Below are 55,445 nucleotides of genomic sequence, written 5' to 3'. Positions count from 1 at the left end.
TTGGTGCTGGTCATGAGGGGGTGGTTCTCCTGTCGTGCCCTCTCAGGCTAACCCGACGAAGCGGGACGTCTCACCCAAGGCTGACAGAGAGGGGGCGGCCGAGCCGGTTACTGGAAGCCGCCTCCGGTGAGTGGCAGTGCGGCGAGTGACAGCGCGCCGTCGGCGAGTTCGATCGGGGCCTCGGCTGCCGTGGGTGCGGGCGCGGGGGCGACCGGTACCCGGTAGGCGGGGTCCTCGCTCAAGTCATTCAGCAGGGCCCTGATCTTCTCCTTGTCGACCGAGGACATCAGGAAGACGTGCACGTACCGGCGGCGGGTCGTCCTGTCGTGCGGATCCATCAGCACGTCCTGGGAGGACAGGGACCACTTCTCCACCAGTTCGTCGCTGGGCCGGCGGAACCGCACCGTGATGGCGCCCTCGGTCAGCGCCGGCCACAGCTCGATGTGCTCGCGCTGCTCCAGTTCCCGGAGCTGGTTGTACAGGTCCGATGCCAGGTCCTCGGCATTCCTGATCAGGTCGACCTGGTCCTGGTAGGAGTGCTGGGCCAGGTGGTCCCAGAGCACCAGCGGCGAGAAGCCGTTGCGCGATCCGGCGAAGGTGGTGTCCGGTGCGCCGATGTACTGCGGCTGGGACGGCGGCGCGATCTGGTACTTGACCTTCGTCATGTAGATGCCGCACGGCCAGGGGGCGCCCGGCCACTTGTGGCCGCTCATGGAGATCGACGAGACCATGTCGACGCTGCCGTACTCCCCGCTGGGCACCGTCAGGCCGAAGTCGAAATCGGGCAGGTTCTTCTTGGGGGTCCAGCCCCACTTCGCCGGGTCCTTGGAGGCCATCCGCACGAACGGCGCATAGCCGGCTCCCAGTGCGCCGTCCACGTGGATCCAGAAGCCCCGGCGGCGGTCGACCATCGGCTGGCCGGTGTTCCTGTCCTTGCCGTACACCACCTCACGGTCCACAAGCCCGTACTGCTCGAAGACCGGCAGCAGGCGCTCGCAGACCGTGCGGACGTCGTCGTGCGCGCCCTTGAAGGTGCTGCCGAGGTTGAGGTTGATGAAGACAGGGTGGCCCTTGGCGGCGAAGAAGGTCACCAGCGTCACCAGGGCGTCGATGTCGATCTCGCCGGGACCGTCGGAGGAGAAGCCCGACGGTCCCTTCCTGGAGGGCACTTCGGTGGGCCACTCCGGGATGTCGAACGTGGGCCCCACCAGCGGGCACTCTCCGGGGTACAGGGCCTCGCCCACCGCGTGGAAGGTCTCGACGCCCAGCGCGCGGACGGCCTTGGCGAACGAGTAGTGGGTGTCCTCGGAGTAGAACGCCACCGGTCTGTAGGCGTTCGGGTTCTTCAGGTTCGGGGCGGCCTGGACGTAGCGGAGCGCTCCGGACGGGTCGCGCTCGGTCTTGATCAGCGCCTTGCCGCCGAGGTAGTCCCGGGCGTTCCACAGGGCGTACATGTTGCCTTCGGTCGAGCCCATGGACAGCACGTACCCCCAGTACGAATCGCGGTCGTCCGCCTTGTGCGGCCACTTCGCGTTCCACAGGCAGGCGTAGTAGTCGAGGACCGCGCGCTCGACGACCTTCGTGTTCGGCTTGTAGCCACCGGCACGGAACGGGTCGCCGACGTTGTTGATGTGGTGCTTCATGAACCGGGCGAGGTCCACCTGATAGCCGTTCATGTCCTGGGTGACCTGGTAGCCGAGCATCTGCCGGCGCGTCCTGTCCAGGTACTCGTCCATGATGTTCAGAGCCCTGAGCCGCTGGGCGGCGCTGAGACCGCGGTAGTCCAGTTCGAAGTCGCACAGGTCCAGGCCGGTCTCGGCCGGATAGGTGACGCGGGGGTCGGCCGTCGGCGAACTGATCGGGGCGGCATGACCGTTGAGCAGGCCCTGTTCCTTGAGGATCTGCTCCCAGGGCTCACGGCCCGGGCCGAAGGCGAACTGAGGGACTGACTTGGCGCGGAAGCTGACATCCGTCATGGGTGGGACTCCCTGATGGGGGTGCGCGGCACTCGCGTACGGGCGGCCCGGGGCCGCTGCGGGTGCCTGTCAGGCACTATGGGACGGGAAAGCCGACGACAACCCGCAGTCACAGCGAGCAACATATCGTCACGGTGAGTATCGATCGTGTTGTTTCTGCCCGCGAGCCGGGCGTGCAAGTGGCCGTATCGGCCCTGCGTCCGCGCACTTGGCGGCCTGCGCCGTGTCCGAGCCGGCGCGTGACCAGCGTGTGGCCGGTCGACGTCGCCCGGCGCAGGTGACGCGCAGCGGTGCGCCACCCCGCCGCTTCTACGCCGATGGCGTGGCGGCGACCGGCCTCAACACAAGCGGTCGGAGGTGGACCTCGGCGTCGAGCCTCCGACGACGGAGCGGGAGAAGGCGGCCCGCTGCGGGGCCCGCGCGACAACGTCGTGCGGCCGGGTCCCGCACGTCCGCCCACACCCCGGAGGTGGGCCATCCGTTCGACGCGCAGGGCGTGCCGATTCGGCCTGCCGGTTCCAGAGTGGGTGGGGGCGTCCGGCGGGTGGCTGCCTATCGGTTGTCCGTCCTGTATGCGTTCCGGCACGGGAAGGTGATGAGGCGTGAGCGTTCGCTCTTTCAAGGACCTTGAGGGTACTGACCGGCATGTGTGGTCGGCTTCGGGGACCTGGCACAGCAAGCGCGTCGTCCTGGCCCGTGAGCAGGTCGGGTTCTCGCTGCACGAGACGGTGATGTTCGCGGGCACGGAGACGTCGATGTGGTACGCCAACCACATCGAGGCAGTCGTCTGCCTGGAGGGTGCGGCCGAGCTCACGAATGAGGAGACCGGCGAGCGGTACTGGATCGTCCCCGGCACCATGTACCTCTTGGACGGGCACGAGAAGCACACCGTCCGCCCCAAGAGCGACTTCCGGTGCTTGTGTGTGTTCAATCCGCCCGTCGTCGGGCCGGAGGACCATGACGCGGATGGCGTCTACCCGCTGATGACGCCGGACGGTGAGCGGGCATGACCACTCTCACCGACCTCTATCCCAGCCGCGGCCCCACCGAGACGATCACCGAACGCTGCGACCCCGTCGTCTGGCCGTCTCCCGGTGCCTCCGCGCCGGGCCCGTTCAGCCGCACGGCCCTCGCCTCCTACGAGCGTGACGGCTTCCTGAGCATGGACGACTTGGTCACGCCCCCCGAGGTGGCGGCCCTGAAGGCCGAGATGCAGCGGATGGTGGACGATTCCGAGCTGCGGGAGGACGAGCGCACGGTCATCGAGCCGGACTCCCGGGAAGTCCGTTCGATCTTCGAGGTACACAAGCTCAGCGGCGTCTTCGCCGACCTGGTGCGCGACGAGCGCCTGGCTGACCGGGCCCGCCAGGTCCTGGGCTCCGAGGTCTACATCCACCAGAGCCGGGTCAACATCAAGCCCGGTTTCCGGGGCAGTGGCTTCTACTGGCACTCCGACTTCGAGACCTGGCACACCGAGGACGGCCTACCCCGCATGCGCGCCCTGTCGGTATCGATCGCGCTCACCGACAACCATGACACCAACGGCAGCCTGATGATCATTCCCGGCTCCCACCGCACGTTCGTCGGCTGCGCGGGAGCCACCCCCGCCGACAACTACAAGACCTCCCTACGTGTGCAGGAGGCCGGCACACCCGGCGACGAGGCCCTGGCAAGCATGGCCGAAGAGCACGGAATCCGCCTGATCACCGGCCCAGCCGGCTCCGCGACCTGGTTCGACTCCAACTGCCTGCACGGCTCCGGCAGCAACATCACCCCGTTCCCGCGCAGCAACGTCTTCGTCGTCTTCAACAGCGTGGAGAACACCCCGCTCGAACCGTTCGCCGCTCCCGCCCGCTGCCCCGGCTTCATCGCGTCCCGCGACTTCACTCCCCTCGCCGGCCGGACCCGCGACAACCGGCCGGCGTGACGCCGCGCCCGTACTCGCAGGTCGGGCGGGCTGGTGTGCGCAGGGTGGGGAGTGCTCGGGCTTGGTCGGCGGGTGTCCATGGTGAAGATCGCCTGACCGGCCTGCCGGGCGGTCTCCTGGGCCGAGCCCAGTGGGGCGAACCCACACAGAGCGAAGCGCGGGACTTCCGCTGGGCGTCAGCCGTCGTCCCGTACGCACACTGCGTAGACGGTGAACTCCTGCACGCGGTAGAACTTCTTGCCGCTGCGGCACCTCTCGCCTTCGGTCATATGTTCGCACTCGCCTGCCCGGAGCCGGTCCCGGACTAAAGCGCATCGCGCAACGACCCTGGCGAAAGGGCTGAGAGGCCGAGCGGGCCGTGGGCGGCCTCCGGCCCGCTGACGACCGTCTCCCGCGCCATGCGCGACCAGATGACTGGGCGTCAAAAAGCCCTTCCCACCGGTTGCGGCAACGGATCGCCGTAGTGTGCCAGGCCCATCGTCGGGTGGTAGGAGGCGGATCCCTTACTACGGCTGGTCAGCATGTATCGCGCATACGGGTGTCTCGCTCCTTTCGCGTGAATCGCCGTCATTCTCTGGTGTCACAGTGTGTGACTGTCCCGGTTGCCCTCATCGTGGGTGCGGCCCGTCAGCCAGGGCCTCAGCTGCTTGTGCCCAGGGTCTACTGCCCGGTGCCCGAGCTCACCGCGAAGGGGTTCGCCTGTGGAGACCGGCCGTCGAGAAGTACTGCGAACCGGAGCGGCCGTCGTGGCCGCCGGAAGCTTGATCGGGCTGGGCGGCGGGGGTGCGGGCGCCGCCACCCGCACCCCCGCCGATGGGGCCGTCGCCCGTCCTCTCTTCTCGGACGAGGGTGTCGAGCAGGCCGCGTGGCGCGAACTGAGGCGGAGCCTCAGTCCGACGGCCGGTCTCTTCCGCCCAGGGGCCGCGCAGTACGCGGCACGGGCGACCCCCGACAACCAGCGGTACGCATCCGTCCGCCCTGCCGGTGTCCTCGCCTGCGCGACCGAGGGCGATGTGACGGCCGCGATCCGGTGGTGTGCCAAGCACGGTGTGCCCTTCGCGCCGCGTTCCGGGGGTCACAACTACGCGGGATACTCCACCACCCCGGGTCTGGTGATCAGTCTGCGCGCATTGAAGGAGGTGCCCACAGGGGCGGCGGCTGCGTCTGGGGGGCGGCGCCACGAACTCGGACGTGTACGCCGCCCGAGCGGCCGACCTGTACTTCCCCGGTGGGCGCTGCCCGGAGGTGGGTGTCGCCGGGCTGACCCTCGGCGGCGGGCTCGGGTTCAACGACCGCAAGTGGGGTCTTACCTGCGACCGGCTCATCGAGACCCGGGTCGTGCTTGCCGACGGGACGCTGGTACGGGCGGCCGACGACGAGAATGCCGACCTGTTCTGGGCCTGCCGGGGCGGAGCCGGCGGCAACTTCGGCATCAACACCGGCTTCGTCTTCGACGCCGTCTCCGTCGCCCGGCTGCGCGCCACCGTATTCGACCTGACCTTCGCGCTGGACGCGGGTGTCCAGGTGATGGAAGAACTCCGGCACATCATCGACGCGGACCGCACCAACGACTTCGACGTCCGGGTCGGCTTCAAGCACGCAGGCGACGGCACCACCACGCTCTGGCTCCTCGGGCAGCGCCTCGGCGACGGGAACGCCCTGCGACGCCTGTTCACGCCCCTCCTGCAGCTGCGACCGACGCGGACCTTCATCGAGGAACGCGGATTCTGGCACGCGCAGGACTACCTCATGGAACCCCTCGGAGCGAAGGAAGCCTACGCCTCCAAGTCCCTCGTCCCCAACCGGTGGCCCACTCCCGACACGGTGGCCGCCGTCGCCGACTGGACACGCGGCTGGCAGCCGGGACCGGGCCGGGCCACCGGCTACGTGACCCTGTTCGCCATGGGCGGCGACAGCGCCGCGCCCCGCCCGGACGAGACGGTCTACCCGCACCGCGGCGCGACCTTCGTGATCGACATCGGCACCCACTGGAAGCCCGGCACCCCGCCCAGCGAGGTTCGCATCCTCCTGGAACAGACGCGCGCCGCCCATCACCTGCTCGGCCGCCTCCTTTCCACCCGCGCGGCCTACGTCAACTTCCCCGACCCCGACCTCTACGACTGGCAGCACGCCTACTACGGCCGCAACTACGACCGCCTCGTCGCCGTCAAGCGACGCTACGACCCCGCCGGTCTGTTCTGCTACCAGCAAGCCGTCGGCCGTCCCCGCATCTGACACTGCCGCCCCCCGCGCCGCGCCCATGAACCAAGGTTCGAAGGAGTGGACACATTTTCGGTTACTGTGAGTGCGGATTAATTACTCACAGTTAGGGGTCGATGCGTGGACCTCGCAGACATCACGTCCGTCCGTATCCACCCTGCCATCGGCATCGCTCGGCTCGGCAACAGCCCCGACGCGTTCTTCGTCGGGCCCGAGGTGCCAGGCGCGCCCCCCGATCCCGGCGGCGGCCGGTTCAAGGACGCGCACCGGCGGATCAAACGACAGGCGGCGCGGTTCCGGTGCTTCGGGTACGACGCGCGCGGTGAGCGCTGGACGGAGCTCACCGACACCCCCGGGGTCGTCGCCGTCCACTGGACCGTGCACGTGGTGAACCGCAAGGGCGCCTCCCTGCGGTTCACCGGGGACGCCCCCCGCAACAAGGGGGCGGAGCCCGGCAGCCTCGTCATCGACCCGGGCGCCCGCACGCTGAGCGGTCCCGGAGAGCGGCACCGGCTCGACGGCGGGGCGTTCGCGGGAGTGGACGTATCCCTCGGGGAGGTGCGGACCGATGAGCGGGGGCGGCTGCTGGTTCTCGGGGGGAGCGGAGCCGCCGGGTCTCCCAGGGGCGCGCCCTGCGACAACTTCGCCGACAACGACGGCTGGTACGACGACACCTGCGACGGGTCCGTCGAGGCCGTCGTCCACCTCCGGGGGCGCGACCCGATCCGCGCCGAGCGGGCCTGGGTCCTCGTCACGCCCCCGAAGTTCGCTCCCGGGCTGGAAGACGCGGTCACCGTATGGGACCTGCTCACCGACCTGTTCGCGAACGGGCCCCCGGGCGGCGGACCGCCGCCGTCGTACACACGCGACATCGAGCCCATCCTCCGCCGTGCCCGGACCGTGGGGGCCGTCAACCGGGCCGCCGGGGGGCGTGTCCACACCCGCTGGCCCGAGCCGCTGTACGGGCACTACGGGCGGCGGAAGATCGTCGGCTGGCTGCGGTCCCCAGGATACGAGAACCCCAAGGGGGAGGTCGGGAACTCGATGCCCAAGCTGGCGGGCAAGCCCCGGCCGCACCTCACCCGCCGTCAGTACGCCGCCCTGGTGCGATGGCGCGACGGGGACTTCGTGCGGGACTGGAACCCGGAGGTCGAGCCGGGCGACGGGGAGGGGGAGATCACCCCGTCCGGACTCGATCGCGCCGCTCTAGAGGCTTGCGTCGGCACCGTCTTCGAGCCCGGAATCGAGGCCGGGCGCTTCTTCCTGAACCCCGATAACTGGGCTGAGCCGTACGGTGGCTTCCGCTTCCACCCGAGGATCGGGCCGGGGGATGTCACCGCCCGCATGGCCGTGCCCTGGCAGGCCGACTTCTACGCGTGCGGCGCGTTCTGGTGGCCGGTCTCCCGGCCCAACGAGGTCGTTGTGCCCGGCTTGGGGTACCAGGGCTGGCAGCGGGGTGTCGAGAACATCCGGCACATGGTCGACGTCTGGGACCGGCTGGGGTTCGTCGTTCACGACCCCCCGGGTGGGTACGTCGAAGCCGAGCGTGACGATCCGCCCGAGGTCCCGCTGCCGCCCCTCGCCACGGGGCAGTGGAACAGCGCCCTTGCAGGCCCCGGGCCGGGAGGTAACGGGCACGCCGGGATCTGGCAGCAGGCCGGGCAGCTCGCAGGCGTCGACCTCGTCGGATACGGGCGCGGCGAGCTGCTCCCCGGGGCCGGGCACGTATGGCCTCTCCGGCTCACCGAGGCCGACCGGAGTCTGACGCTGAGGCTCCGTACAGCCGACCGCGCCGCCCTCTCGGTCACCGTCCGGACCTCCTACGGCACCGTCCTGCAAGCGGACGACCCCCGCCTGACGACCGCCCGTGAATGCGCCGCTCTGGAGGTGCGGTGTGCCCTGCCGCTGGAGGTCGCGCCCCAACGGTTCGCCCGCGAGGGGCTGTGGGAGGTCGTCGTGCGGGCCACGGGCGCGGGCCCGGTCGCGTACCAGTTCACCGCCCAGGCGGACAGCGGGGTCCGTATCGGCGTCGCACCGGACGGCTCCACCGTCGCCGTCGAAGGCGGCCGGGTGTTCTCCGCCGTCCTCTCCGTACCCGGTGACGAGCCGAACGGCACGACCCTCGACCCGGTCGGCGAGAGCACCTTCGCTCTCCCCGCCCCCGCCCCCGCCCCCGCCCCCGCCCCCGCCACCGCTGACGGAGCCGCGCTGCGGCTGACCGTAAGCGGCGTATCGGAACTGGGCTTCCCCTTCACCAGGGTTCGGTTCCTTCCTCACGACCAGCACAAAGGAGCACAAGGAGTCCAATGAGTGTCACGACCACCCAAGCCGAGCCAACCGTCGCCGGCCTCCTCGCGGAGGAGAAGCACGATGTGGTATGGCTGCGGGACTGCCTCCAGCTGGCCGTCCAGATCGAGTTCTCGACCATCCCGCCGTACCTGTACGCCTACTGGTGCGTCCAGGACCCGGCCGACGACCTCGCCGACGCCCTGCTCGGCATCGCCTGGCAGGAGATGCTGCACATGGGCCTCGCCTGCAACATGCTCGTCGCGATCGGCGGCAAGCCCGACATCAAGGGCAAAGTGCCGACCTACCCCTCCAAGGGGCTGCCCGGCAAGGTCCTGGAGGAACTGGACATCCAGATCAAGGGCGTGTCGGGCCGTGACGAGGACGAGAACGACGCGCTGCGGCTCTTCATGAAGATCGAGGAGCCGCGCAAGCCGCTGGCCACCTTCAGTCCGAGCCGTACCATCGGCGAGTTCTACCGGGACATCAGGACGGCGTTCGAGGACCTGTTCCGGAACAAGCCGGACCTGCCCGGCGGTGGCAGGCAGGTCTCCGGCCGCATCGGGGGCGACGAGCTCTTCGAGGTCAAGAATCTGAAGGACGCCCTCAAGGCCATCGACATCATCACCGAGCAGGGCGAGGGCACGAGTAAACGGCCCACCGGCACCGACGACCCGGCCGACCTGGCGCACTACTACCGCTTCGGCGAGTACTGGTACGGCAGGCGGATGCGCAAGCTGCCGCATCCGGTCGACGGCAAGGAGTGGGAGTTCAAGGGCGACCCGATCAAGCGCGCCACCCTGTACCCGCTCGGGGCCGTACCGCGCGACGGCTGGGGTGACGCGCCCGGGGCATCGGTCCGCAAGGCCCTGGACGCATGCAACAAGGCCTTCACCAAGATGGTCAAGGAGCTGCAGAGCGACTGGACTTCTCCGCCGGACCGCCGGCCCGGCGACGAGGACCCCAACCCGATCGGTGCCATGGTGGCCCTCAACCAGAGGGTCCGTGAGCTCATCGATCTCCAGAAGCGGGAGCCGGGGACCCCGAAGTACGGGCCTGAATTCCTCATCGTGCCGCTGGGGGTGGAGCAATGAGCGAGCTGGACCTCTCCTCCGTCAAACACGTCCGCATCCACCCCGCCATCGGCTTCGCCCGCGTCGGGAACAGCACCGACCCGGACGGCTACTTCCTCGGACCGGAGGTCCCGGGCATCCCGCCGGAGCCGGCGGACGGGAGGTTCAAGGACGCCCAGGGCCGCATCAAGCGGCAGGCCGTCCGCTTCCGCTGCTACGGATACGACGAGAAGGGCGAGCGCTGGGTCGAGCTCACCGACAAGCCGGGGCACGTGTCCATCGAGTGGACGGTCCGGCTCGCCAACCTCAAGGCCGCTGCCAAGATCTTCGTCCCCCGGGGCCGCGAGACCGACCAACTGCGCAACAAGGACGTGGGGCGCGAAGAACTGGTCATCAAGCCGAAGAAACTCTCCCTCGACCGGCCCGGCCTGACCGCGGTGTTCGAGAAGAAGCGGATCTCCTTCACACAGCACTCGGCGGACGTCTGCCTCGGCGAGATCCGCACCGAACCGACCACCGGCCGTCTGCTGGTGCTCGGCGGAAGCGGCGCCGCGCAGAGCCCGGAGGGCAAGAAGCTCGAGAACGCGTTCAACAACGACGGATGGTGGGACGACACCTCGGACGGCCCGGTCGACGCGGTCGTCACCATCAACGGCAAGCGCATCCAGGCCACCCGGGCCTGGGTCGTGGTCACCCCGCCCAAGTACGCGCCCGGCCTCGACAACCCCGTCACCCTCTGGGAACGGCTGCGCGACCAGTTCTCCCTGGACGACGAGATGGCCATCCCGTCGTACACCGAGGACATCGCCCCTGTTCTGCGCCGGGCCCGCTTCATCGGCGCTGTCAACGAGGGGGCGGCCGGCATGCACTCCGGCTGGCCCGAGCCGATCTACGGCTACTACGCCCGCCGCAAGATCTACAGCTGGCTGCGCCGGAGCACGGGCGACCAGGACGAGAAGAAGATGCCGCGGGTGCACAGCTACGAGCGGCAGGACCAGAGGTACGGCACGCTCACGCCGGTACAACTGCGCGACCTGCGCAAGTGGCGCGACGGCGCCTTCGTCCGCGACTGGCCGGCCGGCGGGCCCCGTCGGCCCCACCGCACCGTCACCCCGCGAGGCCTGGACCGGGCGGCGCTCGAGGCGTGTGTCGGGGAGTCCTTCACCCCCGGCATCGAGGCCGGTGCCTTCTTCAAAGACCTGAAGAACTGGGCACAGCCGTACGAGGACTTCCGCTTCGCCCCCCGCCTCGAAGAGGGCGCGGTCACCGAACGCATGGCCATCCCCTGGCAGGCCGACTTCTGGGCATGCGCCGACAACTGGTGGCCGGTACCCCGCCCGAACCAGGTCGTTCCGGGCGACCAGCCGGAACTCGGCCACCAGGAGTGGACCCGGGCATGGGCGGAGGACATGAACGACATGCCCAAGAACTGGGACGCGCTCGGCTTCGTGCGACCGGACGGGGAGGGCCGCCTCCGGGAGGTCGAACGCCACCCCGAGGTCACCCTCGCGGGAGATCCGCTGCCCGACGGCCAGCTGACCACCCTGTGGGACGACGACCGGCCGCCCGCCGCCACAGCACTGCCCGAGGACCTCGCCGGCATCGACCTCGCCGCGTACGGACACGCGGAACTGCCGCCCGGCGGCGAGCACACCTGGCCGGTCCGGCTCACGGAAGAAGACCGGATGGTGGAGATCACCGTCCGCACGCCCCGGCCCGACGGCCTGACGGTCCGCGTGGTCACCCCGTACGGGTCGGACGTGGAGGAGGACGACGTCCGGATGACCGGGACGGTGTTCCCGGACGCGGTCGTGGTGAGGCTGACCCTGCCCGTGGAGGTGATGCCGGCGCGGTACGCCCGGGAGGGGCGCTGGCGCATCGTCCTCGGCACGTCGTCGGACGCGGGCGCGCAGCCGGTGCCGTACCGGCTCAGTGTGGCGACCGAATCGGGCATCCAGTTCGACGGCACACGGCTGGCGGCGCCGACGACCGCAGTGCGGGGCAGCCGCGCCCACCACGGTGATGGCGCCGAGGGCGCCGAGGTGGCCGGAGCGGTTCCGGCAGAGCACGATCGGCGGATGGAGAGCCTGGCGCTCGTCGCACCCGACGGGACCGAGACGCCCGTCGAGCACGCGGAGGGGGCGGCGGTGCCCGCCGCCGCCATCGCGTTCGCCTCGGCACCGCCTGGGACGCGGCTGCGGGCCATCGGCTACTCGCGGCTCGGGCACCCCTTCGTGCGGGAGCGGTTCCTGACCGGGAACGAGCCCGCGTGACCGTCGCCGACCTCGTGGTGGTCGGCGGCGGGCCCGCCGGTGCGGCGGTCGCCTGGGAGGCGGCCGCCGCCGGGGCGCGCGTCGTGCTCGCCCACGACGGGCGGGCGCCCTGGCAGCCGGTCGGGCAGCAGCTCGCACCGGCCGCCCGGGCCGTGCTGCGCCGCATGGGCGTGGACGGCAGGGCGGCGGCCCTGGCCAGACCGGTGCACGGCGCACGGAGCGTGTGGGCGGACCCGTCGGCGGTCGACGAGGCCTCGATGCTGTTCAACCCGTACGGGCCGCCCTGGGCGGTGGACCGGCGCGTCCTGGACGGTCTCCTGAGGATGGCTGCCCGGGAGGCGGGCGTGCGGGTGGTGCGGGCCCGGGCCCGGGCGGAGCGGGCAGGGGGCGGCGGCTGGCGGGTGGCCGGTCTGGACGACGGTCCTGTGCCCGTGCCCGTGGTTGTCGACTCGACGGGCGCGTCCAGTGCGGTGTCCCGGGGGCGGCTGGCCCGGCGCCGGGCGGACCGGCTACGCTGCACGGTCTGGCGGATCCCGGCCGCCGAGGCGGGACCGCAGCCCTGGTCGCTGGTCGAGGCGGTTCCGTACGGCTGGTGGTACACCGCGCCAGGTCCGGCCCCGGGCGGCGACCTGACGGTGCTTCAGGTACAGGGGGCGGGCGGTCGCGCCCCCTGCGTGCCGCCGCCGCACACCGCGGCCCGGCTCCGCTGCCCGGGACCGCTGCCCCGCCCGGCAGCGGAGCGTGTCGCCACCGTCGGCCGCGCCGCACCTCCCTGGGCGCCGGGCCTAGTGGCGGCGGGTGATGCAGCGCTGTCGGTGGACCCGCTGTCGTCATCCGGACTGCGGCACGCCCTGGAGCTGGCCCGCCCGGCGGCGCACGCGGCGCTGGGCCTGGTGGACGGCGACGAGGCGGCGGCGGCCGGGTACGCGGAGCTGGTGGCCGGGGCGTTCGCCCGGCACTTGGCGGAACGCCGCGCCCATCACACGGCTGCCGCGCACTACGGCCGGGAGCCCTTCTGGCGCCACCGCTCGACCACGGGCGCGGGCGATTGACACTCCACCCTCGAACCGGCCGGAGGCCGCCCATCCCGCGGGCGGCCTCCGCCGCACTCCGGTGCCCTGTCGGCCGGGCTCCCGCGGAACAGACCCGGCTCACGCGTAGGAGGCCGACAGCGGGTCGTCCGCCGCGCAGCCGGGCATTCGGGCGACGGCGAAACGATCAGGCAGGTGAATCCTCCGACTCCCCCCTCGACGTCAACCCGCATGCTGTGACCATTCCTCACTGTGATGACGTGGGCGGTCCGAGGCTGCCCACGGTGACAGGAGGGCCTGGCTTCCATGCACGGTGACTTCCCACGGATCCGGCGGACGCTTTCACTCTGGTGCGGCATCGGCGCCGTGCTCGGCGGTTCGCTCGGCCCCGCCGCTCAGAGCGCACACGCGCTCACCGCGGAAATCCGAGAACGCGCCACGACATGTGCGGCCCCGGGGCCGATCGCTCATGCCTCCGCCGGCCTCGACTTCGGCGGCAAGGAGCTCAGTACGGCAAGTGCCGCCCGCACGGCGGCCGCCATCACCGTCGCGCTGACCGCCGGGCCCCTTCCCGCCGGGGCCCGGGTGGTGGGGAGCCGGGTGCTGCTCCCCGACGGCCAGGGGTCTTTCACGGTCGGCGTGGAGCACGTACGCATGCCGGGCACGCTTGCCTACGCGCCGGTGGCGAGCGTGCACTTCCTCGGGTCGAGCGCGGCTGTGGTGCGGGTCTCCGACCGGGCGACGGCCGATCTGATCCGGCAGGCGGTCGCCGCCCGGCTCGCCGAGGTCGCGGCGATCGTCTCCGACCGGTCGCAGAACCGGCGGCTCGACGTCACGAGCGGACTGACCGAGGGCGTGCTCACCACCGCCGACAGCGCCGGCCGCATCCCGCTCAGCCCCAGGGACATCGGCCGGGTCACCGCCCTGAAGATCCTCGGCGACCAGCTCCCCAGCGCCACGACCCGGGTGAAGACGGCCGCGCTCGGCTCCGCCATCGCGATGGGCCTGCTCGACGAGGAGCCGTCCCGCCCCGTGCACCGTATGGAAGGCAACGCGCCGCTCGTCGGCGTGGCGGCCGCGGCGGCGCGAGCCGCCTCCGTCCGCGTGCTGGCGCCCGGGTCCGCCGCTGCTCTCGACAAGGTGCTCGAGCTGGCCCGCCAGACCGGCTCACAGGCGAGCCTGAAGGACATCCGCGCCGAACGGGAATGCGAGCGCCGCGTGCTGCGCGAGCAGGCCGACGGCGTGATCGCCCGGCGGACGGCCGCGGACGCCGAGCTGACGAAATCCCTGAACGCGCGTGACGTGCAGCTGCCGGTCATCCCGCACGTGATCGTCGGCGGTGGATGGGCCGCCACGGTCGACTACCTCACCCTTCCCCCGGTCGCGGATGCCGGCGCCGATGTGCCGCCCGTCCTGACGGTGTCCGCGGGCTACGGAGTGGTCAACGATCTCGGCGAGTTCCGCCTCACCCAGCCCGCGATGGACAACGAGCTGCCGGGTGCCCCCTTCCAGCCCGGTGACTTCGCCGAGGACCGCAGCGACTTCGTGATGTCCACCGCCTTCGGGCGGGCGGTCGGTGTGGCCCGGGCCCTGGCGGGCATGCCCACGTACCAGGCGAACGTCACCGGCATCGAAGCCCGGCCGGCCGGGACGGCCGCGGCGGACTGGCCGGCCGGAGCCCGGTACCGCCTGACGACCGGCGACCGACGGACCCTGTACGCGAGCTCACTGGACCTGGCCACCGGTCTCGGCCCGCCCAGGATCCCGCAGGCGACCGGCGACCAGCTGGCCGGCAGGACCTTCGTCGATCCGGGTACGGGCTACCAAGTGGCGTTCGGCCCTGCCGGAGACACCCGGATCCTCGATCCCCAGGGCGAGCCGTACACCGGGCAGTTGCCCGCGAACGCCGCCTGGCTGCTCGGTGTGCAGAACGTCGAGGGCACACCGAAGAGGCTGTACGAGCCGTTCCTGCTCGATCCCCTGGGCCGGCCCACCGAACGCCGCGTGATCGACCCCGAGTCCCGCTACTCGGTGGACCCGCAGAACCGTACGACGTACACCCCGGACGGAGCGGCGGTCGACCCGGCGTCTCTGGATCCGGACCTGCGAGCCCGGCTCGGCTTCCGGCCCGAGGGCTATCGCGACCCAAGGTTCGTCGCGGACCAGAACTCCCCTTACTCGGTCCACCCGGTGACCGGGGCCGTCGTCCTGACCTTGAGCGGCGAGCCTGTCGACCGCACCACCCTCCCACCGCAGACGCTGACCCGCCTCGACGCCCTCGTCCGGGCACACCGGGTCCAGTACGGCGGGCAGAACACCAGCGCCGACTACCGTGCGGACGACGACCTGCTCGTGGTCGGCGGCGGTGCGGGCGGCGCCTCCGAGGTCGAACAAGCCCACTACGTCACCCGTCAGGTCACCTGGGGCGCGCGCCCGGCAAGAAAGCTCGAGGCCGACTACCCCAGGGGCCCGGAAGGCGCCCTGGACCCCAAGGGACTGCGTGCCGAGTGGGATGCGGCGCTCCCGGCACGGAAGACGGAGATCCAGCGGGACCTCAGCTTCGTCAGCGGCGGCTTCAACCGGCGCAACACCCTGCCGGCCATCGGGGCCTTCTCCCTGCCGGTCTGGGAGCCGACCCTTCGTACGACCGACCTGCCCGTCACCGTCCGGTACACCACCACCGGCCGCTTCGGCACGGCCGATCTCCAGGGCCGCCTCTCCACCTTCAGCCGTATCGTCTACACCATCGGCCAGGAGGCCGACTACCCCGGCGGCGCCGCCACGCTGCTGGGCCCAGGCACCCTGCTGGCCGCGGTGCTCGGGCCGGACGGCTCGGAGGTCAACGGCCTCCGGGACGCGCCGGGCACACTGCGGGTCCTGGGTGCGGCCAGTGTCACCCCCGGCGTCCTGCGGCTCACCGGGGCGGCCCAACCCGTACTGACCGACAAGATCAAGGCACAAGCGGATGTCCTGCCGCCGGACGCCCGCACCATCCATCCCAGCATCCGCTACCACGCCGGCCGGATCGCCGAGATGAACCGCACGTTCCAGCGATGAGCGATACCGTGCGGGTCGATGCGTGCGACGAATGGAGTCCGTTGCGCGAGGTGCTGGTCGGCACCGCGTACGGCGCGATGTTCCCGGCCGAGGACCGCCGCATGGTCGAGGCGACCATGCCGCGCGAGCACTGGGATGAGTTCCGTCCCGGCCACCCGTTCCCACCGAGGATCGTGGAGGACGCCGAGCGCGAGCTCCAGGCCCTCGCAGAGCTGTTGGAAGAGCTGGGGTGTCGGGTGCACCGTCCGCGCCAGGTTCCCTGGTCGGGGCTGGGCGGGTACTCTGCGGCCATGCCGCGCGACGCCCTGCTCGTGATGGGTGATGCGATCGTCGAGGCGTCCACGGCCTGGCGCAGTCGGCGGCACGAACTGCTGGCGTACTGGCCACTGGTACAGCAGTGCCGACGGGACGGGGCCAGGTGGCTGCCGTCGGCCGTCGACTTCAACATCGACCCGGTCGGCGCAGGACCGCCGTCAGAGCTTGACGACTGGGTCATCGGCGAAGCCCGTCCGGCCTGGGACGCCGCGGACTTCCTGCGCCTGGGCCCGCGCACACTCATCGGCCAGCGCAGCCACGTCACCAACCGGTCCGGCATCGAGAACCTGCGGGCACGCCTGGGCGGGGACGTCCAGGTGTACCTGGTCCGGCCGGACGATCCGCACGCGATGCACATCGACGCCACCCTGTGCCCGCTCCGGGAAGGGCTCGCCCTCTACAACCCGGACCGGATCGATCCTGCCGCGCTGGCGGGCACCCCGATGGCGGACTGGGAACTCGTCCCCGCCCCGCACCCCGACCCGCGCACCGAGCCTCCGCTCTACATGACCAGTGCCTGGATCAGCATGAACCTGCTCGTCGTCGACGGACAACACGTGCTCGTGGAGGCCGCCGACGACAAGCTCCAGACCCTGCTCGCCGAGCTCGACTTCACGCCCCTGCCGCTGCCCTTCCAAAACGTCCACGCCCTCGGCGGGTCCTTCCACTGCGCCACCCTGGACCTGCACCGCGACCGCCGCGCGCGGCCGTCCTGAGATCCGGGCGGGTACGGGTGGGGCTGCCGTGCCCGTGGCCGGCCCCGGTCCGTTCGGGTGACGAGGGATCGTTCCTGCGCACCGGTCGGGGGAGTGGGAGCCGGGAACCGCACCGGCTCCCGGCTAGCGTCTGGTTGCCCGGCCGACCTGGGCCGGTGTTCCGGCACGCGACCGGGCCGGGCGGCATCCGTCCGTGCGATGCTCCGCGGACGGTCTCACGCACCACCCACCATGGCCGGGAGAGAAGCCGTGTCCGTACCGTCGACGATCGACCACACCGCCAGGAAGCACAGCCCCCAGCTCGCGTACTGGATGGTCCAGGCCGCCGACCTCGCCTACAAGGACGAGGCCACCATCGAAGCCAAGGCCCGAGGCTGGGGTTTCGACCGGGTGCGTCACCACCACACCCGGTTCACCCCGCCGTTCCCGCTGGAGGACACCCAGGCGTACACGATCGCCAGCGATAAGATGATCATCACGGGATTCCGGGGCACCGAGCCCGCACAGATCCGGGACTGGCTCTCGGACGCCACCACACCCCCGTGGCCGGGACCGGGCGGGACCGGCTACATCCACTACGGCTTCGGCCAGGCCCTCGACTCGGTCTTCCCCACCGTCAGGGACGCGCTCGCGGACTTCCGCGACGACGACCAGAGCGTATGGTTCACCGGCCACAGCCTCGGCGGCGCACTCGCGATGCTCGCCGGCTGCCGCATGTACCTCGAGGAGCCGCGCCTGCAGGCCGACGGCATCTACACCTACGGCCAGCCCCGCACCTGCGACCGGCTCCTGGCCGCCTCCTGCAACAAGGGCTTCAAAGACCGACTGCACCGCTACGTCAACAACAACGACATCGTCCCGCAACTGCCGCCCGAGCCCGCCTACACCCACGTCGACACCCTGCACTACATCAACGCGAGCGGCCGCATCCGCTCCTCCATGCCGCTGACGAGCGCACTGGGCGACCGGGTCAAGGGCGCCACCGCCGACCTCCTCGCCCCCGCCGGCGACGCCCTGCGTGACCACCCCATCAAGAAGTACGTCGAAGCCATGGCGAACAACCTCGTGTGAAGCGTGGAGACACCGACGCTCGCCCCGCGGTCCGCACGGCCGGGCCGGCACGGCGCACCGACCGATGGCAGCCGCGACGGTACGGTCGGCGGCATGGGCCAGGAGGCGGAGTGGGCTGCTGCAGTGCGGGAGTGGCGCTCCCTGCTGGGCCGGGAGCACGTGGCGACCGCGGCCGAGGAAGGGGACCGCATCGCACAGGGCACCTTCCCCGGCGGCGCGAGGCCCCGTTGCGTGCTGCTGCCCGGACACCGTGACGAGGTGGCCGCCTGCTTGCGGGTCGCCCACCGCCGGCAACTGTCGGTACATCCGGTCAGTACGGGGCGCAACTGGGGGTACGGGTCCACCGGCCCGCGGCCGGGCGAGGCAGCCCTGCTGTGCCTGTCCAGGCTCGACCGGGTGGTGGACTTGGACGAGGAGCTCGGGGTCGCGACCGTGCAACCAGGGGTGACCTTCGGGAGCCTGGCCCGGTACCTGGCCGGCGCCGGCTCGAGCCGCTGGCCACCCGCCACCGGGGCGGGGGCCGACACCTCGGTGGTGGGGAACATCCTCCAGCGGGGCCTGGGCACCGGCGCCTACCGGGACATGGCGGCGCAGGTTCGGGCGCTCGAACTGGTGCTCCCGGACGGGAGCCTGGTCGGCACGCGCGCGCCCGGTCCGGTCGGAGACGGTGCCGAGGAGGGGCCGGGGCCCTCGGTGAACGGTCTGTTCCTGCAAGGCGGTCCCGCCGTGGTCACGTCGGTGGCGATGGCCCTCCACCCTGTGCCGCAGTGGCACCAGCGCGTGCTGTTCGGGCTCCGTACGGGAAGCCTCGCCGCAGTGGTCGACGAGGCACGGGACCTGCTCCAGCGCATCCCGGCCGGTCTGACGCTCGACCTCCGCAACCGGCCCAGGATCGCGGCACAGTGGCCGGCCCGGGCAGCGGCCGCCCCGTCGCCGCCACCGCAGCTGCCGAAGGTGCTCGACGGCGACTGGACGGGATGCGCGGAGCTGTGGGCGGACAGCGCCGCGTTGCTGGAGGCCACCCGGGACCGGGTCCTCGCCCGGATGTCCGCCCACGCGGAACACTGGCACCTCCAGGCCCCACTGCCCGGCGCGCCTCCTGGCGGCGGCAGCGGGGGACTGGCCTGCGCCTACCGGCACAAGCCGGCCGGCGTCCGGAGTGGTCCGTCCCCGGACCCTGGGAGGGACGGCTGCGGGGTGCTGTGGTTCGCGCCTGTGCTGCCCATGCGGGGAGTGAAGGCGGCCGAAGCCGTGCGCGTCATCGAGAGGGCCATGGTCGCGCACGGCATGGAGCCGTGCCTGGCGCTGAGGCTCGGAGCCCGCGTACTGCACTGCGTCGCCGGTCTGTTCTGGGACCGTGACGACGCGGCGGCGGAGTCCCGTGCGATGGCCTGCCACCGACGGCTCGCTGCGGACTGCGCGCGGCTGGGGGCGTACCCGTACCGGCCGTTGCTCGCCCGCGTGGAAGCGCAGTCGGTGGACGGGTCGGTACGCGACCTGCTGGCGCGGCTGCGACAGGCGGTAGATCCGCACGGGGTGCTGCCGCACCCGCACGGAGCGGGGATTCCTTGAGCGGGGTGTGGTTCGGGGCGATCGCCGAGACGGCCGAGGTGTCGGCATTGCGCGGGCGGCTCCACCGGCACCTGCTGGACACCGCGTCCGGGCTGGATCCAGCGTGGCGGGAGTGTGTGATGCGTGAGTTGACCGCGCACGGCAGGTCGGTCAGGGCGCCGGGCGGCGACTTCTTCGCCCGGTTCCCGGCGCCGGTGTGGTCCTTCCTGCACTGGGTGCCGACGGCGCGGGGGCAGGCGTATGCCGAACGGAACCAGGCTCTGGCCCTCTTCCTGCACCTGTGGGAGGACCACCTGTCGGACGGCCAACTCCCCGAGGAGGAAAGCTTCGTACGGCTCCGGGCGCGGGCTTGGCAGGAGTGGGAGCGCTCGGCGCTGGCGCTGGCGGCGCAATGGGGTGCGCCGGTCCGGCTGGTCGGCGCGCACGCCGCTGTGTACCGGGAAGCGGTCGCGCACCGCCGCGAGCGGAGCAGGGACGGTTACTACCGGACGGCCGCCCGGCAGGCCGCGCTGTGGACGCTCCTCCCAGCGATACTGGCCGTCACCGGGCGGACTGCGGGCCGGCTCGGCCCGGTGGTCACCGACTTCGCCCTGGCCTGGCGGATCGTGGACGACCTCGCGGACGTTGAGGAGGACGCGGCCGCCGGTGCGCGCAGCGCGGTCTGGTGGGAGCTGCCGCCCCGGAGCCGGGCCGGCTGGGGTGCCGACCCGGGGCGTCCCGTCGCCGGGGAAGCGGAGGGACGGCTGGGCCGGAGGGCGGCCCGGCTGCTCGTCCGGGCCGCGTACCGGGCCGAGCGGGCCGGGCTGCCGGGATGGGCGATGGAGGTGCGAACGGCGGCCACGGGTGTGGCCGCCGCGGGTTTCACATCCCAGTCGCCGCCCTCGACATGGCGCAGTCCTCGATCTTCTTCCAGATCCCCTTGCCGACCTCAGCGAAGAGGATCTCAGGGTTCCCCTTGAGGTACTTCGCGAAGTCCGCCCACGAGGCGACGCCGAACTCCGTCCTCAGCTTGAAGTCGATCGATGTGGGCCCCCAGAAGGCCTTGCAGTCCGCGTCGAGTGTCGCCTTGCAGCTCGTGGTGGTGACGCTGAGCGTGACAGCGGCGTCCAGAGTGACGCCGATCTTCCCCTTGGGCAGGGGCCCGATCGCAGTGGGCAGCTCCACGAGAAGGGCGAGCGACAGCCGGGCGGCGGCGGTCAGGCCCCTGTCGTCGAGCGTGCACAGCACCGCGCTCTTGAGGATCTTGTCGATGCTCGCCGCGAGCCGGAAGGACCAGCCGGACGCCCCGAGGTCGATCTTCGCCGCGATGTCGGCGCCCAGCAGCCGGACCCGGGCGTCGAGGTGCAGCAGCGTCTTGCGCGCGGGGGTGTCGCCCGTGATGGTGCGGGTGTCCAGCTGGTACGAGGGACCCGTGCGGCCATCCGTACTGGAGATGACGAGGACATCGCCCAGGGTGATCTTCTTGTCCATCGAGCCGAAGGCGTGGATGCCGGTGGGTGCCACGCTCAGCTCGAAGCGCCACGAGATGCCGTACAGGCTCAGGTGGCCCTTGGTGGAGAAACCGGGATCCCAGGACTCCTTCAGCGGCGGCGGACTCTGCCACTTGGTTCCCTTGGCGACGAACACCACCAGGAGCTGGTAGAGCCGGATGCCGTCGAGCAGCGGCTTGAGCCAGTTCGCGTGACGCGCCCCGGGGGCGAGCTGGACCAGGATCTCCCAGAGGGTGACCCCCGGGTCCGCGGCGGCGGTCGCGGTGTCCAAGGAGAAGCGGAAGACGTCGATATAGGGGGCGCCGTTGAAGCCGCCGTGCGCGTCGAGGGCGAGCTGGGCATTGCCGAGCTTGATCCGCCCGCCCATGCCGATGCCCAGGCCGGCTTGCGCACTCACGTCGACCTGCACGTAGAACCTCTGCACGTCCAGGCCCTTGATGCCGAACGCGTCGGGCCAGGCCGGCGATTTCGACGGGGGCCCGTCGAGCTCGGCGAGTTCCAGCGCCGTCTCGCGTACGGCCGGCCCGAGCTCCCGACCGTTCGTCCGCGGTGCCAGGTAGCCGGGGCCGTCGAGGGCGTAGGCCAGTAGCTCCGCCGTCCCGGCGGCACCTGTGGCGCCGCCCTGGAGGACGAGGAACAGGGAGAACTCCTGCTTGCCCAGCGAAAGCCGTCCACCGGCGGTGAGTGTGAGCGGCCGCGTGCTGCCGTCGGTGTTCTTGACGGAGAACGTCAGCTGGGTGACCAGGGCCGCGGCCATGTCCGCGGGCTTCAGAGTGAGCGTGAGCGCTTCCATGCCGGTGATGCGGCTCTTGGGCGCGACGACCACGAACTCGGAGTCGACGATCTCGGCGGCGAGACGGGCGCGCAGCGCGAGGCCGCCGCTGTCGTTGAAGAGCTTGGCGACCGGGGCCAGTACGCCGCTGAAGCGCACCTCGGTGAAGAGCGTCACGCCCTTGGACAGCTCCTTGGGCAGGGTGTCGGGCAGTTTCTCCCCGCCCGGTTTGACCCCGTCGCGCGTGGCGAACGCGAATCCCGACTTCTGGAAGGTGATGCCCTTCAAAGCCTGCTTCAGGCCGCCGTCCCAGTCGCCGACCTCGGCGGGCGACCAGGAGCCCTCGGTCCACAGCGCGGCGGCGAAGAGTGTCTTGCCCTTTGCGTCCCGTCCGGCTCGGCCGATGCAGCGGAACGAGGTGTTCTTGCCGATCTCGGCCTTGGCGGCCAGCACCAGATCGTAGGCGGTGGGCGTCCCCGCCGGGTCGGCGTCGGTGCCGGCGCCGTTGCTGCCGACGGTCAGTTCGGCGCGCGCCTCGGGCAGCGTGATCGTCGGGAAGCCACGCGGCAGGGGCATGTCGGCCTGCTCGGCGAGTGCGCGCAGCAGCTTGTCGACCGTGAGTTCCTTGAACTCGCCTTTCAGGCCGAACTGGCCGGGAAGCGCCAGTTTGGTGTCCAGCACCAGCTTGCCCGGGGATCCGTCGAGGCCCAGGGTGGCCTTGGCGGTGAGCTCGCCGCTGACCTTGCGCCCGCCGTCGGCCGCCTGCTTGTCCGGCGGCTTGCCCTGGGCCAGGGACAGCTTCGCCTCGGTCAGGGTCATCCGGGCGGCGCCGACACCGACCGCCCACTCCCCTTCGACCTCGGCCTTGAGGGCGAGGTGCTCCTTGTCGGCCGTCGCCTCCAGGCGAATGATCTTCAGGTCGGGCAGGGAGTCGACCTGGGCGCCGGGACAGATCCGCTCGACGGTCTGCCTGAGGTGGATCGGGTTGGCATCCGGCATCTTCAGCGAGAATGTGCCGGGTGGGAAGGCCGCCTCCGCGTTGAGGGCTGTGACGTCGTACAGGTCGAGCCGGGCCGTGCCGAGCGCGGTCGCCTTGCGGGGCGGGTCGGACTTCGCCAGCGGGCGCTCCACGGTGAAGTCCGCGCCCGCCTTGGAGAGGGTGAGGACACCGCCGGCCAGCTTCCATCCGGCGTCAGGCCCCGCGGCCAGCTTGACCCGCAGGGCGGTGATGGCCGCGGCCGGCCCCTTCTTCAGCTCGGCCGGATCCAGATCGAGCGAGAGCTCTGACAGCCGGACGGATTTGCCCAGTGGGAATCCCTTCATGCACCCGGCCGCCTCGCCGGTGCCTTCCCACTTCGCGATCGAGCCGGCGGTGACCTCAGCGGGCAGGGCGTCGGCCCGCAGCGTGACGACCTTGGGCAGGCTGCCCGCCGGCGCGCTCAGGACCACGCTGGTACGGGTGTCGATGCGCAGCTCGGCGGCGAGGCGCAGCTCGTAGCGCCCTTCGGGCAGCGAGCCGCCCCACAGGTGGAACGAGGCGCCCAGAGCGCCGAGTTCCCGGCCGGGCGAGCGGAGCTGGATCCGCGGGCCGTTCGCCGTCTTGACGGCCGTACCGGTGAGCCCGAAGACGGCCCCAGAGATTCCGAGCAGTTCACTCAGGTCGGTGAGGTGGTGAGGGAGCTTGGTCTGCAAGGAGTGGAAGGTCAGGCCGGGCGCGAGTCTGGGCCGTCCCTGCGCGGCCGGGCGCGGGTGCGAGGCGAGGAGGAAAGCCGGTTCGGCCTGCCAGGCCAGGGTGTTGAGTCCGGTCTCGGCCATCTGCGGGAAGGATGTCGCCCAGGTCCAGCCGACCGGGAGCGGGAACGGGAAGTAGAGCGTGGGCGCACCGTCGGCGATGCCGAACTCCACTCCGGCGACGGGACGCTCGGGCACCTTGAGCAGCCCGGCCCGGCCGGAGAGCCGGACCGGGCCGTTCTTCCTGTCCTGCCGGGAGAGTTCGCTGACGGTCAGCGTCCCGTCCCACCAGGTGTTGATCAGATCGGCGGCCGGGCCCGGCCCGAGCGGCCCGCCCGGCAGTGTGAGGGTGCCGTCCTTGGTGTGGTCGGCGATGATCGCGCGGAGTTGTTCGAGATCCATGTGGGTCCTGGCGGTGGGGGGAGATCCAGGGGCTCAGGTGAGCTGGGCGGCGATCGCCTGGCGGGCGGCCTGGGTCAGTCCGCGGGAGAGGTTCGCCCGTTCCTTGCCGACCCGTTCCTTGACGACGCCGAGGACGAGTTCCTTGACCTTGTCGCGGTTCATCACCGGGTTGATCAGCTTGGTCCACTTGCCGCCGTTGACGAGCTGGGCGCTGATGTCCTCGTTCGCGACCGCGATGTCCACCTTGCCCAGGTGGATGTCCAAGGTGTCGCTGTCCCTTCCCGCGAAGGACATGACGAGGGCGGCGGCAGCCCGGCTGACCGTCACGACGAGTCCGGCGTCGGGCTCGGGGCCCGCCGGGTCGCCCTCCCAGTAGAGGTGGACGTCGGCGGTGAGGCGGAGCGGTGGCTTCGGCACGGTGCGCTGCCCGATGCCGCCGTCCTTCTCCCGCATCCGGACGGTCGGCTCGCCGTCGATCCTCCCGAGCAGCAGGGAGAGGCTGAGGCCCGGCTCGATCAGGGTGATGTCCTCGGCCGGGATCAGCAGATTGGCGATGCCGTCCACCGTGCCCTTCCGCAGGATGATCCCGGTGGGCTGGGCTCCCTCGATCTCGTGCATGCCCAGATTCACCTCGTCCATGGCGAAGGGCTGGAGCGGAGGCTCGTGCACCGAGTATACGGCCGACGGCGGATAGAACCAGGACTTCGCGTCGCCCAGCGAGGACCTCGCACGGTCCAGCAGGTACCGGTCCACGGTGGACTCCGGCTTGCCCCCGGTGCTGGGGGCGGGCGGGGAGGAGCCGAGGACACCGTCCAGCGCGTTGAGGAGCTGGGCGGACAGCGTGGTGTTGAGGCCCACCAGGTTGGAGGCGGAGTTGAGGGCGCGGGTGAAGCTGTCGGCGAACTCCTCCATCGCCTGGCGCGACGAGAACAGATCGCAGGTGGAGTCCTTCCACGGCTCGGCCTGGCTCTTCAGCGCCTTGTTGGTCACCGTGACCGTGAAGGTCTTCCTGTCGAGCTTGAACTCGGGCGGTTTGGGGAGCGTGATCCGTTCGATGACGACGTGCGGGCGTCGAGCTGTGCCTTGCCCGGCGACCTGCACCCGCGCATGGGCACGGAACTCGACGCCGGGCAGCACCTGCATCTCGAACCGGCCCTGCAGGCACACCCGTTCGACGGGCCAGCTGATGCCCTTGAGCTCGCCCACCTGCTTCCGCGTGGTCGGGTACGGCCGACGCGTCGACGGGTCCTCGGGGTTGTCCGCGGCCGCCACGTGCTGGATGAGCTCGTAGTCGCCGGAGAGGGTGACGTTCTTGGGCAGGCCGGGCGCGTCGTGGGCGCCCAGGGTGATGGGCAGCACGCAGGAGTAGCCCTCCGGTGTGCAGCGCAGGTCCAGGAAGTCGCCCAGGCTCGCGTTCTCCAGGCCGGCCACCTGCGCGTTCCGTACGGTCAGCCGGGGGTCGGGGTTGTCGATCAGCTGGGTCGGCGTGCACGTCCCGAGGATCTCCAGCTGTTTGTCGGTCGCGATGCCGTTCACCACGGTCCACCAGGAGTCGTAGACGAGCGTGGCGAGCTTGCGGCCGGGGTCCTTCTCGATGTTCCCGAGCTCCCAGGTGTCGGCCCTGACGGGCAGCAGCGGAGCGCGGTCGTCGCGCTTGGCAGCCAGCAGCACCTTGGGCAGGAAGTACGGGCTCTTCGGGTTGTTGACCCGCTTGTGCAGGGTCCGGTAGACGAACTGGAACAGGGCCTCACCCATGGTTCTCTCCGTTCGGACGGGCCGGCCGGCTGGGGCGGTCGACCACCTGGAGCGCCAACTCCTCCAGGGCGTGGCGGTAGCGGTTGGCGGGGAACGGGCGCAGGTACTCGATCGCGTCGAGCGCCTGTTCCCTCGCGTCGGCGTAGGCGCGCGCGTACCCGCCGCTGGCGCGCACCTCGGCGGCGGCCCGGTCCAGCTCGTCCTCGCCGAGCTCGGCACCGACCCGCTCACCGCGCAGTACCCGGCTGACGGTGTGCTCCGCGCCGAGTTCCGCCATGGCGTGGATCAGCGGCAGCGAGGCGCGCGAGCGCAGCAGGTCCGCACCGTACGGCTTGCCGGAGACGGCGGGATCCTGGGCCAGGTCGAAGAGGTCGTCCATCACCTGGAAGGCCCGGCCGAGCCGTCGGCCGTAGAAGCCGGCCCTGCGGGCGTCGGAGGTGCGGCCGCCGGCCAGTGCCACACCGGATTCGGCGGCCAGACCGAAGAGCGAGGCGGTCTTGCGTTCGGCGGTGCGCCAGTACCGGTCGGCCAGGACGGCCGGATCCCAGCACGGGTCCACCACCAGCTCGTCGAGCTCGCCGCAGCAGATCTCGAACGCCGTGTCCAGCACCAGTTTCACCAGGGCCATGTCGCTGTCTCGGTCGATGCTGTCGGCGAACCCGCGGATCGCTGCCACGAACTGGAGGTCTCCGACCAGCACCGCCGTCTCGGCGCCGCGCGTCGCGTTCACTGAGGGCATGCCCCGGCGCAGGGCGGACGCGTCCACCACGTCGTCGTGGATCAAGGTGGCGACGTGCAGCATCTCCAGCGACACGGCGCCCTGCAGCACCTTGTGCGGGAGCGGCCCGTCGCCGTGCACCATGCGGGCGGCCAGCAGCAGCACCGCGGGACGCAGCCGCTTGCCGCGCCGGTACAGGCCGTATTCGGTCTCCGTGAGATAGGGCCGCTGCGGGGCGAGGGCCGCCTCCAGGATCTCCTCGTATCGCGGCCGGTCGTCGGCGAGCAGCCCGGACCAGATCCGGTCGCAGACGTCGGGGGCCGGGGCGTGCGGCGTCGCGGTCACGTCCGCGGCCCCGTTCCGTTCGGCGAGAAGCCCGGAACCCCGGTGAGGGCGGCGTACCGCACGGTCTCCAGCACCGACTCGCGCAACAGCTCGGGCAGGAAGGCCATGCTGTCCAGCCGTTCCTGCGCCAGGCGTCCCGCGTCGCCCTCCCATGTGCCGCTGCCGTCCAGGGTGAGTTCGAGCGGGGGCAGCTCGACCCGGGCGTCGGTGATCCGCTTCAGCGCGGAGTCCTGCTCCAAGTGGCCGTCGGGGCCGAGGACCACGGTGAAGACCGCGTCGGCGAGGCGGGCCCGGCAGGAGCCCTCGTGGAGCACGTCCCCGCTGCCGTTGGCCTCGGCGGTCTGACGCTCGGCCTCGTGGTGGTAGAAGCTGCGCGTCATCTCGCGGATCGCCGCGTAGTCGTCCTCCGTCAGGGGCTCCCAGTGGTCGGGCTCGTCGGCGAGCGGCTCGGTGGTGTGCGGCGATCCGATGTAGTGGTCCGGAACGTCCAGGCCCGCCTCGGAGAGCGGCCCCGCGCCCATGAGCGGCGCGTAGCGCAGGTGCCGGGCGAACGCGGCGTCCTCGACGGGGGGCGGAGGGGTGCCGCGGTCGTCGCTGATGACTTTGTAGATCTGGTGCTGGTCCATCTCGGTCATGTCATCGCGTGTGTTGCCGGTGGCGATGACCTTGGTGGCGAAGGCCGAGGCGGAGTCGTACGCCGCGCGGTACTTGTTGGGCGCCCCGGCCAGTCCCTTCTCCGCGAATTCCGCCGCCTTGAACGAGAGGACCGCCTGCAGCTTGTGGTGGACGCGGAAGGAATGCCAGTTGTAGCTCCTGCCGCTGGCCCCGTGCTTCCACTTGTTGACCGGTGGCGACTCCTTCTGCGCCGGGTCGACACGCTCCCACGTGATCTCCGCCATCTGCCGGGTCATGCCCGCCTCCTGCTCCTGGCCCCGCCAGACCTGGAGGACGCCGCTCATCCGGAAGAGCTCGTTGTAGACCTCGTTGTGGACGTTGAACCGGTAGACGAGCTCGCCGCCGTTGGGCGTCTTCAGCAGCTGGGTGCGGTGTTCGCGCGCGCGGGCCGTCCACCTCTCGACGTCCTGTGGCTGAGGGGGCTGCACCTCCGCGGCGAGCCGGGCGGCGAGTGGGACGGTCGGCTGCCGGGCGGTGTCGGACAGGGGCTGAAGGTTGCCCGCGGAGTCCAGCTCGGGGACCGCGTCCGGGCGGGCGTCCAGTGCGTAGCGGCCGGAGACGGCCAGGGCGGGGATGCGGTACGTGATCCTGGTCCCGTCGCCGTGCGGCTCGCGCGTGAGTTCCTCGGGGTCGCCGTCGGGGTGTACCTCCAGCGCGCCGAAGCGGATGCTCAGGGCTCCGCTGCGGTAGGGGAGCCGTTCGGGCATGGCGACGGTGCGGGCGAGCGGGTAGCCGGGGGTGTCGGCCAGGCGTACCGGCGTCCGCCCGTTGGGAGTGGGCGCGGCGCAGTTCGGGTCGGTCATGTGGGGGTCGTCTCTCCTCGTGAGGTGACTGCGGGTCAGGAGATGGTGAGGTCGCCCGTGATCAGGAGCATGTCGTCGAAGGTGCCGAGGGTGAGCTTGGTGGCGGTCACCCCGACGCAGCTGCCTGGCTTGTCCGGGACGGGGAGCGAGCAGTGCAGCGGTCCTGTGACGGGGATGTTGATGTCCCACTTGAGCATGGCCTTCTTGACGGCCGGCGCGAAGAGCGTGGCGAACTGGGAGCAGGCGTCCTTCGCGGAGGTGAAGCGGCGGGGCTCGACCACGATGCCTTCGATGCCGATGTCCAGCAGTTTGGCCTTGATGTGCCCGTCCTTGTCCTTCTCCTTCCCGGTTCCCTTCTGCCAGTCGGTGATCTCGGTGACCTGCGCGGTCACTTTGGGGTTCGGCGGGGACAGCGTCACGAGGATGTTCAGTAGCGACATACGGGCCTCCGGTTCGAGGTGGGTGGTGCGCGGAGCCGGCGAAGCGGGATTGGTCAGCCGAGCGTGGGGGTGGCGGTGATCCGGAGCATCCCCTGGTGGCCGGAGAGCACCGGGCCCTTGAGCGTGACGGTGACGCGTTCACCGCCGATGGTGTGGGTCAGCGGTGGCAGGCGGGCGAGGTCGAAGCTGTGCCCGTTGAGGAGCTGGTGGCCGAGCGGGGGCAGGAGCATGGCGAGGGTCTGGGCCAGTGGCTCGGCGATGCCGGAGAGGATCCTCTCCTCCAGGTTGTCGCCGTCCGGTGTCAGGGTGACGGTGAAGCTCTCGACCTCGTCCAGTACGCCGTGCACCCCACCGCCGCGCAGTGCCGGGCGGATGGTGAGGCTGAGCGGGCGGGGCAGGACCGTGGCCCGGTAGCTGATGCCGATGGAGGCCGTGTCGGCGGCCGGTTCCTCGCGGCCCGGCGCGTCGTCTTGTGGGTTCATCAGTAGCTCTCCAGGGCTCGTCCGATGGTCTCGCCCGCGCGTTTGATGGCGTCTTCGATCCCGGCGAAGGGGTCCACGGACGCCTCGGCCCAGGCCTCCACGGTGAGCTGCGCGCGGAATGCCGGCAGTTGCTCGGGGTCCACGCTGACGCTGCCCTCCGTGACACGGACCGCGCCCTGGTATTCGGCGCGGCCGAGCCCGAAGGTGGCGCTCCCGCGTGTCCGCTGCCAGCGGCCGCGTACATCGTCGAGGGCGGTCTCGGCCGCGCGTTGGAGCAGCCGCGGTCCGAGCAGTACGCAGAACGGCGTGTCAGGGTAGTCGGCCGGGACCGGACGCTGCGGACCCGGCCGCTCCACCGTGTTGGCGACGGCGACGGCACGGCCGTCACCGGCGGCCAGCTCTACGGTGCCGAAGGAGATGCCCGCCACCTCCAGGTGGGGCAGTACCACGCTGCTGAGCGCGGTGGCGATGGCGTTGAGGGCCGCCGGCACGACCAGGTGCCGGTAGAACCGCTTACCTCTGCCCTGGCCGTCCCCGCCCTCCAGATCGCCGATCACGCCGAGCGGGGTGATGCCGAGCATCCCGCCGGTACCCGTACAGCCGCAGAGCACCTCGACGCGCTGGCTGACGGTGGCCGGGTCCCCCGAGTCGCTGATGCGCAGCAGTGGGAAGAGCGCGCTGAAGGCGCCCGGCACCTCCTGGGCGGGGTCGCCGGTGCGGTCGATGGCCTGGGCCCACTGCGGCCGGCCGGGCTGGGTCAGGCAGAGCGTGGGGAGCTCCTCCACGGCCCAGTCGAAGGAGATCGGCTCGCCCAGCAGCGCGCCCTTCACGCTGCCCTGGAAGAGTGACTGCCGCAGTGCCGGACGCCGGTAGAGGTCGGCGAGCGCGTCGTTGAAGGTGGATTGCCCGACCACCACGGCGAGGTCGATGTCCTGCATCTCGACTCCCCTGCTCAGCAGTCGCTGCCGGCCTTGATCATCGAGCAGCCGTCGCTGCCGACACCGAGCACGAAGACCTCCGCGGCGAAGCCGAACAGCAGTTGGGCGCTTCCCTTGGTGAGTTCCTTCTCGTCGAGCACCAGGTTGGTGGCTTCCTTGAACTTGGCCGTGAGGGTGACGTTGAGGGCTTCGGGCCCCTTGTTCTCCCGATAGACCTCGGTGTTCTGGTGGGAGCGAAGAGCAGCGCCGAGCAGACTGGTGAGGAACGTGCGGCTGCCGAGGACGAAGATCTCCTTGTCCGGCCAGGTGTGCCCGGCCAGGTCGGCGGCGGCCGCTCCGCCGACCTTGGCGGACGCGGCAAGCACCAGATGGGTGCCGGTGGCGTCGACAAGGGACGGTTCCAAGGCCACCTTCGTGCCGAAGAGTTCGGCGGTCGGGATGTGCAGTCCGCCGAGGAGTTTGCCGGCCATGGCGAGGACGGACGGGACGAGCTGGTGGCGGACGATCCGCTTGTCCTTGGCGTCGATGGAACTCTGGTCGATCCAGGCCGCGAGCGGCTCGACGGCCAGCGCCTTGTCCTTTACGGTCGCATGGCAGATGACCCGCACGGGACCGGTGCCGCCCACCTTCTCGCTCGCCTGGTCCGCTGGCCAGGCGGCGGCCTTGACTTCGGGAAGCTCCAGGAGCATGACGCCGGTGGCGGGCAGCTCCTTGACGCCGGGAGCTTTGATCGAGTTTTCCCAGAGCTGGTCCGGCAGCGCTCCGAGGCGCAATGCGGGCGGGCTGAGGAAGTCCCAGCTGACGAAGTAGGTGACGTCCGAGTAGTTCTTCTTGTCCGTGCCCTTGAAGACGTCACGGTGGGTGGAATGGAGCTGCGCGAGCCCCTTGTTGAGGGCGGAGGGGGTGAACCCGACCGCGAGGTCGAAGGACGGTGGGGCTGCTGCTGGCATGCGGGGCTGCCTCCCGGCAGGACGGAGGGCGGCGCGTGCTGATGTTCGACGCGTCACCGGTACGGTCGATGATCCTGCCGCCCGAAATTGCCCTCCAGGCCGGAGAACCGTTGCGCCGACACCCGTACGGACGGTAAGTCGCATCGTGCGCTGAACGCCCCGTAACGATTCGCCCTCTACACCACGCCATCCCCCGGGCGCGAACCGTCCCTCCCTACGCCCCCGGCGTACGCGTACGCGCCTGCGGAAGCTGGGTGCACTGCCGCAGGAGCAGCATGCTGCTGCGCGAGCCGTCCGACGTACCCGCGCTCGAGCCACGCCTTCCGGGCGCGCGACTTCCTGGGGGCCGGGACCGGGAAGCGAAAAGGCGGTCAAGTTCTTGCCTTCGGCGCCACGGTCCGCGCAGCGAGTCGTCCTGCATCCCTGACCCGCCTGATGTGTCGTCAGGGAACTCGGCATCTGGTCAGCATCGTTCCCCGAACCTCCCGAAGAGGCTGTCCGATTCGACGCCTGTTCGGCGGCGCCGCAACAGCCTGGCTCGCACGGACGTACAGGCAAGAGGCCTTCTCGCCGGCGGGAATCGATGTTCCTTTTAATCTTCGATCCGAGGCGTGTCAGTGTAGAGTGACATCGCCCCTGACCTGCAGAAAGGCGGCAGGGAGCTGTCTTCTGGGAGTTCAAAATGCTGCGCACCATGATCAAGTCCAACATCTGACATTTGGTCATCTGTGCAGGTCAGGGCCATGATGGCCGGGCCCAGGTCAGCAAACACTCAGCATCGGACCAGGTCATGCTGAGCTCATTCTGACCCCCGGGCGCGACAGCGGGGGGCTGGTTCGGTGGCCTCCCGGCCCGTACCGGAAGGCTCCCCACATGGCTCGACAACTCGCCCGCGGCATGGGCACGTTCTTCAAGCCCTGCGACTGCGCCAGGCAGACCCGATGCGCGCACACGTACACGATCCGCTTCCGGGACGCGCTTGGGAAGCAGCGCGAGGAGACCGGTTTCAGTACGCAGGACGATGCGATAGAGCGCCTCACGGCGCTCTATGCAGAAAAGAAGCAGACGGCCCCAACCGTAGCCGAGGCCCGTCGTGAATTGGGGCAGAAGACGGTCAAGGAGTACGCGGAGACGTGGTTGCCTCGGCAGCGCAAGATGACCGATTATTCAACCACGCAGCACGTTGGTAGCTATATCAAGGTTCACATCAACCCCGCCATCGGCTCCCGAAAACTGAACTCGGTCACCCCGAGCGTGGTTGAGCACTTCCTTGACGGTCTTGAGGCCAATGGTGTCGGCCGTGGCAACCAAATGAATATATATCGCACCCTGAAATCGATCCTGCGAGACGCCTACGACAAGGGTGCGATGTCTGAGGATCCAGTGAAGGGCGTGCAGGACCCCGAGTATGTCCGTAGCAAGGTAGTTATTCCCACGCTGGACTACATCACCAAGGCCCGGGCGGTGGCAGACAAAGACCTCGCACTGGAGATCACGATGATGGTCGGGTGTGGCCTCCGCAATGGTGAAGCGCGGGCGGTGAATGTCAACAACGTGGTTGCAGACGATGTTTATCGAGTCCACGAACAGATCCATTCGAACCTGCAGAAGCCTGCGAAGCTAAAGCACCGCAAGGTTGGTGAATTCAGGGAGGTGCCGCTGCCACGTACTGTCCGAGAGGCGATGGAACGGTTCGAAGAGAAGTACGGCGCGACGGAGGATGGCTATCTGCTCAGGGGGCCGAGTGGCTACTACACCGAAGGGATGGAGCGCCGTCGTGTGCAGAAGCTATTCAAAGACCTTCCCCCGGTGGAGGGCATGGGCATGTACGGTTTCCGTCACTACTTCGCTTCGAATGCCCTGGGTAAGGGCATACCGATCACCGATGTAGCCGAGTGGATGGGACATAAATCTATCGAGGAAACCTATCGCACCTATCGGCACCTTATGCCCGGCAGTATCACGAAGGCGGCCCGCGTGCTTGACGCTGGACTCTGGGAGGCTGCGTGAGGATGGAGCTGCGGTGGCGGGCCGGATGCCACGCAATTCCGGACGCTAATTGGATGCCCATCTGAATGGGTGGCGTAGCTCGACGCACACTTCGCGTTCATCGCACTACCGGCTCCCCCTGAGCCAGTGTCAAGCGGTCGATGTATGGTCTGGAGCAGCCGAGGGGGAAGGCGACAGGTTGCAGGCGGAGGCAGTGGGGCCGGCGTGGGCCAAGGAGGGGCTGGGGCATCGGAGTCCCAAGTTCCCCCTGTCCGTCGAAGGGCCCGTCCGGAGGTTGGTGGACCGGCTCGTGCCGGGGGTGTCCAGCGTCACCAAGTACGCGCGCTACTACACGCTCTACGCCGCGGCCGCCGCCGAGGCTGAGCGCCGGGACCTTGATGCCCAGGGTTGCCGTGAGCTGCTGCGTCGCGCGGAGGTGCTGCTGGCAGCGGTACAGATCGCGCAGTCGCCCGGCGGCATCCCTGGCGGGCTCTCCCCGCATGGCCATGACGGCGTGTACCCCCGGCTGTCCGCCGGCGACGGGCTCGACCTCGACCGGACTGCCCGGGTCTACTCGCCCCGTTCGTGGGGCTTCTGGTCCCAGTACGGTGCACCTGCCCAGGTCCTCGGCATGGTCGCGTACGACAGAAGCGGGATCCGGCCGGGGCGGCACGAGTGCCCCGCAGAGGTCCGCGAGCTGTTCGCGCCGCTGCTCGCCCTCGCGGGCTCCGGGCGGGCCGAGGTGCGGCCCGCCGAGTTGCAGGAAGCGGGGGCTGCAGCGCTGGGTCAGCCGTGTGCCGCGGAGCGGGATTGGCTGGCCTCGCTGCTGACAGCGACCCGCGACGGGGCGCACCGTCCGGAGGAATGGCAGGCCACCGACCGGACGCGGAGGGCCACGCTGCGCGTACTCGCGCGGGCGGTCGCGCTGCACGGCGGAGATTCGTACACCGGTGCGCTGCGGGAGACCGTCGCGTTCGGCCCCCGCCTGGCCGACGACGCCGTACTGTCCGCTGCCCCCGAGGCAGCCCGCTGGCGGGGGCTGCTGTTGCGCCACTACTCCGTGTCCGCGTGGCGCCGGCTGTGGGCGGACCTCGTGACGGAGGTCGGTACGCAGGACGGGCAGGACGGCGGCCAGGACCGGTCGGCGGCCGAGCTTCGTGTCTGGCTGTGTGACCAGGTGCCCGACGGGACCGTCAACGAGGCGCTCGCCGGACTCGGCCCGGTCCACGACCGCGCCGGGCACTCCGTACCCGTCGAGCCCCGGCTCCTCCAGGAGGAACCGGCTCCCTGGCGGGACATCCGCGTCCTCCTCACGGGCGGCCTCCGCGCCCGTGACGGCGCCCCTGGCGCACATCCCCACCCGGGCACCCTGTTCGCGGGGGTCCAGCGGGCCTTCCTCGGCGACCGGCGGGAGTTCCTCGACCCGATGTGGATGGAGGCCCTGATGCGCGAGTACGGCGACCGGCCGGTGCGGGACCTGGCGTCCCGCCTGGCGGACGACATGCTGGCCCAGTCCCGCAGGGTGGCGTTGCGTAAGCTGCGCCACGACCCGCAGACCGGCGGCCTCAAGATCTTCTCCCGCCTGCACATGCGTAACGACCGATACTTCAGGATTGGCGAGGAGTCGAAGGCGGAGATCGGTATCCGGATTCCTCAGCTCGGTTTCCTCGGCCGGCAGCTCGGCCTCTTCGAGGCCGACGCGGGTGAGGCCGGCTCCCTGACTCTGACCGAAGCGGCGTGGACGAGCCTGGACGTGAGGGCATGACAGCGGCAGTGCACACCGAATTCGCCTCGCCCGTCTCCCTCCTGCGCGCCTGGCAGGAGCGCCCGGACAAGGCACCGCTCAGGGAGTTCCTGGTCCTGGGCTTCACCACCGACCTCCCCTTCCTGGAGGCGGTCGCCGTCCCGGTGGCCCGCGCGCTGGGCGCCCGCGTCGCGATCCTGGGGGACGCCGGACACGCCCTGCACGAGGCAGTCGACGTGCGGCAGGCCGGGCGCGGATACCTCCACGGCGTCGCCTCCTGCCATGGGGCCTTCCACCCCAAACTGGCCCTGCTGCTGGGGGACGACGCCTGCCGCGTCGCCATCGGCTCGGGCAATCCGACGCAGTCGGGGTGGGGCACCAACGACGAACTGTGGACGGTCGTCGCCACGGACGGAAGCGCTTCCCACCCGCTCCTGGCCGATCTCGCCGACTGGCTGGAGGAACTGCCGGACGCCGTCGCCATGACCCCCTGGTGGACGGAGCACCTGCGCCACATCGCCGGCCTGCTGACCGAGCTGCACTGCGAGGCGCCCGCGTTCGACGCGGAAGGGACGGACGTGCGCCTGGTGCACAACCTGCACCGGCCTCTCCTCGACCAGCTCCCCGTCGGGCCGGTGGACGAACTGCGGCTGTACGCGCCCTTCGTGGACCCCTCGGGCGAGATGCTGCGGCTGCTCCGGGACCGGCTGTCCCCGGCCGACGTGACCCTGGGACTCCAGCGCAGGTGGTCCAGCTACGACGCGAAGGGTGTGCGGCGTGCCTTCGCCGGGCACCCTGCCGCCCGCGTGCGCGAGCTCGCTGAGACCAGGATGCGGCACGGCAAGCTGATCGAGTGGCGCACGGGCGACCGCTGGCACGCGCTCACCGGAAGCCCCAACCTGACCAGGGCGGCACTCGCCCGGGCCGTGGGGGACGCCCCGCCCGGGACCACGGACGGCCCCGCCCGCAACTGCGAACTCGCCGTCCTGGCATCCGGCACCACCCCGCTGCTGCCGGACGAGGGCCCGGCCACCCCGGTCCCGGAGCTCACCGGATCCACCACGGCCGGCCGTACCGGAGCGGGAACCCCGCCCGCACTCGTGCTGCTCGGCGTACGGGCGGACGGACCCGCGCTGGAAGTCGTACTGGGCCGACGTCCCGAGGGTCTGGAGGTCTCCGTCGAACTCTCGTCGGACAGCGGCGCGCCGGGCTCGTGGGCCACGATCGGGCATGTCCGGGCGGACCGTCACACCGACGTGTTCCCGCTGGCGGCGACGGCACCGGGGGCAGCAGTGCGCGCCACCTGCCGACTTGCCGACGGGACCTACGTCGAATCGGCCGTCGCCTTCGTCTACAGCGCGGACCGCTGTGCACCGCGCGGCGCAACCGACACGGTCCCGCGCCTCTCCGGCAGCTACGCCGTCGATGACCTGTTCGGCGACCCGGCGGCCGCGCGACGGTTCGAGCAGGACATCGCCCGGCTGCGTGAACTTGTCGTCACGGATGCGGCAGGGCGGTCGGCGCCGGCCGCCGGGGTCCCGCCGACAGTGGCCGACTGCCGCCGGACACTGGGCGCGGAGCTCACCGAGGTGGCCCTCGGACCCCTCGCGATGGACCTGCCGCAGCTCCTCCAGGCTCCGGCGGCCCAGCGCTGGCAGATCTCGGAGTACCTCTCGGTGGACGACGAGGAGGAGGGTGTCGAAGCCGGCTTCGACACAGGAGCGGAGGCGGAGGACGCTCCGGCCGTGCTTCCTGACGGCGCACGCGCATACTCCCGCAAGTGGATGAGCAGGCTGGCACGCCGGCTGGCGTCCGAGGCAGAAGCAGCGGACAAGGCGGCCGCCGACGTTGCCGGGAAGTGCCGCCAGGGGCCGGCGAGCGACGAGGTGCCTGATGCCCGGCCTCGCCCGTGGTCCCTGCCGACGACTCTGCTGGTCGCCGCCCTGCACCTGCAGCTACTCGCCGCGGGCGCCTGGGACGAGAACGACTACAGCTGGCGCGCCGTCACGGCGGATCTGCTCCGCGCACTCACCGCGATCGCCGCACCGGACCGGCGGGCGGCGGAGGAGGACCTGCCTGGAGAACAGGAAGAACGCCTCGATGCGGTGATCGCCGTACACATGTCGCTCCTCGGCCTGCACGGTGAGATCGAGGGACCGCAGGCGGATCCGGTGGCAGCCACCGCCTGGAGGATGAGCCGTACCGCGGTCGCCCGTGCGCAGCCGGACCGTGCGGCGGACCTCTACTTGCAGACGAGCCGTCGCGGGGCCCCCGTGGCCACCAAGGCTGATGTCGAAGCACTCGGCAAGCGGGCCCGCGCCGTACCGGACCCCGTCGTCGAGGCGCACCGGGCTCTGGCTGTCGTCAATCTGAGCGCGACCTACGAGGCCGGTGTCTGGGAACTCGCGGGCGAGTTCAGCAACCCGCAGGCCGCGTGTGCGAAGGCGGTCACGGTGCTGGCCAGCCTGCCCGACGGCTTGTGGCCCGGCCCCGTGCTCGCCCGCGCCCGCGGTCAGGGCACGCGGGTTCCCTGCTTCATGGCCTGGCACCGGCCGGTCCTCGTTCGTCAGCGGGGTGCGACGTGGACCAGCTTCCGCGTGCCGGCCCCGGCGACCCCGTCCGCCACGTTCCAGAGCGGCGCGCCCCGCCCTGCAGCCCAGGGCGCGCAGGCCCGACGAGACCTCGGCCCCCTTCTCACCGCAGCGGATCTGGACCCCCTGCAGCTGTTCCTCCACCTCAACGGGAGTCTCTCGCAGCAGGTCGTGGGATGACGCGTTGCCGCCGGCGTTGCGGTCTTGATGCACGAGCCATGATCCAGCGGATCCTCGGCTTGGTTAGAAGCCGTATCTCAACCGATCATGGAACGTGCGGGTCGAACAGGTTTCCCGCCGGGGTGATCTTCCCGTTGTGCGCGCATGAAGACAGGGCCTCTCGGTAGCTCGGGGATGCGAATCTGACCAAGCAATGCCGGGAGGCCCTGGTGTCGTTGTTGTACGCGTCCGAGCCCGTACAGTTCAACTCGGCTGCTCCATCGTGTGACTGTCTCGCGCACGTGTACGGCAACGCGGCCGATCATCCCGATCGGGTGCGCCGGTATCCGTCGGACATGACGGACGCGGAGTGGGCGGCCATCCGGCCGTTGCTGCCGGTGCCGGCCTGGCTCCAGGGCAGAGGCGGGCAGCCCGAGGGTTACTGCCACCGCCAGCTGCTGGACGCGATCCGCTACCTGGTCGCGGGCGGGATCTCCTGGCGGGCGATGCCCTCGGACTTCCCAGACTGGGGCCGCGTCTACGCCTTCTTCCGTCGCTGGCGCGAGCACGGGCTGATCACCGAGTTCCACGACCGGCTGCGCGGGAAGGTCCGTGAACGCGAGGGCCGTGAGGCCGAGCCCACGGCGGGGATCATCGACGCGCAGTCGGTGCGGGCCGCCGCGACGGTGCCGGCCGCCTCACGCGGCTACGACGGCGGGAAGAAGGTGCCGGGCCGCAAACGGCACATCGTGACCGACACGCTCGGTCTGCTCCTGGCCGTCGTGGTCACCGCCGCGAACATCGGCGACCGCGACGCCGCGGTGGGCCTGCTGATCCGGCTGCGCCGCCTGCACCGTGACATCTGCCTGGTGTGGGCCGACGGCGGCTACACCGGCGGCCTGGTCGACTGGTGCCGTCAGAAACTCGCGCTCACCCTTCAGGTCGTCAAGCGCACCGACGGTATGGAGGGGTTCGTGGTGCTGCCGAGGCGCTGGGTGGTGGAGCGCACGTTCGCGTGGCTGATGCATTCGCGCCGGCTGGTCCGGGACTACGAGACGTTGCCGGCCAGCAGCGAGGCGATGATCCGGTCGTCGATGGTCACGCGGATGAGCCGGCGTCTGGCACGGCCACGGGCTGCCGGCTGACGCTGAATGCCCCCGATGTCTCCTGCCGGAGCCACCCGCGCTCGGCCAGACGCCGGGCCTTCGAGCGCACCCCCTCGACCTTCGCCGACGTTGTCTCCAAGCCCAGCTGAGCCGTGATCTCCCTGGCCTTCAGCGGCCCTTGGCCCGCGGGCTGCCGCTCTTCGAGCACGCCGAGAATCCGCTGGTAGTCCGGCGCCAGCACCGTCACCGGCAGTCCTTCGCGCCAAGGCGGCACGATCGAGCCCGGCACCGGCGCAGGTGAGGACACGGTTTCCGCGTCCGACTCGGTCACGGCGGTGGTCTCGGCAGCCGAGGCGGCCAGGGCCTCGACCAGTTCCTCCCGCGCGATCACCCGCCGGTCCAGCTCGATCTCCGCGGCCTCCAACACCCCGGCCAGCCGCGCGGCTTCCTCCCGCAGTCCTTCCACCCGCACCCGGGCCGCCGTCTCCCGCTCCTCCAGCATTCCCAGCACCGACGCCATCGCGCACCCCTCGATCACGGAGCCGAAACAAGACGCCGCATGCCTCCCTCATTCCGAGCTGGACCATGCCTGACCAGCGGAAATCAAGCGATCACGTTCGGTTGAGATACGGCTTCTAACCGGGGATCCGCTGCCAGCTTTTGCCGCGGCAGCGCGCCGCTGGACGCGCAGTCTTCTGGGCAGTCATGCGGGAAGGTTGCCGCCGTAGGCGGGCCGTGTTGCCCGCTGAGAGAGGTGGCTGTCGCGTGGTTCGACAGTCCACCCCTCGTTCCGTCGGCGTCCGCATGGCCTCTCTGCGCAGTAACGTTCTGCAGTCGAGCCGACTGGCAGGGCGCCTCCTACGCCGGGTCGAGAACAGCCTCGGCCCTTGTTTGTTGAGCCAGGACGGCTGCGGGGGAGGCCCGGTGCGGCCACAACGACGTTCTCCCGACGTACTCAAGGGCACCAGGTGGCGTCACCGGTCAGTTGATTACGGTTCGTTGCTTCCTGTGCAATACGGCGGCCCGCCAGCAGCACCTCATGAGTCCTCTGTCGCAGTCTGGGGGGCAGCCAGGCCGTAAGCGTGTGGGCGCGTTCATCGGAAACCATCTGCCCCGGGGTGGAGGTGTGGCTCAGGAGGAGGTCGTACAACGCGGAGGCGGGTTCGACTGAGGGCAGCCCGCACTGGGTTGCTGTTACGGAGGCGCGGGCGGGAATCGACAGCCCTTCTGCGTCGAGGTCGCCGTAGTAGACGATCCGCTGGATTCCACGGATCTCTTTGACGGTTTCGATGGAGGCTTCGAAGGCTCGTCCGGAGCCGAAGGCCACGGCTTTGGTGCGCCCGGGATTCGGGGTGAGCAGGTCTCGGAGTGTGGCGTAGGTGTCGCTGTTCTCGGCGACCAGGAGGGTGTCTCCGTCGCTGAGCAGTCGGTAGGCGAGGGGCGGTGGTTCGCGAAAGGTGCCGAGCTGTTCCAGGGTAAGGCGGCTGGGGGCGAAGAGCGCACCGGAGAGGAGACCATCGAGGCGCTTTTCGTCCTGGAAGATCTCGTACGAGCGTTCGCGCAGGGGGATCGCTGCGCGAAGTTCGGGACGATTGCTGGTGTCGCGGAACCATCGGTTGATGAGTCCGAGGTCTTCGTGATGGGCGGAGGTGAGGTACGCCGTGTGGGCCCAGTCGAGTTCAGGTCGGTAGGAGCGCCGTGTGCTGACAGGCGCAGGCTTGCGTGGGGTAACTGCGGGCAATCGGATCTGTTCGGGCAGGGCGGGGCGGCCTGCGTCCCATTTGTGTCTCTGGCCGTGGGGGAGCCGCAGGGTGCCAGCGTCGGAGAGTTCTTCGAGCAGGGTGGCCAGTGCGGTGCGGGAGTCCTCACCACGGGCGGTGCCGGGGAGGGCCGCGGTGAAGGCTTCCATCACGGTGGCGCGCGGCACGGTGGCCTTTTCGGCGCGAGCGTGCAGTGCGGCACTGAGGCGGACGGCGCCTGGTGAGAGGCGAGGAAGCTGTTCGGGGGTGGGCTCCGTCATCGGTTCGTATCCCCCTTGGTGTACAGGCGGGCGGAGCTGAGGTATCCGTTTACTTCCGGCTCGTGGGTGTCCGGGGCGGTCCGAGGGGTGGGGATGAGGGCGTTGCGGACGTGGTTGTCGAGGCGGATGCGGGAGAGGCCGGTGCGGGTTTCGGCGTCGTTGCGCAGCTGGATGGTGGCGGGGAATCGGGCTGTGACGGCTTCGTCGCTCAGGCCGGTGGTGTAGATGAGCTGAATGCCGAGGGCTGCCGCCATCTGCGTCTGGATGTCGACGAGGTAGGGGGCGTTGGCGCGGCCGATGGGGTTGTCCAGGAGGAGCAGTCCGCCGTGGCGGGTGCGGCTGCGGGGGCCGGGGGAGGTGCGCAGGGCGGCGAGGGCGCAATAGAGCAGGATGGCGCCGGTCAGTTCCTGGCCACCGGAAAAGATCTTGCTCATCTTCTCGACGGGCACGCGTTCGATCCGTTGGGTGGCGTTGGGTTTCATGACCTCGGCGGTGAAGCGGGGAACGGCTGCGTGCAGGCAGCGCATGACCACCTCGGTGCCTTTGAGTTTGCGGGTGCGCGGGTTGGCGGCGAGGTTGTCGATGGTTTCGCGCATATGGGCGGTGAGCACGGAGGGCTCGGGCTTCCTGTAGCGGATGGTGAGGAAGCGCTGTCCTGCCCAGGGAGTTGGGCCGTTGGGGAAGACGGAGAACCGGCTTGCTTGGTCCACTTGTTGGAGAAGTTCGGTGACGAAGCGGCTGAGCTGGGACACGAGGGCCTCACGCGCCTTGCTCACGCCTTCGAGCTGGGTCGTCAGTGCTGCGGCAGCGTGGTGCAGCGCCGTAGTCCACTCGCGGGCGGCGGCGGGGATGTGCCGCCGGTCAAGAGCCGAGATCTGGTTGCGCAAGGGGATGTCGAGTTGCTCGAAGCGGACGTCGGCGGCCTGGTCCTTGAGCGAGGACACGCTGTCTTCGACGCGGCGCTCGGTGCTGGTGAGCTTGCGCCGGGCGTCTTCGTAGCGGGCTGTGGCTTGTCGTGCGGCGGGTTCGGCCGCATCGGCGGTGCCTTCGTAGGGGTCCGCCTTAGGTTGAATGGCGAACTGCTCGATCGTGCTCTCCAAGCGCGCCAGGACATGACCGAAGGCGTCGAGTTCGCGAGCGTGCTGGCTCTGCTGCCTCCGAGCGGTGTTGTACTCCTCGCCGGCACCGCGTTCGGCCTGCTGCGCTTCCGCCTGGGCGTGTTCGGCACGGGCGGTCAGGTCGTGAGCCTCTTCGAGGGAGTGCGGGGTCCACTGCGCGACGTCTTGGGTGCTGATGTCTTGTGCCGCGGTGGCGAGCGTGCGGTGTCGTTCCCTGAGACGGCTCTCCTTGTCCCGAAGGCGCCGTAGCTGGTCGTGGAGACTGTCGATCTGCTGGCCTAGATCGCGTTGCGCGGCGTCGCGCTGGACGTCATCCGCCGCGGCGGGAGAACGGCTGTACTCCTGGGCGAAGGGCTTGACCCGGTCAGGGACCTGCGCCCACTCGTCCTGGCAGGCGCGCAAGGCGTCTTCTGCTTCCTTGGCACGCTGACGCTGGTCTTCTCCGATGTCCACACTGCGCAGGTCCTCGACTGCCTGCTCGTAGCGGTGCTGGAGGACGGTGAGCGCTTCGCAGGGCGCTCCCTTGGTGTGCTGAGCCTGCTCGGCCTCGGGCGTGGCGGTGACCTTCTTTCGCGCCTGGGCATGGCTCTGGGCCTGCTGGACGGCGGCTTCCACCGCCTGGGTCATGCGTGCGATGTCGCCGTGTGCCGTCTCCTCTTTCTCGCCCAGTTCCTCGAGTTCGCGATGACGGTGCTGAGCTTCTTCCTCGAGCGCGGTGATCCGGTCGCGTGCCTGGCTGGCTTTCGCCTCGGCTTCCGCGAGGCGATGCATCGCCTGCGCGGCCTCGGTGGCCTGGTGGTGCGCCGTTTCCTGCTGTGTGTGCACCTCCTCGGCAGCGGTGACGGCCTCGTCGTGCTGTTCGGCACTGGTGCGCGCGACCTCAAGGCCGGCCTGGGATGCCTGCGCGGCCGTCCGGAGCTCCTGGAGCTGTTCGAGCCGTGCCGCTACGCTCACGGAGCCGATCTCCTCCAGCCAGTACGTGATCTTGTTGCCCAAGTCGCGGGTGAGACTGATGCGTTCATCGAGCTCATCCAGTGCCTGGGTGGAGGCTGCCAGGCGGTCTTCGACCTCGGCTCGTTCGAGTGCCGCGGCCTGTTCGTCATGCAGGGCGGGGGTCGGATCCGGCACCATCCGGCCGCTTGTGTCGGGTACCGGCGTCAGCATCCGTTCCCCGGTTCCTACCGCGACGGCCGCCGTGGGCAGGGGACGGGTGCGCTCCAGATGACGCTGCGCCTGATCCAGCGCTGCGGGGCCGCCGCCTACGATGATGCCGCCGACCAGGTCTGGGTGGTCGTTGATGAGGCGCTGGTGATCCTCCGCGGGCACGTTGTCGCGCAGCCACTGCCAGCCGGGGACGGCGTCGATGCCCTGGGCACAGAGGTCGGCACAAAGGGAGCGGACCTCCTTGGTGGCGGGCAGGAGGCCGTCGCTGGTGTCCAGGGCGGCGAGGAGTTCTTCATCCGCGCTGTGCTGGAGCTGCGTTCGCCTGAGCGCACCGTCCAGAGCGGTGATCTTGCGCTCGATCAAGTTCTGCAGGGCAGCGTAGTGGTCGGCGAGCCAGGTCAGGGCATCGCCGTCTTGCAGGTCTTGCAGGCCGAGTTCAAGCAGTTCCGCAGTCACGGGGTGGCGGCGCAGGGCCTCGGCGCGGACGCGGAGCCGGTCGGTCTCCGCTCCAGCCGCTTCCGCTGCGCGGCGGTCATCGAGAGCCCGATCCTGCAGCGCAGGTAGCTGCTGATATGCCTGCGTCCGGCGGCTGCGGGCCTCATCCTGTGCCTTCTTGGCCTCTACACAGAGCTCGCCGTGGTGATCAGCTTCGCCGTCCATCCGGGAGGCGGCGTCTGCGGCGCATTCGCCGGGCTGCAGCTGTCCCACTTCCCGTGCGGTGTGCAGCTGCTCCTCGAAGTCCTGCACCTGACGGCGCAACTGGCGCTGTTCTCCCTCAGCCGTACCGGCATCCCTATGGAGAGAGTCGCTTCGCTCGCGCCACTGCTGGATCTTGCTGCGCGACTCGGAGATCTCCTTCCCCAGATTGCCGGCCTCGGCGCGCGCCTGCGTTTCAGCCGCCGCGTAGCCCGCCCGCAGCGCTGCCGCGGCGGTATCACACGCCTGCACATAAGGGGCGGCTGTTTCCTCGGCCTCGGAGAGGGACCGCTGCATGCGGCCGTGGCGATCCCGGGCAGCCGCGTGACGCACAGCGACCACAGCGACCGGGACACTGCGCCAGCCCGCAAGGCGGTCTTCCAGCCGTTGCGTCGTCGCGGCGACTCGCTTCTGTTCCTCGGCTGATTCGCCCAGCTCGATACCGCACGCAGCCCAACGCGCATGCGCTACACGTGCAATGGCGACGTCCAGTTCCTGCTTAGCTGCTTCATGTGCCCGGCATGCCGCATTGACCGTGCCCGTGGTGGCCTGTGCTGCGGCGGCGAGGACCTGATGCCGACGCATCAGCCCTGCGGCAAGGGCGGCGAGGCCGTCCTTGGCCTGGCCAGCTTCGCGCTGCTGGTCGATGTGTTCCTGGTACCGCTCGGCCACACCGGCGCAGATCTCCTCCATGGCCAGCGCGAACTCCCGCTCCTTGAGCAGCTTCTCGCGCTGGTCGTGGGCGCCGGCATAGGTCGTGAAGGCACTGCCGAGGCTGGTGTACTTGTCGTCGTCGTTGGCCTTCTCCAGCAGCCACTGGACGAACGCTGCCGCGCTGGAGGTGGTGAACGCCTCGGCTGCCCCGCTCTCGGTGGCGTTCATCTTGCGCTGGACATCGAAGAGGCCAGGTTCGAGACCCAGACTGGCCTGATGTTTCTCCCATTTCTCCTGCCCGTCCACGATCTGTAGTTCCAACGCCTCGACCGTGGCCTGTAGTTCGCTCAGCTCGTTGTAGTAGTGGTCGAACGGCAGCCAGTGACCGTCGCGGTGGAAAGGCAGATCGTCCGCGGACAGGGCGGCACCCGGGTGGAAGCTGTAGAAGCGGCGCTTGAGCTTGCCGTCGCCCTCGGGCGCGAGGATCTGCGCGGTGACCAAGAGCCTGCCGGTCCGGGCATCAGCCCACTCCAGGACGATATGGGAGGGCTGAGCCGGAGAAACGGCGAAGCTCCGCAGCTCCTCCGGGTCATGGTGATGCAGCGGGATCGTGGTGCAGGTGATGCCGGTCAGCAGCACACCCTTGCCGCCGCCGTTCTGGAGCATGACCAGACTGGCCGGCGAGGGCCGCTGCGTGACGTGTCCGGGCGTCGGCATCAGGGATGCCGTCTCAACCAGGGGGCCCACGCCAGAGAAGTCCAGGTTCACGTCTTCGTAGCGGGCATCGAGCGGCCCGAAGTTGCGTAGCAGGATGCGGTTCAACTCGTACATGGAGAGGGGTCCTTACATCGCGATGGCGTCAGGTGGCTGGGGCGGAGTCCGGGAGCATGCCGTGGTCCGTAGCATCAGGCTGTTCCGGGGCCTCGGACGGGAGTGGCGCATCGGGGTGCGGCAAGGCCGCCACGCCCAGGGTGGCCAGTTCCTGGAGCATTTCCCGGGCTGCCTGGTCACGGATGTGCAGCCTGTACAGGACGTTGGTGGCGTACGTGCCGCCCTCTTCCTCACTGGTCGCGCGGACGAATCCGCGCTGCTCGAGATGCGTGAAAGCCTTTCTCACCAGCGCGTAGGTCGCTGACCGCGGAGTCCTGTCCTTGCCCGTACGACCGGTGGGGTTGCGACGCAGGTAGGCCCGCCACAAACCCTCCAGTCCGGGGCTGTCGGCCGGCGGGTCGGTGTCCTCGTCGGCGGCTGCAGCACGGCGCTCAAGGACGGTCGCATAGGCCCTAACGTCTTCGTCGACCTTCTGCACCGAGACCCTCGCGACGTGCTCATCTACGTCCAAGTCCTCCGGACGAGGGAAGGCCCGCGACGCGATGGCCAGGTGGGCGAGCAGGTACAGCGGCCGGTTCTCCGCATTCGGCACGAGGTCGGTGACCGAGACGGCGAAGTCCGTCTCGGTCGTGGTTGCCAGGACCAGCCCCGCCTGCGGGTGCACCTCCTGGACCGTGAGGTCAAAACCCTGCGCGACCTTCCGCACCAGCTGGGCGAAGTCCGGTTCCGTATCGAACCGCCGCACGAGGCGGGCATACTCCCCAGAACGTGCTGGGGACTTGCCGCGTGTCATAGCCAGAGCCACCATCCGGGCTGCTGCGGCAACATCGTCGTACTGCGTCATGCACTCGGCTCCAGATCGTCATTCGTGACACGGGGCACAAACTCTGGCGAAAGGGACGGTTGCGTGTAGGGGGCTGCATCAACGTTGTCGAAGGCCTGTTCGCCCACGGCCGGCAACAGTAGGAAGTCGCTGCCGCCGAAGACCGGGTCGTCCAACTCAGTCCCGTCGTCCACGACAACGACGGCTTCCTCACCGCGCGCCAGCTCGGCGACCGGGACATGCCGAAACCGATGCGCGGTCTCCATAGCCAGCAGATGGTCAGTGTCGTCACCAGGCCCTCTGCCCTCGCCCCACTCGCGGGCACGCTCGAGCAACCGAGACAGTCGCACGCCCTCCCCCGGGACGGCCGAAAGTAGCCTGTCCGCCCATGCATGCTGCGCGTCGTCGAACCTCGGTGGATCGGACGTGTCTTCCCAGTCGTCCGATGCGCCCACCGCGACCAGCTCAACCTCGGCCTGTTCCGGAATCCGTGTCAGGGCCTCGAAGTAGTCCGACAGGTACATCACCCGCGGGCCCACGGGACCGAGCACCCCGCGCACGAACGCCTCCAGGGGCCGCTTGCTGTCCTCGATACTGAGCTCGAGCGCCGGCTCCAGGAGCTGGCTGCGCAGGTGCACCCGTGTATGGACCACGGGTGGTACGAAGATCTGCCGGTCCTGCTGGCGCCGGAACTCGGGAACCACCCTGAGCAGCATGTCGATGAGCATCAAGTGCCGCTGCAGACAATCCTCGATCAGCGCATCCAGAGCCTCCAGCTGCTGCCGCTTGTGTTCCTCTTCCGTGACCTCGAGCAGCTGCGCCACCTGCGCCTTCAGCTGAGTCTCCGCCCGAGACCTCTCCTCAACGTGCTCCTGCGCCTCCTTCAGCGGGTCCTCAAGATCCGCCTCCCAGTCGATGGCCCGTACGTTGCGTTTCATCTCCTCCATGCGATCCAGCAGTTCCTTCGCGTACCGGATGCTCTGCACATGAGCGGTGCGGGCCGCCTGCCACGCCTCACCGATCCGCGCGCGCTTTAGCAACGCGGCCAACTTGGCCTCCGCCGCGATCTGCTCGGAGGCGATGTCCACATCGACCGCATGGACGAGCACGGTGATGGCCGCATCAGTAACTGTCAGCGCAGCCTGCCCGGCTTCGTCCGGCACGTCTTTGAGGATCTGGAACGGAAACTCCCTGACGACGAAGCCGTCGCCCGTTACGCTGCCGATCTCGTGCCGAAAGCACCGGTCGTGTCTCTCGGTGTTGATCAGGCGCTCCACTAGCCAGCGCGCGACTTCCCGATACTCGGTGCCCGCACGCCCTGGTACCTGGAGCTCCGCAGACTCAGCCACCCGTTCCACGACGGCTTCCTGTCGAACTGCCGTCCGCGCCCCTATCCGCAGCGTCAAGAAGTCGATGGTAACCAGGGCGAGTTCGGCCATCCGGTACCCCTCCCAGCCTCGCTCACGCTTCGCCGGACTGTCGTCGAGCGCCAATAGCGGCCGCACCACAGCCAGCGCCTTCATCCGCGACGTGATGCTCTCGTACGCCGCAGATGACTCGCCAAAGAACACTGAGAGCCCTCCCAACACCATTCCCTCGACGGGGAATTCACGCTAGGACACGGCACTGACAATGCCTCGGAATCGAACGTGAAAGCGATCCATTTCGGCCGGAGGTCCGGCAGATCCTTCTTTCCGTGTCGGATCTATTCGGCAATGGCTTGCCGTGGGGTGGGTGCGGTGACTGGTTCGCGGCATTGTGTGAGATGCGCCAAGAGCTTAGAAGGCGCGTGCTCTATCCACTGAGCGACGGGGGCTGACCTGCGAAAACACGCCTCCCTGACGGTTGATCGGGAGAGCCGTGGGGCGCATGTGGGATCTGGGACGGAAACCGTCCCGGCCGCCGTACGTAGCCTCTCACACGGCCCACACAAGTCCGAAGACCCTCCCGGAAACAATCTTGACCCGTCCGCTGTTGCACTGGGGCAGAGTCGAGAAGGGGGAGGTGTCGGGCCTGAAACTGTTCAACACGAAGGGCGGCGTGACGGAGGTCGCGCCGCGTCTGGCCGAGGCCGAGGCGGATGTGCAGGATCTCCTCGAGGCGCACATGGAGACGATGCTCGGCGTCCGGTTCCTGGCGAGCGAGTACAGCACCGGGCCGGTGCACGGCGGTCGGATCGATTCCCTGGGCCTTGACGAGAACGGCGCACCGGTGATCGTCGAGTACAAGCGCGGTACCGACGCGGGCGTGATCAACCAGGGCCTGTTCTACATGGCCTGGCTCCTCGACCACCGGGACACATTCCGGCACCTGGTCCGCGACCGGATCGGGGTTCACGCCGCGGCCCAGGTGCTCTGGAGCGCACCGAGGCTGATCTGCGTGGCTGGCGACTTCACCCGCTACGACATCCATGCCGTCCGCGAGCACCGGCACGCGATCGACCTGGTCCGCTACCGGTACTTCGGCAGCGAGCACGTCGGCCTTGAGACGGTGGCGTCCTTCGCCGGCCGGGCCGCGCCGCGGAGAGCTGGGAGCCGGAGCCAGGGTACGGCGAAGGCGCAGCGGACCGCGACGGGGGCCGGGGCGATGGCGGAGCTGGCCGCGGCGGTCGACGAGGTGCTGCTCGGGCTCGGGGAGGACCTTACGAGGGTGGCGAACCAGACCTACACGGCGTACCGGCGCATGCATAACTACGCGTGCTTGGTCCCGCCGAAGAAGGCCAAGTTGCTGGTCTACCTGAAGGCCGACCCGGCGTCGGTCGACCTCGTGCCCGGCTTCGCGCGGGACGTGACGGGGTTGGGCCACCATGGCACCGGTGACCTGGAGCTGACGCTCCAGACCGAGCGGGACCTGGAGCGCGCCGCCGACTACTTCCGGCAGAGCTACGCCCTGGCGTGAGGGCCCGGTGTCCGGGGCCAGGCAGGACCAGATGGGGTTCGAGACAGGCTGGTCGGCTCGGTTCGTGTCAGTGCCTTTCGATAGTGCGGGCAGGGATGGCGGTGGATTTCTAATGGTCCGGAGATTCCCCGGTTTGGCTGACCGGGGATCCGCTGCTATCTTCCGCCGCGTCCTCGTGGCTGGACGGCTATGGTTTGGGCGAAGGCCCCGCGTCATCCCCCGTGCGCGGGGCCTTCTTCCCGAGGCACCGAACCTGCGGGCTGCGGCGTAGTTGCAGTGCGCGGGTGGTTAGCGCTCGTGGTGGGGGAGGTCGTCTTCGCGGATGGCGAGGTAGGTCTCGGCTGTCGCGGCTTCGAGGAGGCCGGGGTCCTCGTCGAGGTCGAGCCGCGGGTCGTCCTGGGCGTGGAGCAGGTCTCGCCAGGGGCGGTCTCTGCCGTCCTCGAAGGCCGCACGAACGCGGGGCTCGATCCGGGCGCGCTCTTCCTCCTGCTGTTCGCGGAAGACCTTGCGCTGGGTGTGGCGCCGGCGCTCCTCGGCTTCCTCGCTGGCGGGCTCGTCGGCCCCGACGTCCTCGGCCCGCATGCCCGGAGTGCGCTCGGCGATCAGCTGGTCCTCGCGGTGGAGCTGGGCGCAGGCGGCGAAGAGCTGCCGGGACATGCCCAGGTGCAGCTCGGTCCCGGGGACGCGGTAGGTCAGGAAGTCGTCGAGGCCGAGGGCCCGGGCGTACTCACGGCGGGCGGATGGGCTGGCGTCGGCGAGCTCGGTACGGACACTGCTGCGCAGGGCATGGGCGTCCGGGTCGCGTTCCACAGGCGTGATGACCCCGCGGGTGTTTCGCCGGCGGTTCGTACGGTCGGCGGGCAGGGCCACGGTCTTGAGCCGGGAGGGCTGGGCGCCGCTGAGAGCGAGGTACACGAGCATCTGGGCGCGCGCGGTGCCCATGAGGGCGTCGTCGTTGTCGCCGAGGTGGTCCTCGGGGGAACCGGGCGCCGGGGGGTTGGTGGTGCCGCCGGCGGGGGGAAGGGGCGGTTTGCCGGGGTGGTGGTCGTGGTCGACGGTGAGGAACAGGTCGCCCTGGGGCTGGACGCTGGCTCCGACGAGGATCCGCCGGTGAGCGTACTCGTGGAGGACTTTGCTGCCGCCCTGGAGCTGCTTCCAGCCGTCCCAGAGACGGGGGCTGCGGACGTTGCCGCCCTTGGCCTCGATAAGCCAGTACAGGTCCTCCTGCTCGTGGAGGCCCCACAGGTCCGGGAGCTTCGCGGAGGTGGAGACGAACTTGTCGCGGAGGGCGGGGACGGGGCCGCCGTCCTCGATGTGCAGGGTCTGGCCCAGCCCCATCAGGGAGCGGGTAGCCCACTCGGCCATGGTCATGCCCAGGCGGTAGCCGAGGGCGTTCTTCGCGGACCGTTCGGTGCCGTACTCGTAGACCGGGTTGACGGTCAGGCGGCGGCCCTTGCTGCCGGCCACGGTGTGCTTGGTGTCGACGGTGTGGGTGCCGAGGTAGGCGTAGAGAGGAGCGACGCGGGCGACGAGTTCGCTGCTGGCCAGCTGGGGCATGCGCAGGAGGTTCGGGGTGATGTCCCGCCCCACTTCGGTGGCGGCTTTGAGGATCTCCCGCCAGGTGGTGGTCGGCAGGTACCAGCCGTTCTTCGCGGGAAACCCGGCAGTCGCGGGCCAGGGGGCCGGCTTCGCGGTCCGCCACTGCTTGAACGGGCGAGCCGCCGGGCTGTCGCGGAACAGCACGGGTATGTCCACGCTGTCGGTGTACACGAGGGGCGGGACATCGGCGAAGGGGGAAGGGATCACCGGCTCACTGTGCCACCCCACCAAGGTCCCTCCCGCACACGGGCCTCCCGGGCCCTGGCTTGAGCGCCCGCCGGTAGGGGAGTCAGCGCCGGGGTGCCGTCCGGGGCACCGATGCCGAAGGGCGGGCCATGGAGGCCTGCGCTGGCAGGATGGGCACGGTTGCGACGCTAGGCCGGAGCTGTCGATGGACTTGGCAGAGGGCGAGCTCGACGGTGACGTCCTGGACGAGCGCTGCGGGGGCGTGCGTGGAGAGGCGGATGGCCCAGCCGGGGTTGTCGGCAGTGTTGCCGCCCCAGACAGTCCAGGCCGGTAGGGAGCCTCCCGCCTGGGCGGAGGTATCGAAACGCAGTCCTGCGGCACGATCGGGGGCCGTCCAGTCGATCAACCGGGGTCCGACCCTCAACGGCCAGCCGGCGTCCTCCAGGGGGCGCGAGGCTTCGGCGAGATCGGCCTCCGTGACCGGGGCGTCGGTGCCCCGGCCCCAGCTGTCTTCGCTGAGGCTGTCCAGCAGAACCCGCACGATCTCGACCGGGGTGGCGGGGGTGGCGGTGGCGTGCCAGAGGCGCTCGCCTACGGGGGACTCGTAGGCGGCGATCGTCCAGGCGTTGTCGCCGTGTCGTGCTTCGTGGAGGAACTCGATGCGCAGGGTCAGGGACTCGTGGCTGGCGATGGTGGTCTCGTCGTGGGGCCGCCACTTGCCCCATTCCTCATGTTTGGCGAAGAAGTCGACCAGGAGGGCTTCGTGGTCGCCGGGTCCGACGGCGTAGGCGGGCACTTCTTCCGGCGTCGCCTCGCTGGGCACGACGCCTGGGCCCGGGGCAGGTACAGGTCCCTGGGAGGGCGGTGTGGCAAGGACTTGTCTGGCTGCCTGCTCGATGTCGGTGAGGGGGGCTGGCCCGGGGCGGACGGCGACAGAGTGCTGGCGGTGGAAGTCCGCGACGGCCTCTGCCTCTGATCCGTAGTTGGTGACCTCCTGGCGGAGGTAGTCCTCGCCGTGGAAGGAGACGCTCCTTCCGTCTTCGTAGGTGCCGACGGCGACGGTGGTCCATCCGTCGTGAGCATGGCAGTGGATGGTGAGGCGGCCAGAGGCGATGTCGTCGTGGATCCGCTGGGCCTCGGCGCTGACCTCCCGGATCTCCGTCCGGTCGAGGTAGGGCATCGGGTAGTTGCCGTACGCCCACTCGGTGTCGATCTCCTCCTGGAGCGACGGTGTGATCTCCACCGTCGCGCCCACCTCTCGCAGGGCCCGCGCGGCCTGGTCGGCGTAGTGGGGCTCGTCGTGATCGATGCGGGTCAGGACGAGCGTGGTGAGGTCGATCCATTGGAAGCCGCGGTTGGACAGGGAGATGCGTGCGAGATTCCGGCTGGTCTCGGGGCCGGCGAGGGTGGCGGTCACGGCGCTGCTGTGGTCGGGATGGAGCGCGAGGAGGATGTGCGCTTCGCCGAGGCCGGGCTGGGGCATGGGACTCGATTCCGGGGCCCGGCCGAGGTGCTCGGCCGGGCCCGCTCGGTGGTGGACTATCGGGAGGTCCGTGTGGACACGGTGGCGGGGATGAGGCGTGGGGTGACAGGGCCGGCGCGCGATGGTGGGGCGGGCTTGCGGCGGGGGCCGGAGGGGGCTGGGCGGGTGGCGTGCTGCCAGCGGGCCCGGACGGCGCTGAGGTCGGCGAGTGCACGGCGGCTGCCGGTGACCAGCTGGTGCGGGGTGTTCGCGGGGTCGTTGGTGACGGCGCGAACATGGAGGCCTGTGGCGTGGGCGTGGTGCAGGAGCGCGCGCTGAAGGATCTGCTCGCCCCAGTGCTCTGCGGATCCGGCCGGGGTGGCGAGGAGGTCCAGCACCTCCTGCGGGGTTGTCCCTGAATCGAGGAGGCCGTGGTGCTGGCCCTCCCAGAGGACCGTCACCGCGTCGATCGGGTCGCCCCGGTAAGCCAGGGAGGACATGGACCGGTACAGGACGCCGTGCAGCGGGACGGCGAAGTCCTCGGGGCGCAGCCACCGCATCTCGGACAGGCAGGCGGGGCGTGCTGCTGCCGTCGACAGCAGCAGCTGTTCCACTTCGACGGTGCCGCTCTCAGGGCTGGCATCCCGGGGTGGCGGGGGCGGCAGCGGGGTGCGGGGAACCGAGCCGGGGTGGGAGGGGAAGAGCCCGGCGAGGTTGTCGAGGACGGCGGCGAGGGCGTCGGCACGGTCCAGGACGTGCGCGCAGGGGTTGGGCGGTGCTGGGTGGGTGGCTGCTTGGATGAGCTGTTCGGCGGCGTTGCGGATGGTCAGGCGGGTCCGGTTGGCCACGATCATCCGGGCGTAGGCGGGTGCGTGAGCGGGCTCGGGGCAGGAGGCGACCAAGGTGTGCAGGTAGGAGGCGGTCAGGCCGCGTGCGTGCGGGCGGGCCTGTTCCAGGAGGGAGGTGATCCACACCGGCTCGCGGACGTGGACCGCGGCGGCCGGTGGGGTGAGCGTGCGCATCGCCGCGAAGAGGGCGTCGTGCATCGGGACGCTGAAGTGCTCGGGCCCGAGCGGGCCGAGCGTCTTGATCCGGAGGGGTTCGAGGATGAGGGCTCCGAGGAGGGCCTGCTCGGCGAACCGGACGGGCGGATCAGGCGAGGGTTCCTCCAGGACGAAGTCCTCTTCTCTGTTGGGGGGTTTGGGCATTAGGCGGCCAGGGTGAAGTTGGAGCGGTTGAGGGTCTTGCCGAGGTGCGGGGCCAGGAGGTGGCCCGCGAGGAGCGGGGGGACCGCGTTGCCGATCTGGGAGAACTGCTGGCCCTTGGTACCGGTCCAGGGGTAGTCGGCGGGGAAGCTCTGCAAAATCCCGGCCTCGGTGGCGGTGATCCGGATCGACTCCGGAGCGGGGCTGGTGGAGTCGGCGCCGGGAGTTCGCGAGCCGGTGGCGGGTTCGGCGACCCACATGCACTCGTTCGCGCGGTGTCCGAAGAAGAGTGTCCCGGCGGGCTCGGTCGCGGGCCGGATGGTCGCGTTGGCCTGGTTGTTGCTCCGCAGTGACCAGGCCCAGGGGTGCTTCCCGCAGGTGCAGGCCGGGGTTTCGGAGCGGGCCGGGCGGCTTCGCCGCTGCTGGGATCCGGTACGCGGGGCAGGCGCCTTCCAGGTGCCGCGGTCGCGGGCGTCGGTGAGGGTCTTGCGGGCCCCGGAAGGGAAGGGCTCGGGGCCGCCTCCGGGCCCGCCGCCGGCGCAGACGGTCGGCACGGGCCGGTCGGTCGCCCCCCAGCCGAGCGCCTCGGCCATGGACACCCACTGCTCGCGGCCCGGCCCGAACAGCCCTTCCGGCTCCGCTCCTTGGGCGTGGCTCGGCGGTGGCGGTAGGGCGGTGCGGGTGCGCGAGGCGATCAGGATCGCCCGCCGCCGTGTCTGCGGAACCCCGTAGTCGGCGGCGTTGAGGATCCCGGTCCAGACGGAGAAGCCCCAGCCCCGCAGGATCACGGCGTACTGCCGCCACAGCGGCAGGACGTCGGGGACTTCCTCCATGAGGATCCACTCCGGCCTCCCCACCGATTGGAGGGCGTGGAGGTAGCGCATCGGCTCCGCGGCCAGCAGGCTCCGGGGGTCCCTGCACGCGGTCAGCAGCTGCGCCCGGGTGTCGCGACCTGCGGCAAGGTCGGCGACGGCCTGGTGGACCAGCGGCTGGTCCACCAGGCCCAGGCGCTTGCCGGCCATGGACCAGGCCTGGCAGGGCGGCGAGGCGATGAACCCCCGGGTGCGGTCGGTGAACGGCCACACCGGATACATCGCCACGTCCGTGCGGATCGTCAACTGCCCTGCTGCGGCCCTGGTCTTGCAGGCCCACTCGTCCCACTCCAGGCCGACATCGCGGACGCCGAGCACACCCAGCGCGTGGCTCCAGCCGCCGGGGCCGGCGAAGAGGTCCACGACGAGGTCCTTCACGCGGTCAGCCCGAAGTCGTCCTGCTCGGCGTCCTCTTCGCCGCGGCAGGCCCAGGGCGAGCAGCCGTTGACCACGCCGTTTTCGAGCTCGTCGAGTTCGGCGGCGGCCCGCTCCGAGCGGGTGACGTGGTCGATCGGCGCAACGCCGAGCGGCACGCGGGAGCGGTGCAGGAAAGCCTGGCCGAGCAGTGGATTTCCCGAAGCGTTCGCGCGGGCATTGCCTTTTCGGATAGCCTCGTCGAAGGCGACAACATCTTCCCACTCGGCAGGGGATGCGTCCCGGATGCTCCTCCACTGCGCATTTCCGTGAAAGGGGCAACCAAGGCAGCTCGACTTAGGGGTGTCGGCCAGTCCGAGCTCGGACAGGTAGCGTGTGCAGTCGGCGCGCGACCAGTCCAGATCGGTGATCAGGGGATGCCGGTTGCGCATGTATTTGACGTCGGAGTCCTTGGCGCGATGGAACTCGTCGGTGGAAATGCCGACCCACTGTTCGACGAAGAGCCCCTTCGGAACGCGCAGAGGGTGCGGGTATCCGAGCAGTTCGCGAATCTGTCGTTTAATCGGCTTTATTTTATATTCGCCGGTGCATTGCCGCCTGGTCATTCCAGGCCTGCCGTCTTCGTTAAGGATATAGAGCGGCATCGACGCGAATCGGTGATTCGGGTCGAGGGCGTCGTTGCGAATGTTTCCGGCGGTGACGCGGAGAATCGGTATTCCGGCGGGCCGGGCTATCTCCCGTTCGAGCCGGTCGAGATGGTCATAAACGGCCCGGGGTTCCCAGCCCGTGTCTGCGAAAACAGCGAAATCGACCTTCGGGAGAGTTCCTTCGGCGGAAAGCACGAGACACCTTTCCCTGCGGGTTGCCTGCCGCGCGAGAGCTCCCGGCGACTGTGCTGTGACCTGCGACCTGCTGGTTTGCCCTGACGTCACCCC

The 55,445-nt window shown here is 70.1% G+C and carries 36 protein-coding genes and 2 pseudogenes; 19 read left to right on the top strand and 19 right to left on the bottom strand.

Translation table 11 applies throughout. The features are described from left to right. Positions 1-107: 107 nt before the first annotated feature. Complete coding sequence (locus ACGFYY_RS36720) at positions 108-1,976, bottom strand: histidine decarboxylase (RefSeq protein ID WP_393716275.1); 1,869 nt, start codon at positions 1,974-1,976, stop codon at positions 108-110. A 602-nt stretch (positions 1,977-2,578) separates the two neighbouring features. Here ACGFYY_RS36720 and ACGFYY_RS36715 point away from each other — a divergent pair. The 14 genes and pseudogenes from ACGFYY_RS36715 (at position 2,579) to ACGFYY_RS36650 (ending at position 20,476) form a co-directional block, all read left to right on the top strand. Then, positions 2,579-2,986 (top strand): ectoine synthase, encoded by a 408-nt coding sequence (locus ACGFYY_RS36715; protein ID WP_393716273.1) that lies wholly within the window; start codon positions 2,579-2,581, stop codon positions 2,984-2,986. Then, positions 2,983-3,903 carry an ectoine hydroxylase gene (gene thpD / locus ACGFYY_RS36710; RefSeq protein WP_393716271.1) on the top strand — a complete coding sequence of 307 codons (921 nt, stop codon included), beginning with the start codon at positions 2,983-2,985 and terminating at the stop codon, positions 3,901-3,903. The genes ACGFYY_RS36715 and thpD overlap by 4 nt, the downstream gene beginning before the upstream one ends. Before the next feature lie 617 nt (positions 3,904-4,520). After that, positions 4,521-5,033, top strand: a pseudogene (locus ACGFYY_RS36705) (FAD-binding oxidoreductase); the annotation flags it as partial. Between the two features lie 25 nt (positions 5,034-5,058). Continuing rightward, positions 5,059-5,259, top strand: a pseudogene (locus ACGFYY_RS36700) (FAD-binding protein); the annotation flags it as partial. Positions 5,260-5,430: 171 nt separating this feature from the next. Then, the gene (locus ACGFYY_RS36695) at positions 5,431-6,138 is read left to right on the top strand and encodes a BBE domain-containing protein (RefSeq protein ID WP_393716277.1); all 708 of its coding nucleotides are present in this window, start codon (positions 5,431-5,433) and stop codon (positions 6,136-6,138) included. 105 nt (positions 6,139-6,243) lie between these two features. Then, a complete protein-coding gene (locus ACGFYY_RS36690; protein ID WP_393716269.1) occupies positions 6,244-8,433 on the top strand; it encodes a LodA/GoxA family CTQ-dependent oxidase in 2,190 nt (729 codons plus the stop codon). Continuing rightward, complete coding sequence (locus ACGFYY_RS36685) at positions 8,430-9,503, top strand: ferritin-like protein (RefSeq protein WP_393716267.1); 1,074 nt, start codon at positions 8,430-8,432, stop codon at positions 9,501-9,503. The genes ACGFYY_RS36690 and ACGFYY_RS36685 overlap by 4 nt, the downstream gene beginning before the upstream one ends. Further along, positions 9,500-11,755 (top strand): LodA/GoxA family CTQ-dependent oxidase, encoded by a 2,256-nt coding sequence (locus ACGFYY_RS36680; RefSeq protein WP_393716265.1) that lies wholly within the window; start codon positions 9,500-9,502, stop codon positions 11,753-11,755. Before ACGFYY_RS36685 ends, ACGFYY_RS36680 begins: the two co-directional genes overlap by 4 nt. Further along, on the top strand, positions 11,752-12,807 hold the full coding sequence (locus tag ACGFYY_RS36675) for a tryptophan 7-halogenase (RefSeq protein ID WP_393716263.1): 1,056 nt from the start codon (positions 11,752-11,754) through the stop codon (positions 12,805-12,807). Before ACGFYY_RS36680 ends, ACGFYY_RS36675 begins: the two co-directional genes overlap by 4 nt. Before the next feature lie 285 nt (positions 12,808-13,092). Continuing rightward, complete coding sequence (locus tag ACGFYY_RS36670; RefSeq protein ID WP_393716261.1) at positions 13,093-15,843, top strand: hypothetical protein; 2,751 nt, start codon at positions 13,093-13,095, stop codon at positions 15,841-15,843. Next, complete coding sequence (locus ACGFYY_RS36665) at positions 15,840-16,874, top strand: amidinotransferase (protein WP_393716259.1); 1,035 nt, start codon at positions 15,840-15,842, stop codon at positions 16,872-16,874. Before ACGFYY_RS36670 ends, ACGFYY_RS36665 begins: the two co-directional genes overlap by 4 nt. Before the next feature lie 249 nt (positions 16,875-17,123). Beyond that, positions 17,124-17,945: a lipase family protein gene (locus tag ACGFYY_RS36660; RefSeq protein WP_393716257.1), complete on the top strand. Its 822-nt coding sequence runs from the start codon at positions 17,124-17,126 to the stop codon at positions 17,943-17,945. 93 nt (positions 17,946-18,038) lie between these two features. Beyond that, positions 18,039-19,517 (top strand): FAD-binding oxidoreductase, encoded by a 1,479-nt coding sequence (locus ACGFYY_RS36655; RefSeq protein WP_393716255.1) that lies wholly within the window; start codon positions 18,039-18,041, stop codon positions 19,515-19,517. Next, a complete protein-coding gene (locus ACGFYY_RS36650) occupies positions 19,514-20,476 on the top strand; it encodes a hypothetical protein (protein ID WP_393716253.1) in 963 nt (320 codons plus the stop codon). The genes ACGFYY_RS36655 and ACGFYY_RS36650 overlap by 4 nt, the downstream gene beginning before the upstream one ends. Here the strand turns inward: ACGFYY_RS36650 and ACGFYY_RS36645 are convergent. From ACGFYY_RS36645 to ACGFYY_RS36610, 8 genes are read right to left on the bottom strand one after another with little or no spacing between them, the layout of a single operon-like run. Then, positions 20,379-23,912 carry a hypothetical protein gene (locus tag ACGFYY_RS36645; protein ID WP_393716251.1) on the bottom strand — a complete coding sequence of 1,178 codons (3,534 nt, stop codon included), beginning with the start codon at positions 23,910-23,912 and terminating at the stop codon, positions 20,379-20,381. The genes ACGFYY_RS36650 and ACGFYY_RS36645 overlap by 98 nt on opposite strands. Positions 23,913-23,945: 33 nt before the next feature. Beyond that, positions 23,946-25,667: a hypothetical protein gene (locus ACGFYY_RS36640; protein ID WP_393716249.1), complete on the bottom strand. Its 1,722-nt coding sequence runs from the start codon at positions 25,665-25,667 to the stop codon at positions 23,946-23,948. Beyond that, a complete protein-coding gene (locus tag ACGFYY_RS36635; protein WP_393716247.1) occupies positions 25,660-26,730 on the bottom strand; it encodes a polyprenyl synthetase family protein in 1,071 nt (356 codons plus the stop codon). The genes ACGFYY_RS36640 and ACGFYY_RS36635 overlap by 8 nt, the downstream gene beginning before the upstream one ends. Beyond that, complete coding sequence (locus ACGFYY_RS36630; RefSeq protein WP_393716245.1) at positions 26,727-28,208, bottom strand: hypothetical protein; 1,482 nt, start codon at positions 28,206-28,208, stop codon at positions 26,727-26,729. Before ACGFYY_RS36630 ends, ACGFYY_RS36635 begins: the two co-directional genes overlap by 4 nt. A 35-nt stretch (positions 28,209-28,243) precedes the next feature. Next, on the bottom strand, positions 28,244-28,648 hold the full coding sequence (locus ACGFYY_RS36625; RefSeq protein ID WP_393716243.1) for a hypothetical protein: 405 nt from the start codon (positions 28,646-28,648) through the stop codon (positions 28,244-28,246). Between the two features lie 53 nt (positions 28,649-28,701). After that, positions 28,702-29,130 (bottom strand): hypothetical protein, encoded by a 429-nt coding sequence (locus ACGFYY_RS36620; protein ID WP_393716241.1) that lies wholly within the window; start codon positions 29,128-29,130, stop codon positions 28,702-28,704. Further along, a complete protein-coding gene (locus tag ACGFYY_RS36615) occupies positions 29,130-30,068 on the bottom strand; it encodes a hypothetical protein (protein WP_393716239.1) in 939 nt (312 codons plus the stop codon). Before ACGFYY_RS36615 ends, ACGFYY_RS36620 begins: the two co-directional genes overlap by 1 nt. Before the next feature lie 14 nt (positions 30,069-30,082). Then, a complete protein-coding gene (locus ACGFYY_RS36610; protein WP_393716237.1) occupies positions 30,083-31,018 on the bottom strand; it encodes a hypothetical protein in 936 nt (311 codons plus the stop codon). An 873-nt stretch (positions 31,019-31,891) separates the two neighbouring features. Between ACGFYY_RS36610 and ACGFYY_RS36605 the strand changes: the two genes are divergently transcribed. The 4 genes from ACGFYY_RS36605 to ACGFYY_RS36590 all read left to right on the top strand — a co-directional run bounded on the left by ACGFYY_RS36605 (position 31,892) and on the right by ACGFYY_RS36590 (position 38,646). After that, the gene (locus ACGFYY_RS36605) at positions 31,892-33,028 is read left to right on the top strand and encodes a tyrosine-type recombinase/integrase (RefSeq protein WP_393716235.1); all 1,137 of its coding nucleotides are present in this window, start codon (positions 31,892-31,894) and stop codon (positions 33,026-33,028) included. A 277-nt stretch (positions 33,029-33,305) separates the two neighbouring features. After that, positions 33,306-34,772 carry a hypothetical protein gene (locus ACGFYY_RS36600; protein WP_393716233.1) on the top strand — a complete coding sequence of 489 codons (1,467 nt, stop codon included), beginning with the start codon at positions 33,306-33,308 and terminating at the stop codon, positions 34,770-34,772. Next, the gene (locus tag ACGFYY_RS36595) at positions 34,769-37,522 is read left to right on the top strand and encodes a hypothetical protein (protein WP_393716231.1); all 2,754 of its coding nucleotides are present in this window, start codon (positions 34,769-34,771) and stop codon (positions 37,520-37,522) included. Before ACGFYY_RS36600 ends, ACGFYY_RS36595 begins: the two co-directional genes overlap by 4 nt. Before the next feature lie 335 nt (positions 37,523-37,857). Further along, positions 37,858-38,646, top strand: a complete 789-nt coding sequence (locus tag ACGFYY_RS36590) for an IS5 family transposase (protein WP_393716229.1) — start codon at positions 37,858-37,860, stop codon at positions 38,644-38,646. Here ACGFYY_RS36590 and ACGFYY_RS36585 read toward each other — a convergent pair. The 5 genes from ACGFYY_RS36585 to ACGFYY_RS36565 form a co-directional block, all read right to left on the bottom strand. Beyond that, positions 38,600-39,127 (bottom strand): hypothetical protein, encoded by a 528-nt coding sequence (locus ACGFYY_RS36585; RefSeq protein WP_393716227.1) that lies wholly within the window; start codon positions 39,125-39,127, stop codon positions 38,600-38,602. The two genes, ACGFYY_RS36590 and ACGFYY_RS36585, sit on opposite strands and share 47 nt — an antisense overlap. A gap of 435 nt (positions 39,128-39,562) precedes the next feature. Further along, on the bottom strand, positions 39,563-40,627 hold the full coding sequence (locus tag ACGFYY_RS36580; RefSeq protein ID WP_393716225.1) for a Wadjet anti-phage system protein JetD domain-containing protein: 1,065 nt from the start codon (positions 40,625-40,627) through the stop codon (positions 39,563-39,565). Further along, positions 40,624-45,090, bottom strand: coding sequence for a hypothetical protein (locus tag ACGFYY_RS36575; RefSeq protein ID WP_393716223.1), 4,467 nt, complete (start codon positions 45,088-45,090; stop codon positions 40,624-40,626). The genes ACGFYY_RS36580 and ACGFYY_RS36575 overlap by 4 nt, the downstream gene beginning before the upstream one ends. A gap of 28 nt (positions 45,091-45,118) precedes the next feature. Next, positions 45,119-45,934, bottom strand: a complete 816-nt coding sequence (locus tag ACGFYY_RS36570; protein WP_393716221.1) for a hypothetical protein — start codon at positions 45,932-45,934, stop codon at positions 45,119-45,121. After that, entirely contained in the window at positions 45,931-47,484 is a 1,554-nt protein-coding gene (locus ACGFYY_RS36565) for a hypothetical protein (protein WP_393716219.1), read from the bottom strand. Before ACGFYY_RS36565 ends, ACGFYY_RS36570 begins: the two co-directional genes overlap by 4 nt. A 433-nt stretch (positions 47,485-47,917) precedes the next feature. Between ACGFYY_RS36565 and ACGFYY_RS36560 the strand changes: the two genes are divergently transcribed. Beyond that, positions 47,918-48,811, top strand: a complete 894-nt coding sequence (locus ACGFYY_RS36560; protein WP_393716217.1) for a DUF5655 domain-containing protein — start codon at positions 47,918-47,920, stop codon at positions 48,809-48,811. A 288-nt stretch (positions 48,812-49,099) separates the two neighbouring features. Here ACGFYY_RS36560 and ACGFYY_RS36555 read toward each other — a convergent pair whose 3' ends face one another. The 5 genes from ACGFYY_RS36555 to ACGFYY_RS36535 form a co-directional block, all read right to left on the bottom strand. Next, positions 49,100-50,617, bottom strand: a complete 1,518-nt coding sequence (locus ACGFYY_RS36555) for a gamma-glutamyltransferase (protein WP_393716215.1) — start codon at positions 50,615-50,617, stop codon at positions 49,100-49,102. 82 nt (positions 50,618-50,699) lie between these two features. After that, a complete protein-coding gene (locus ACGFYY_RS36550; protein WP_393716213.1) occupies positions 50,700-52,079 on the bottom strand; it encodes a DUF317 domain-containing protein in 1,380 nt (459 codons plus the stop codon). Positions 52,080-52,135: 56 nt separating this feature from the next. Continuing rightward, on the bottom strand, positions 52,136-53,266 hold the full coding sequence (locus ACGFYY_RS36545) for a DnaB-like helicase N-terminal domain-containing protein (protein WP_393716211.1): 1,131 nt from the start codon (positions 53,264-53,266) through the stop codon (positions 52,136-52,138). Beyond that, a complete protein-coding gene (locus ACGFYY_RS36540) occupies positions 53,266-54,513 on the bottom strand; it encodes a DNA cytosine methyltransferase (RefSeq protein ID WP_393716209.1) in 1,248 nt (415 codons plus the stop codon). The genes ACGFYY_RS36545 and ACGFYY_RS36540 overlap by 1 nt, the downstream gene beginning before the upstream one ends. Then, the gene (locus ACGFYY_RS36535) at positions 54,510-55,352 is read right to left on the bottom strand and encodes a hypothetical protein (protein WP_393716207.1); all 843 of its coding nucleotides are present in this window, start codon (positions 55,350-55,352) and stop codon (positions 54,510-54,512) included. Before ACGFYY_RS36535 ends, ACGFYY_RS36540 begins: the two co-directional genes overlap by 4 nt. Between the last annotated feature and the right edge of the window lie 93 nt (positions 55,353-55,445).

Source organism: Streptomyces sp. NPDC048331, from assembly GCF_043201215.1.
In the GTDB taxonomy this organism is placed as follows: Bacteria; Actinomycetota; Actinomycetes; order Streptomycetales; family Streptomycetaceae; genus Streptomyces.
The sequence above is the reverse complement of the archived record's forward strand: the minus strand, read 5'-3'. Positions and strand labels throughout refer to the sequence as shown.

Coding starts and splice junctions, on each gene's coding strand:
- ACGFYY_RS36685 (WP_393716267.1), top strand. CDS start 8,430: ATGAGTGTCACGACCACCCAAGCCGAGCCAACCGTCGCCGGCCTCCTC.
- ACGFYY_RS36570 (WP_393716221.1), bottom strand. CDS start 45,934: ATGACGCAGTACGACGATGTTGCCGCAGCAGCCCGGATGGTGGCTCTG.
- ACGFYY_RS36590 (WP_393716229.1), top strand. CDS start 37,858: ATGACGGACGCGGAGTGGGCGGCCATCCGGCCGTTGCTGCCGGTGCCG.
- ACGFYY_RS36605 (WP_393716235.1), top strand. CDS start 31,892: ATGGCTCGACAACTCGCCCGCGGCATGGGCACGTTCTTCAAGCCCTGC.
- ACGFYY_RS36665 (WP_393716259.1), top strand. CDS start 15,840: ATGAGCGATACCGTGCGGGTCGATGCGTGCGACGAATGGAGTCCGTTG.
- ACGFYY_RS36595 (WP_393716231.1), top strand. CDS start 34,769: ATGACAGCGGCAGTGCACACCGAATTCGCCTCGCCCGTCTCCCTCCTG.
- ACGFYY_RS36680 (WP_393716265.1), top strand. CDS start 9,500: ATGAGCGAGCTGGACCTCTCCTCCGTCAAACACGTCCGCATCCACCCC.
- ACGFYY_RS36640 (WP_393716249.1), bottom strand. CDS start 25,667: ATGGGTGAGGCCCTGTTCCAGTTCGTCTACCGGACCCTGCACAAGCGG.
- ACGFYY_RS36630 (WP_393716245.1), bottom strand. CDS start 28,208: ATGACCGACCCGAACTGCGCCGCGCCCACTCCCAACGGGCGGACGCCG.
- ACGFYY_RS36670 (WP_393716261.1), top strand. CDS start 13,093: ATGCACGGTGACTTCCCACGGATCCGGCGGACGCTTTCACTCTGGTGC.
- ACGFYY_RS36585 (WP_393716227.1), bottom strand. CDS start 39,127: ATGGCGTCGGTGCTGGGAATGCTGGAGGAGCGGGAGACGGCGGCCCGG.
- ACGFYY_RS36550 (WP_393716213.1), bottom strand. CDS start 52,079: ATGCCCCAGCCCGGCCTCGGCGAAGCGCACATCCTCCTCGCGCTCCAT.
- ACGFYY_RS36610 (WP_393716237.1), bottom strand. CDS start 31,018: ATGCCAGCAGCAGCCCCACCGTCCTTCGACCTCGCGGTCGGGTTCACC.
- ACGFYY_RS36695 (WP_393716277.1), top strand. CDS start 5,431: ATGGAAGAACTCCGGCACATCATCGACGCGGACCGCACCAACGACTTC.
- ACGFYY_RS36575 (WP_393716223.1), bottom strand. CDS start 45,090: ATGTACGAGTTGAACCGCATCCTGCTACGCAACTTCGGGCCGCTCGAT.
- thpD (WP_393716271.1), top strand. CDS start 2,983: ATGACCACTCTCACCGACCTCTATCCCAGCCGCGGCCCCACCGAGACG.
- ACGFYY_RS36615 (WP_393716239.1), bottom strand. CDS start 30,068: ATGCAGGACATCGACCTCGCCGTGGTGGTCGGGCAATCCACCTTCAAC.
- ACGFYY_RS36645 (WP_393716251.1), bottom strand. CDS start 23,912: ATGGATCTCGAACAACTCCGCGCGATCATCGCCGACCACACCAAGGAC.
- ACGFYY_RS36545 (WP_393716211.1), bottom strand. CDS start 53,266: ATGCCCAAACCCCCCAACAGAGAAGAGGACTTCGTCCTGGAGGAACCC.
- ACGFYY_RS36620 (WP_393716241.1), bottom strand. CDS start 29,130: ATGAACCCACAAGACGACGCGCCGGGCCGCGAGGAACCGGCCGCCGAC.
- ACGFYY_RS36625 (WP_393716243.1), bottom strand. CDS start 28,648: ATGTCGCTACTGAACATCCTCGTGACGCTGTCCCCGCCGAACCCCAAA.
- ACGFYY_RS36580 (WP_393716225.1), bottom strand. CDS start 40,627: ATGACGGAGCCCACCCCCGAACAGCTTCCTCGCCTCTCACCAGGCGCC.
- ACGFYY_RS36655 (WP_393716255.1), top strand. CDS start 18,039: ATGGGCCAGGAGGCGGAGTGGGCTGCTGCAGTGCGGGAGTGGCGCTCC.
- ACGFYY_RS36720 (WP_393716275.1), bottom strand. CDS start 1,976: ATGACGGATGTCAGCTTCCGCGCCAAGTCAGTCCCTCAGTTCGCCTTC.